This window comes from Nonomuraea sp. B10E15, assembly GCF_039871615.1.
Taxonomy (GTDB): Bacteria; Actinomycetota; Actinomycetes; order Streptosporangiales; family Streptosporangiaceae; genus Nonomuraea.
Map to the genome: position 1 here is coordinate 55024 of NZ_JBDPMB010000032.1, position 42219 is coordinate 97242.

Consider the following 42219-nt stretch of genomic DNA (forward strand, 5'->3'; position numbering starts at 1 on the left):
TGCGGCTTTTCTGAGCCATATGCGGCATCACCCGATGTGACCATACCGCCACGCAGAGCGATTGGCGAGCCCTTCTTTGACCCAACTGCCCGCACCCCGTGGCCATGTCACGCTCGGTGATTCTAGCGACACGGTTCGTGGTATCGCAGTGAAAACGGCAAACTACTCAGTTCGCAGAAGAGAGCAGCCGCGAGACGTGACCTACTCATGCAGGTCAGACGGCCGTATTGGGGTTCAGTTGGCAGATTCCAGTTGTTGCATTGACTTCCACCGCAGGATGACCCTCTGGTACATGGCGTAGGCAAGTTCTTCTTGACCCGTGTCCAGGCCCGTGAGGGCGGCGGACAGCTCGGCGACCGACTGGTCGGCCTGCAGCGCGTCGTCGTCCATGAGGTGCACGAGGCCGCCGTAGTCGAGCTCGACCAGCGAGTGCGGGTGGAACTCCTCCAGCCACCTGGCGATGTCCTCGACCTCGAAGTTGGAGGCCACGTCGCCGAGGTGCCGGCGCAGCACGTTGAGCGCCCGCGCCGCCCGCTTCCTGGCCTGCGCCATGGAGGTGACGTAGATGAGGTTACGGCCCGTAGCCGTCGTCACGTCCTGCCCCGGGGCGGCGGAGCCGAGCACCAGCCAGCGCTCGTTGCCGTCGAACGGCACGAACCAGGCCGGTGGTACGTGCCACGTCGTGGTGCGGATGTGCGTGCGCAGCGCCGACGACCCCGCTTTACGCTTGTAGCGATCAAAGTCGTCGGCCGTCTGCTCGGCGATCGCCTTGGGCACGAGACGGTCCATCAGCTTCGCCGGCGTGGCGCCGCGCAGCCTTGAGAACGCCAGCCACGAGCGCAGGCGGGTCTGCCATGGGCAAACGTACAGACGGTCCTCGACGCGCCGCAGATAGGCGTTGGGGCTCTCCTGGGCGGGAACGGGCTGAGGGGGCATGCCGAGCAGGCGCATGACCGACTCGCCGTGCTCCGCGGTGAGCGCGTTCGCGCGCCGCGGACGGTCGCGTGAGTCGGCGTAGTCGGCCCACACCCTGCGCTCGGGCTCGGCGAACGCGGTCAGTGGCTCATAGACGCGGAGGTAGGCGGCATAGGGCAGCACGGAGGCATCGTGTCACGAAGCGACCCCGCGCGCACTGTCGAGACTAGGCTATGAGGCGATCTCCGCCGCGAAGGTGCGGTGGACCGGACAGGGAGTCACTACCGTGACCGACGTCTTCGGAGCGTCCCACAAGGACGTGCATGAGCAGGTCGTCTTCTGCGCCGACGAGCAGAGCGGCCTGCGTGCCATCATCGCCATCCACAACACGGCGCTGGGCCCGGCGCTGGGAGGCACCCGCTTCTATCCGTACGAGAACGAGCAGGCGGCGCTGGCCGACGTGCTCAACCTCGCCAGGGGCATGTCCTACAAGAACGCGCTGGCCGGCCTCGACCTGGGCGGCGGCAAGGCCGTCATCATCGGCGACCCGGCGCGCGACAAGAGCGAGGCGCTGCTGCGCGCCTACGGCAGGTTCGTCGAGTCGATCGGCGGACGCTACATCACCGCCTGCGACGTGGGCACCTACAGCGAGGACATGGACGTCATCGCCCGCGAGTCGCGCCATGTGACGGGCCGCACGCCGGCCCACGGCGGGGCCGGCGACTCGTCCATCCTGACGGCCTTCGGAGTGTTCCAGGGCATGCGGGCCTCGGCCGAGCGTGTCTACGGCACTCCGTCGCTCCACGGCAGGAGAGTCGGCGTCGAAGGGGTGGGCAAGGTGGGCCACCGCCTGGTCGAGCTCCTGCGCGAGGACGGCGCCGAGGTGGTGATCTGCGACGTCGCCCCCAAGGCGGTCGAACGCGTGCGCGCGCGCCGCCCCGAGGTCGACGTGGTGGCCGACGCCCGGGCCATGGCGCGCTCCGACATCGACGTCTTCGCGCCCTGCGCGCTGGGCGGGGTGCTCGACGACGAGATGGTCGCGGAGCTCCGCGCGAAGATCGTCTGCGGGGCGGCCAACAACCAGCTCGCGCATTCCGGCGTGGAGAAGCAACTCGCCGAACGTGAGATCGTGTACGCGCCCGACTACGTCGTCAACTCGGGCGGCGTCATCCAGGTCGCCGACGAGATCGAGGGCTTCGACATGGAGCGGGCCCGGTCCAAGGCCACGCAGATCTATGACACGACATTGAAAATTTTCGCGATAGCTGCCGACGAGGGCGTCCCTCCCGCGGTCGCAGCGGATAGGCTGGCGGAGCGCAGAATGTCGGAAGTCGGGCGGCTACGAGCCATTTGGCTGGGCGACTGACGCCCCGCGCCCATACGACGTACCGAGCTGGGCACAAAACAGGTACGGTAATAGGCGAACGATAGGCTGACGCCCGGAGTCAGGCGGCGTCAGTGTGTGGTGCGTTAGCGACGAGGGGTCGGGGACGACCCCACACGAGGGGGTCGAGCCAATGGGGCGCGGCCGAGCAAAGGCCAAGCAGGTCAAGGTTGCTCGCCAGCTGAAGTACAACAGCGGTGGCACGGATCTTGACCGTCTTCGCGACGAACTCGGGGTCGGAGACTCCAGCCGCAATGACGACGCCGACGACCTCAACGATGAGCTGGCGGATCGCTATGCCGATTACGCCGATGACTATGGCGCAGGAGACGACGACGACGGCCGTGCCGGCCGCCGATAGCCGTTCTTCTGGGTGACGTGGCGCAGGATCCGGCGTGCACGCCGGATCCTCGCTCGCACTCGTCGGGCCCCACGGGTAACCGTGGGGCTTTCGTCACGTAGGCCCGCTTTCGTGGCCGGCTCATCGAGGAGATCGGGGCGACGATCAGGTGCCCCCGCGCCGCGACCCGGTGCGGCCTGGCAGCGCTCGCGTGACGGGGCCCGCCTTCGGGACGGAGCGCGAGGTCGCTCCGATGGCGTGCGTCCCGTGTGCGATCATCCGGAACCCAGGACCTGTACGAGCCCGAGGCGGACGCCCTCCGTGGCTAATGCGTCAAGGGCGAGGTCCTACCATTAGGCGCATGGATCTGCTGACGGGCGAGCCCCTCGCACTCGACCTGGTCAACACGGGCGTCCGCACCCCGTCGGGTGGCGACCGCGACGCCCTGGCGACCGCGGAAGGCCTTCATGCCTGGCTCGCCAAGCAGGTCGGCCGGCTGGCCGTCCCCGAGGCCGCGCTCGGCCCCGGCGCCCCGGCCGCCGTCCGCGACCTGCGCGGCCACGTGGAGCGGGCCCTGGAGGCGGCGCGCCAGGCCGCACCGCCACCGCCCGAGGCGATCGACGCGCTCAACCAGGCACTTCGCGTCGCCCCCGCGTATCCCCGCGTGGAGGTGCGGGGCGCGGTGCTGCGCCGCGGCACGGCGCGCGACGGCCCGCCGCTCGACCGCCTCCTGACCGAGCTGGCCGAGGCCGCGGTGACCCTGCTCACCGACCCCGACGTCGGCAAGGTGCGTGGCTGCGAAGGGCCGGGATGCCACCTGCTCTTCCTCCCGGCCCACCCGCGACGTCGCTGGTGCTCGCCCGACCTGTGCGGCAACCGCGTCCGCGTGGCCCGCTATTACCGGCGGCACAAGTGACCGGTCAGCGATAGCGCGCCCGGCCCTCGCCGGGGACGACCTCGCCCAGCACCCAGGCGCCGACGCCACGGGCCGCCAGCACCCTGAGGGCCTCGTCGGCCGAGCCGGCGGCCACCACGGCGGCCATGCCGACCCCCAGGTTGAACGTACGGTCCATGTCGTGCTGCGCGATCGAGCCGTGGCCCGCGAGCACCCCGAAGACGGCCGGCGGCGTCCACGACGAGCGGTCGAGCAGCGCGTCGAGGTGGCCGGGCAGCGACCTCGACAGATTGCTCTCGATGCCGCCGCCCGTGATGTGGGCGTAGGCGTGCACCTCGGCGGAGCGCGCCAGCTCCAGGCAGTCGAGGGAGTAGATCCGGGTCGGCTCCAGCAGTTCCTCGCCCAGCGGCCGCCCCAGCTCGGGCAGCTCGGCGTCGAGGGAGAGCGAGGACTCCCGCAGCACGTGCCGCACCAGCGAGTAGCCGTTGGAGTGCACGCCCGAGGACGCCAGCCCGAGCACCACGTCGCCGGCGCGCACCCGCGCGGGCCCCAGGAGGCCGGCGGCCTCGACGACGCCGGTGCCGGCGCCCGCGAGGTCATATTCGTCCGGGCCCATCGCCCCCGGATGCTCGGCGGTCTCCCCGCCCACCAGCGCGGCCCCGGCCAGCCGGCAACCCTCGGCCACACCGCCGACGATCTCCGCGACGCGCTCGGGCACCACCTTCCCGCAGGCGATGTAGTCGGTCATGAACAGCGGCTCGGCCCCGCAGACCACGAGGTCGTCGAGGACCATGCCGACCAGGTCGATGCCGATCGTGTCGTGCTTGCCGTAGCGCTGGGCGATCATGACCTTGGTGCCGACGCCGTCGGTGGAGGAGGCCAGCAGCGGCCGCTGGTAGCGCAGCAGGGCCGAGGCGTCGAACAGGCCGGCGAAGCCGCTGGCGTCGTCGACCACCTCGGGCCGGCGCGCCCGCGCCACCCTGTCCTTCATCAGCGCGACCGCCCGGTCGCCGGCCTCGATGTCGACCCCGGCGGCCTCGTAGGTGCTCATGCCTTGCTCTCCAGGACGAACTTGCCCACGTTGTCCTCGTCGACGGGAATGGGGTAGGAGCCGGTGAAGCAGGCCATGCAGAGGCGGTCGGTGGGAATCGTGGTGGCTTTGGTCAGGCCCTCGAGCGAGATGTAGCCGAGCGAGTCGGCGCCGAGCGAGGCGCGGATCTCCTCGACCGTCAGCGAGCCCGCGATCAGCTCGGCCCTGGTGGCGAAGTCGATGCCGTAGAAGCACGGCCAGGCCACCGGCGGTGAGGAGATGCGGACGTGCACCTCCTTCGCGCCGGCCTCGCGCAACATCCTGACGATGGCACGCTGGGTGTTGCCGCGCACGATCGAGTCGTCCACGACCACCAGGCGCTTGCCCTCGACGACCTCGCGCAGCGGATTGAGCTTCAGCCGGATGCCGAGCTGGCGGATGGTCTGCGAGGGTTCGATGAACGTGCGGCCGACGTAGGAGTTCTTCACCAGGCCCTGGCCGTAGGGGATGCCGCTCTCCTGCGCGTAGCCGACGGCGGCCGGCGTGCCGGACTCGGGCGTCGGGATGACCAGGTCGGCCTCCACCGGGTGCTCGCGGGCCAGCACGCGGCCCACCTCGACCCTGGTGACCTGGACGCCGCGCCCGGCGATGGTGGTGTCGGGGCGGGCGAGGTAGACGTACTCGAACAGGCAGCCCTTCGGCTCGGCCAGCGCGAACCTGCGCGAGCGCACGCCGCGCTCGTCGATGGTGAGCAGCTCGCCCGGCTCGATCTCGCGGACGAACGTGGCGCCCACGATGTCGAGCGCCGCCGTCTCCGAGGCCACCACCCAGCCCCGCTCCAGCCGGCCCAGGACCATCGGGCGCACACCCTGCGGGTCGCGGGCGGCATAGAGCGTCGTCTCGTCCATGAAGACCAGCGAGTAGGCGCCCTTGACCTGCGGGAGCAGCTCGGCGGCGGCCTCCTCGACCGTGCGCGTGCGGTCCTGGGCGAGCAGCGAGGTCAGGACCTCGGTGTCGGTGGTCGCCCGGGTGGAGCCGGGGGCCAGGCGCTGCGCCAGCTCCGGCGTGTTGATCAGGTTGCCGTTGTGGGCGAGCGCGAGACCGCCGACCTCGGTCGAGCTCAGCGTGGGCTGCGCGTTCTCCCACACGCTGGATCCGGTGGTGGAGTAGCGGCAGTGGCCGATGGCCAGGTGGCCGCGCAGGGTGCCCAGCACCGACTCGTCGAAGACCTGGGCGACCAGGCCCATGTCTTTGTAGACGAGGATGCGGCTGCCCTCGCTGACCGCGATGCCCGCGGACTCCTGGCCGCGGTGCTGCAACGCGTACAGCCCGTAGTAGGTGAGTTTGGACACTTCCTCGCCTGGCGCCCAGACGCCGAAGACGCCACAGGCGTCTTTGGGAGCGTGGTCTTGGGGGTCCAGGTCATGGCCGAGACGGCCGTCGCCCTTCAGCACATACCTCAGTCTAGGTCGGCGGCTTCCGTGCTCGCACACTCGGGTCGGGGGTCAGCCCGTGTGGACTGACCTGCCCGCATTGGAGCCGTCGCGGATGATCTCCCCGGTGAGGTTGCGGTTGTCCGCCGAACCGAGGAAGACGATCAGCGCCGCCATGTCGTCAGCCGTGCTCAGCCTGCGGGTGGGTGTCCTGGACGCGATCTCGTCCAGCAGGTGCTGGGGGATCGGGCGCTGGGCTCCGGTGATGGTGAGTCCGGCCACGGCCACGTTCACCAGGATGCCGTCCGCGCCCGCCTCCCATGCCAGGGCGCGGGCCATGCCGTGCAGCGCCATCTTCGCGGTGCCGTACGGGCCGGGGCCCGGCTGTCCTTCCTCGGCCGCCCCCGAGGAGACCAGCACGATCCGGCCGAACTTCCTGCGCCGCATCTGCGGCAGCACCGCCTGGATCAGCAGGGCGTTGCCGACCACGTTGGCGTGCAGGGCGGCGGACCACTCGGCGGCCGGCACGTCCTCGAACGCCATGCCGCCGGGCATGACGGTGCCCCAGCGGACGGCGTTGGCCACGAGCGCGTCCACCGGGCCGGCCGCGGAGACGGCGGGCGCGACGGTCGCGTGGTCCTCCAGATCCAGGTGTACGGCCGCGGCCTCGCCGCCCTCCTCCTCGATCCGCTTGACCACCTCGGCGGCGCGGTCGGCGCCCGAGTTGTACGTGATCGTGACCCGGGCGCCGGCCCGGGCGTAGGCGAGCGCGGTGGCGGCGCCGATGCCGGACGAGCCGCCGGTGACCAGTGCGTGCATGAGAGCCTCTTCTCTTGGATTAGCCGACTAATTAGCCAGCTAACTAGAAGAGTGGAGCGGACGCAAGGAGCTTTCGCCCGTAGGGGAAACGTCAGGGCATGGCGCGGCGGATCAGCTGCACGAGCAGGTCACGCTCGCCGGGATCGAAACCGCGCAGGAGGTCCTCGTCCATCGCGGTCCAGATCTCCTCAACGGGCTCGCGCAGCGCCTTGCCCGCGCCGGTGAGATGGACGCGGGAGATCCTCGGCCGGGCGGGGTCGGGAATCCGGTAGACGAAGCCCGCGCGCTCCAGGCGCTGGAGGGTCTTGGTGACGGTGGGAGGCTCGACGCCCAGCCGGGCGATGAGCTCGGCCTGCGTCAGGCCGTCCTCCTTCCACAGCTGGTTGAGCAGCATCTCCTGCCCCACGTGCAGGCCGAGCGGGGCCAGCGCGGCGGCCATCCGGTTGCGATGCGTCTTCACGACCTTGATCAGCGCATACGACAGGGTCTCGTCCAGCATCCCCCCATCTTGCCTGCGGGCAGGGCCTTTGGCGCATGGTGACCCAAGGATGAGCGGCCTCTTACCGTGTCGTTCGGTTTAGGCGTCGCCCTGCGCGAAAGGGTGAAGTATCCGGCATGTAGACCCGTCGGGAGACGCAGACGTGACCACACCTGGGGACCCGGACGAGACCCGCCGCGGGCAGGATCCGCACGAGGGCCGTCCGGAAGAGGGCGCGCCCCGCCACGTTCCGCCGCAACACGAGCCCGAGTGGTGGCGTGAGGGCACGCTGGAGGAAGAGGAACAGAGGCCCGCGCTCAGACCGTACGAGCCGGGGCCCACGGGCGGTGACCGGCCTGCTGAGGAGTGGTCCGCCGATGTGCCCGGCGCCGGTCCCACCGGCGGCGCGTCGCCGGACGTGCCCGAGCCCTCCGGCGGGCGTGCAGGAGGCGGCGGCGCCGAGTCCATGGGCGCCAGCGGTGAGTTCGGCAACGCGGAGCCCGAGAGCCCCGAACCGCGGGGCGAGGGCGCGGGGCCGCGGGGTGAGGGCGGCGGGCCGCGGGGTGAGGGCGGCGGGCCGCAGGGCGAAGGCGCCGGTCGGCAGGGTGAGGGCGCCGGTGAGGAGGGCGAGGAGCCGATCGCTCCCGCGCCACCCATCGTGCCGCGTCCGGACGTGCCGCCCACGCACGAGCCCAGACCCGTCGGCGAACCCCGCCATCCCGACCTGCCCACCTCGCCGGAGGTACCGCAGCCGACAGGGGGTGACGCCGAGGAGACCCAGGCGTTCCCGATCCCTGGTGGCACGCCGCCGTACCCGGGCTGGACGTCCACCCCGTCAGAGGGGGAGCGGCCGGGCAGGCCCGCGCCGTCGCGCTACGAGCAGGGTGATGACCAGCCGGGCTTCGTGCCACCGGCAGGTGGCGCGCCCGGAGGACCCCCGTCACCAGAGAGCGGCGCCCCGGCTCAGGAGGGTCGCCCAACCCCCGAAGGCCAGGAGGGCTGGCAGGGCCAGGAGGGCTGGCAGGGTCAGGAGGGCTGGCGGAGCGAGGAACGGCGGCAGGGCCAGGAAGGGTGGCCGGGCCCGGAGGGCCGGGGTGGGACGCCGTACCAGGCCGGGGGCACGCCGCGGGACGACGAGCCGACCGTGCCGGGCACGGTGCCCTCCAGCCCGTACGGTGGCCCGCCCGGCTACGGCCCTGGCCCCGAGTCCCCGTACGGCATGCCGGGAGCCGGTTACCAGCAGGCCAAGCCGGGCAGCGGCCTGGCCACCGCCTCGCTCGTGCTGGGCGTGGCCAGCCCGTTCCTGGTGTTCGTGTGCTTCACGGGTGTGATCACCGCCATCCTGTCGATAGTCTTCGGCTGCGTGGCCCTCGCCAAACGCGCCGGTAAGGGCCGCGCCATCGCCGGCGTCGTGCTGAGCGTCCTGTCGCTGATCCTGTTCGCGATCGTGGCCATCTGGTTGTGGAACGTGGCGCAGCAGTGCGCCGGACTCCCCAGTGACCTCGCCGACCGTTGTTTCGAGAGCCAGTTTCCCTGGATGGGCGGCGGCGGTTAGAGCGGCAGGTGCGCTGACAGGTCGGCGCGGGCCCCGCTGGCGGAGATGGCGCCGCTGGCCAGAGCATCGGCCCAGGTGAGGCGGCCGAGCGCGAGCTCGATCCACGTGCGGCCGTCCATCTCGACCACGTTGGGCGGGGTGCCGCGCGTGTGGCGGGGCCCGGCGACGGCCTGTACGGCCGCGTACGGGGGCACGCGGACCTCGACGGTCCTGCCGGGCGCGGCGGTCGCCAGCCGGTCGAGCAGGTGGCGCACCGCCTGCCTGGCCGCGTCGCGTTCGGGCTTCAGCCCTCGGTCGTAGGCGGCCAGCACGGCGGCCACGAGCGCGTCGGGCAGGGCGGAGGCGGGTCCGTCGTAGGGGGGTTCGTCGAGGGCGACGAGCTGGCCGTCGAGGGCCGTTCTCAACTTTTCCTGGTCGAGCTTGCGTGGTGGCACGCGACCATTGTCTCCCCGGGAAGCGTTCATCGTGACGGAGGCCTTCGTTCACCTGTGGTTTCGCCGGTGGCCGTAGCGTTCCCGGCCGTACGACCGCACTTCGATGGAGGACCTGTGTCGAACCCCGAAGCGGGAGGTCGGCTGCTTCCGCTGATCTCCACCCCGCACAATGGTGGCCGATCCGCGCTGACGTGTCAGTTCCGCTGCGGCAACGCGTGCGCGCATGAGGTGGCCAACACCACCGGCAACGCCTATTTCGGCGACGTGGTGAAGGAGGCGCTGTCGCGGCGCGGCGTGCTGCGCGCCGGGGCGCTGGGCGCGCTCGTGGCGGGGGTGGGAGCGGCGGGGGCGGCTCCGGCGCTGGCCGCGGAGCCCGGGCCGGTGGCCGGGGGTCGACCCGGTGGTGGACCCGGTGGTGGACCCAGTGGTGGACAGGGCGGGCGGGGCGGCGACCTCCGTTTCACGCCGGTGCGGCCGAACAAGGACGACAAGCTGACCATCCCGGAGGACTACCGCTCCTCGGTGGTCGTGCGGTGGGGCGACCCGGTGTTGCCGGACGCGCCGGCGTTCGACTTCGACAACCAGAGCGCCGAGGCGCAGAGCAAGCAGTTCGGCTACAACTGCGACTACGTGACGATGTTCCCGATGGGCCGCGACCGGGCGCTGCTCTGGGTGAACCACGAGTACACCGACGAGAACCTGATGTTCCGCGACTACCCGGGCGGCGCGCAGGCCACGGAGGAGCAGATCAGGATCGGCCTGGCCGGGCACGGCGGGTCGGTCGTGGAGATCGAGCGGGAGGGCCGCGCCGGCGAGTGGAAGCTGGTCACCAAGGGGCGTCGCCGCTACAACCGGCGCATCACCGCCGAGACCCCCATGCGGTTCTCCGGGCCGGCGGCGGGCGGCGACCTGCTCAGGACGGACGCCGACCCCGAGGGCCGCAAGCCCATCGGCATGCTGAACAACTGCGCGGGCGGCACGACCCCGTGGGGGACGGTGCTGACCGCCGAGGAGAACTTCGACCAGTACTTCGTCAACGGCGACAAGGTGCCGGCGAAGCAGAAGCCGTACGTCGAGCGCTACACGATCGCGGAGGGCACGCCGGAGATCAGCCGCCGCTTCGACCGGGTCGACGAGCGTTTCGACCTGGCCAGGCACCCGCACGAGTGCAACAGGTTCGGGTGGATCGTGGAGATCGACCCGTTCGACCCCGACTCCACGCCGGTCAAGCGCACCGCGCTCGGCCGGTTCAAGCACGAGGCGGCCACCACGACGCTGGCCCGGGACGGCCGCCTGGTCGTCTACATGGGTGACGACTCGCGTTTCGAGTACATCTACAAGTTCGTCTCGAAGGAGCGCTACCGGCAGGGGGCCGACCGGCACAACCGCGACCTGCTCGACGAGGGCACCCTGTACGTCGCCAGGTTCACCGGCGACAGTCAGGAGAAGGAGATCGACGGGTCCGGCAAGCTGCCAGGTGACGGCGAGTTCGACGGCTCAGGCGAGTGGATCCCGCTGGTCTCGGGCGACAGGTCGTACGTGAAGGGCATGACCGCGGAGGAGGTGCTCGTCTACACGCGGGTGGCGGCCGACAAGGTGGGCGCGACCAAGATGGACCGTCCCGAGGACATGGAGCGCAACCCGGTCACCGGCGGCGTGTACGTCGCGCTGACCAACAACTCCGACCGCACCGCTGCCCAGGCGGACGAGGCCAACCCGCGCGCCGCCAACAAGCACGGCCACGTCCTGGAGATCGTCGAGCGGCGCGACGACGCCGGGGCGAAGAGGTTCTCCTGGTCGGTGCCGCTGGTCTGCGGCGACCCGAACGACGCGAACACCTATTTCGCCGGTTACGACAAGAAGAAGGTCTCGCCGATCTCCTGCCCGGACAATGTGACGTTCGACCGCGACGGCAACCTGTGGATCTCCACGGACGGCAACGCGCTCGGCACCAACGACGGGCTGTTCGTGATGCCGGTACGCGGCAGGGAGCGCGGCCATCTGCGCCAGTTCCTCACGGTTCCGGTCGGCGCCGAGACGTGCGGCCCGATGGTCACGAAGGACCAGCGCAGCGTGTTCGTCGCGGTGCAGCACCCCGGCGAGATCGACGGGGCCAGCCCGGACAATCCGGGCAGCCGCTGGCCCGACGGCGACCAGCCGCGCCCGTCGGTGGCGGTCGTCTGGCACGAGAAGGGCCTGAAGATCGGCTCTTGACCTCAAGTTAACCTGAGGCTCTAATCTCCATGCCATGAGCATGGAAATGACCGCGTGGCACCAGCTGTATTCGATGAACAACCGTCAGGAGCGTCGCTCTGTCTCCAGGGCGACGCTCCGGCGTATCGCCGCCTTCGCCCGCCCGCACCGGCGGAGGATCACGCTGTTCCTGCTGCTCAGCGTGGTGATGGCGGGCCTGGCGGTGGGCTCGCCGCTGCTGGCGGGACGGGTCATTGACGCGATCTTCAACGCCGAGCCGCTGAGCGTGGTGGTCGTGGTGGCGCTGATGATCGCGGGCCTGGCCGTCGCGGAGGCCGGGATCGGGCTGCTCAACCGGTGGCTCTCCGCGGGACTGGGGGAGAGCCTGATCCTCGACCTGCGCACGGCCGTCTTCGACCACGTGCAGCGCATGCCGATCGCGTTCTTCACCAGGACCCGTACGGGGGCGCTGGTCAGCCGGCTCAACAACGACGTCATCGGCGCGCAGCGGGCGTTCACCGACACCCTGTCCAGCGTGGCGGGCAACATCGTGACGCTCGCGCTGACCCTCGTCGCGATGGTCGCCATCTCCTGGCAGATCACGCTGCTCGCGCTGCTGCTCCTGCCCGTGTTCATCGTGCCCGCGCGGCGCATGGGCACCCGGATCGCCCGGCTGCGGCGCGAGGCCGCCGACCACAACGCCGCCATGGGCAACCAGATGACCGAGCGGTTCTCCGCGCCCGGCGCGACCCTGGTCAAGCTGTTCGGCCGCCCCGCGCACGAGTCCGCGGAGTTCGGCTCCCGGGCCCGCAGGGTGCGCGACATCGGCGTACGCACCGCCATGACGCAGACGGTCTTCGTGACCGCGCTGACGCTGGTGTCGGCGCTCGCCCTGGCCCTCGTGTACGGGCTCGGCGGCTTCCACGCGCTGCGCGGCCAGCTCGCCCCCGGCGCGGTGGTGTCGATGGCCATGCTGCTCACCCGCCTGTACGCCCCGCTGACCGCGCTGGCCAGCGCCCGCGTGGACGTCATGAGCGCGGTCGTCAGCTTCGAGCGCGTCTTCGAGGTGCTCGACCTCAAGCCGCTCATCCAGGAGAAGCCCGACGCCCGCGAGGTGCCCGAGGGCCCCGTGTCGGTCGAGTTCGACGACGTGCGCTTCGCCTACCCGTCGGCGGACAAGGTCTCGCTCGCCTCGCTGGAGGAGGTCGCCACGCTGGACACGCGCGGCGGCGTCGAGGTGCTGCACGGTGTCTCGTTCCGGGCCGAGCCCGGCCAGATGGTGGCGCTGGTCGGCTCGTCCGGCGCGGGCAAGTCCACGATCGCGCAGCTCCTGCCCAGGTTGTACGACGTCGACGCGGGCGCCGTCCGGCTCGGCGGCGTCGACGTGCGCGACCTGACCGCCGACTCGATCCGCGACACGCTCGGCATGGTCACCCAGGACGGCCACCTGTTCCACGACACGATCAGGGCCAACCTGCTCCTGGCCGCGCCGGAGGCGAGCGAGGACGACCTGTGGGACGCGCTCACCAGGGCCCGGCTGGCCGCGCTGATCGAGTCGTTGCCCGACGGGCTCGACACGGTGGTGGGCGAGCGCGGTTACCGGCTGTCGGGCGGCGAGCGGCAGCGCCTGACGATCGCCCGGCTGCTGCTGGCCAAGCCCCGGGTGGTGATCCTGGACGAGGCCACGGCCGCGCTCGACTCCACGTCGGAGGCGGCCGTTCAGGCGGCGCTCGGCGAGGCGCTGGAAGGCCGTACGGCCGTGGTGATCGCTCACCGGCTGTCCACGATCCGCGCCGCCGACGTCATCCTGGTGATCGAGGACGGCCGGGTGGTCGAGCGCGGCACGCACGCCGAACTGCTGGAGTCCGCGGGCCGCTACGAGGAGCTGTACCGCACTCAGTTCGCGGAGCCCGCGGTGGCCGAGGCGGTGGCCTGAGGCCCGGCGGGTTCGGCGGGCTCGTGCCGGGGGGCGTGCTTGCGCAGCGAGTGGAGCGCGACCGGGATGCCCGCCAGCATCGCGACCGCCGCGACGACGAGGGTGAACCGGTAGCCGTCGAGGAAGGCGAGCAGCGGCGCCCGGTCGCTTGCGGCCTGCCTGGCGCTCAGGATCGCGCCCAGCACCGTGATGCCGAGCAGCCCGAACACCTCACGTGACACGTTGAGCATGCCCGAGGCCACGCCCGACCTGTCCTTGGGCATCCCGTCGAGCACCGCGGCGGTCAGGGGCACCAGCATGCCGCCGCCCAGGCCGTACAGCAGGAACCAGGGGAGGACGTCCATGTAGCCGCCGCCGGCGCCGACGCGGGAGATCAGGAAGATCGCCACGCCCATGAGCGCCATCCCGAGCCCGACCGTGCGCCCGAGGCCGAGCCGGCCGCTGATGCGCTGCGACGCCATCGCGACCACGGCCATGACGAGCGCCATCGGCACGAACGCGGCGCCGGCCTCGGTGGGGGAGAAGCCCAGCACGTTCTGCAGCCACAGCGCGCTGAAGAAGTAGATCCCGAACACGCCGAACGACCAGATCCCGCTGGTGAGGAGCCCGCCGCTGAACACCCGCGAGCGGAACAACGCCATCGCCACCATCGGCTCGGCGGCCCGCGACTCGGCCAGCAGGAACGCCGCGCCCGCCACTGCCGACACGCCGAACGCGGCCAAAATCGGGGGCGAGGTCCAGCCGGCCGCCTCCCCTTCGATGAGCGCGTACGTCAGGGCGGCCAGGGCGACGGCGGAGGTGGCCAGGCCGGGCAGGTCGAGGCTGCGGCGTACCCGCGTGAAGGCGGGCCTGACCGCCCAGAGCGCGAGGCCGAAGGCCGCCAGCCCGAGCGGGACGTTGACCAGATAAATCCAGCCCCAGTGCAGGTGTTCGCTGATGAAGCCGCCGGCGAACGGGCCGAACGCCATGGAGAGCGCCCCCGCGGAGCTCCAGATGCCCACCGCCCGGCCGCGTTCGCCGGGGTCGGGGAAGATCTGGCCGATCAGCGCCAGCGCCGTGGGCGTGAGCAGCGCCGCGCCGACGCCCTGGACGGCTCGCGCGGCGATGAGCGTCGCACCCGTGGTCGCCAGGCCGGCGGCCAGCGAGGAGAACGTGAAGATCGTCAGGCCGCCCAGGAAGACGCGGCGGGCGCCGTACACGTCGGCGAGTCGGCCGCCGGCCAGCATGAGCCCCGCGAAGAGCAGGATGTACGAGCTCACGATCCACTCCAGGTCGGAGATCGACAACCCGAGCTCCCGCTGGATCGTCGGCAGGGCGACGTTCCCCACGTTGTTGTCCAGGTACGTCATGAACGTCCCCAGAGTCAGCGCGCCAAGCGCCCACCATCGCACGACATTTCCTCCTATACATCGTACTTGTACGCCGTATAGTTAGAGCATGTACGTCGTATAGTTGTCAACCGTGACAAGAAAACTGACCGCGCCGGCGATCGCGGAGCGGGCCCTGGAGATCGGCGACGCCGAAGGGCTCGAAGCCGTCACGATCCGGCGGCTCGCCTCCGACCTGGGCGTCACCCCGATGGCTCTCTACTGGCACTACAAGAACAAGGAGCAGCTGATCATCGGCATGGCCGACCACCTGATCGGCGGCTTCGCGCCCAAACCGGCCGACGAGCGCCCGTGGCAGGAGCAACTGCGCGACCTGACCGAGGGCCTGATCCACACCCTGCGCACACACCCCTGCGCCAAGCACGTGATCGAGCACATCGACGCCGTCACGGTGCCCAGCTTCCTGGCCGTCTGGGACCAGGCGCTCAGGCTGACCCGCGCGGCCGGGTTCAGCGTGGAGGAGAGCTGCCTGATCACGCAGTACCTGCTGAACAGCGCCATCGCCATCGCCGATGCTCCGGTCAACCAGCAGGCCTCCGGTGCGGACGAGGCGCAGCGGGTCAAGCGCAAGCGGCTCGACCTGCAGTCACTGCCCGTCGAGAGCTACCCGCACCTGGTGGAGATGGCCGCCCCCCTGGTCGAGCGGAAAGACCCGCACCTGTACGACACGTTCGGCGTCGACCTGGTGCTCAGCGGCATAGAAGCGCTGGCGGCCCGGCGTTAGAGTCGTGATTCATGGCCTTCGAGCTGATCTGCGAGATCGAACCCCCGACCAAGCCCGATCTGAAGCACGTCAGGCACCAGATCGGCACCATGAGCAAGCTCGCCCACGCCTTCCTCATCCCCGACAACCACATCGGCCGCGCGACCGTGTCGAGCGTCGCGGTGGCGCACGAGGTCGAGGCGATGGGCGGGCGCGGCATCGCCTGCCTCAACTCGCGCGACCGCAACCTGCTCGGCTTCCGCCGTGACCTGCTGACGGCGGCCGCGTACGGCGTGGAGCAGTTCCTGTTCGTCTACGGTGACAAGCCGGCGAGCGGCAACCGTACGAGCGATCTCACGGTGCGCTCGATGATCGCCGAGGCCAGGGAGTTCTCGCCCGGCTCCCGCCTGGGCGCCGCCGCGGGGCTGCGCCCGCTGCCGGCCTGGAAACGCGCGGCCGACTTCCTCTTCCTCCAGGTCTCCTTCTCGGTGGAGGCGCAGCTGCGCTGGCGCGAGGCGCACCCGGTGGACGCGCCGGTCTACGCGGGCGTCATGGTGCTGGCCAGCGCCAATCACGCTAGCGGCCTGGCCGCCGCGATCCCCGACATCGCGCTGCCCGAGGCCCTGGTGGAGCAGGTGGCCGCCGACCGCCAGGCGGGCGTGGAGGCGGCCTGCGAGCAGGTGCTGGCCCTGCGTGACTCCGGCGCCTTCGACGGCGTGCACCTCATCCCCGTCTCCCGCTACCGCGACGTCGAACGCCTGCTCGCCCCCGCCCTCAGATGAGACCTAGTCTCAGTATGAGAGCGCGATCAAGCTCCGCGACCTCATGCGCTTCGAGCCCGCCCTTGAAGTCGCCCAGCCTCGACGGCGGCACGGAATAGATCTGGTCCGTCAGCACACGCGATTTCGTCCCCTTGAACTCGATCTCGGGCCGGTAGATCGCCGGCCCGGCGCTTGTCGAGGTCGGCGCGACGGTGATCGTGCTGGTGGTGAAGCTGTCCGACTGGATGATCACGGCGTAGCGGCGGCCTTGCTGCTCATGATCCCGTGCTCCGGGGAGCGCTTTGATCTCATGGATCGCGCCCCGGAATATCACTCGGCTACACCTATGAAACGCTGGATCGCCAGCATCTCGGCCTGGTCGTCCGGATCGTTTCGCAGCCGATCCGCATCCGCGGCCGCCTGCTCCAGCAGCATCTCCTTGTAGGTGTGGAGTATGGCGTAACGAACGGCTTCGGATCGGCTTCTGGTCTCTCCGGCCAGTGCGCGGAGTGCCGTCTCCATCGCCTCATCAGTGCGAACGTTAAGAGTTCCCATGAACTCAGCGTAATACGATTTGTAATACACGGCGGGCTGAAGGTGCCGCGACCATTCCCGTTGAGCACGTACGACGTACGGCTGACCTGTCGCCGGGGCTAACGGGCACGCTGGCGCAGCCCTTCGACGTCGTGGATGACCACGCGCCGCCGCCCCGTCTCGATCAGGCCCCGGTCGCGCAGCGTGCGCAGCGCCTTGCTGACCGCCTCGCGGGAGGAGCCCGTCCACCCCGCGAGCTCGTCCTGCGACAGGGGCAGCGCCACGCGTACGCCGGTGGTGGTCTGCTCGCCGTAGCGTTCGGCCAGCTCCAGCAGCCGCGTCGCCACCCTGCCCGTGGTGTCGAAGGCGCCGTACTCGATGCGCTTCCTGTCGGAGTCGCGCAGGCGCTCGCTGACGAGCTTCATGAGCAGCACCGCGACGCGCCCGTGGGACTCGAGGAAGGAGACGAAGTCGCGGACGACGACGCCGGTGACCGGCTCCAGCGTGGTGACCGTGGCCGAGCGGGGCGAGCCGTCGATGGCCGACTGCTCGCCGATCAGCCCGCCGGGGCCGCGTACGGCGAGCACCACCTCGTTGCCGCCGCTCGTGTGCGAGGAGACCTTCACCCGGCCCTCCAGCAGCACAAGCACCCAGTCGGATGTGTCGCCCTCGGTGATGACGGTCGTGCCGCGGTCCCAGCGGCGCAGCCGGCCCGCCGCGCGCAGCGCCGCCGCCTCCTCGTCGGTGAGCAGGGACAGGAACTCGCCGGGCTCTGCTTTCATGGCCCGATTATGTCGGTACGGGGTGCCGCCCCTCTACGGCAGATCGGTGAGAACGTACGCCGCGACGGGTTCCTCCTTGCCCTTGAGGTTGAGCCGCCCCAGGGGCCGTACCGTCGCGTCGCGGCCCAGCTGCTTGAGCGTCGTCTCGCCGATGACGACCGTGCCGGGCTCGGCGACCCCCTGGAGCCTGGCGGCCACGTTCACGCAGTCGCCCATCGCGTTGAAGCCGCGCAGTTCGGGGCTGCCGATGTTGCCGACCAGGGCTGGGCCGGTGTTGACGCCCACGCGGAAGGTCGGCCATGCGACGTCGTCGACCCGCTTCCACGCCATCTCCTCGGCCACCTCGGCGGCTGCGCGCTGCATGTCGAGCGCGGCCCGGCAGGCGGCCCTGGCGTGATCGGCCTGCAGCGCGGGCGCGTTGAACAGGGCGAGCAGCGCGTCGCCGACGAACTGCACGATGGTGCCGCCGTTGTTGAGAACGCAGGGGACGGCCGCCGTGTGGTAGCGGTTGAGCATCTCGACGATCTCGCCGGGCGTCACCTTCTCGGAGAACGTCGTGAAGCCCTTGAGGTCGGCGAAGAGCGCGCTCAGCTCCTTCAGCTCGCCGCCGAGCGCCGCCTGACCGGGGTCGGCGAGCAGGGCGTGGGCCACGTCGGGCGACATGTACTGGTGGAACAGGGTGTGCAGTTCCTGGTAGAGGCGGGCGTTCTCCAGGGAGATGGACAGCTGCCCGGCCAGCGTGGCGGCCAGCGCCTCGTCCTGGCTGGTGCGGCCGATGGGCACCTCCAGCACGCCGGCGAGCCTGCCCTTGACGGTCAGGGGGAAGGCGAGCAGGTGGTCGCGGCGGATCGGGGTGTCGCCGTCGAACCGGTAGTCGCGCGAGCCGATCTGGGTGGTGCCGTCGGCGACCAGCCCGATCTTGACGTCGCCGTACGCCTGCCGCACCCGCTCCAGCGACGAGGCCAGCAGCTCCTGCTCGGGCAGGCCGACCCGGGTCTGGGCGCTCACCGACACCAGGGCGGCCAGCCGCTCCGACAGCGCGCGCTCGTTGGCCAGCGCCTCGCCGGCCCGGTCGAGCACCGCCGCCTGGCCCTCGTTGAGCCGAAACTTGCCCGACAGCCGGGTCGCGGCCAGCGGCTCGCCGCGGCGTACGTGCTCGACCAGCTCTTCGAGCGCCTTGTCGTAGTCCTGCTGGATGCGGCGGACGGTCGCGGACAGCGCCACCGAGTCGAACAGCCCGGCGCTCGACCCCTCCCGCCGGAACTGCAGGTAGGCGCTGTAGGCCACGAACACGAAGGCGAACGTGAGCAGCAGGTGCCACTCCCACCAGGACAGATGCCAGTTGAGCTGCGACATCCCGGCGATCATGCTCTCGGCCAGCAGCGCGTACGCCGTGATCAGGCTGATCAGCATCGCCGAGGGACGCCGCCGGTGCAGCCGGAACATCAGCACGCTCGCCGCGCCGTAGAGCAGCAGGCCGGGGATGGACGCCCAGATCAGCCAGTCGATCGGCGTGACCATGGGCGGCTCGCTGAGCGGCGTCAGCCCGGGGACCAGTGACGTGACGCCCCAGAGCACCATGATGCCGACGAGCGCGCCGCGGATGAAGTGCTGGGCGCCGAGCACGGACCTGGCCGCCGCCTCGCCCAACGGCAGGGCCGAGCCGAACGCGAACACCGCCGCGATCGACAGGCCCACCTGCTGGCCCAGGTCGAACCCCAGCGAGCCGGTCGGCAGGATGATCTTCGGGGTGGCCAGGCCGTGCAGGAAGAAGAAGCCCGCGCTGCTCAGGAAGACCATGGAGACGAGGAACAGCCGGGCGTCGTTGCGGCGCCGTGAGGCCTCGCTGACCATGACGCCGAGCACGACGTTGACCCCGGCCACCAGGATGATCATCCAGAAGTGGCTGGCGTTGTGCTGCCAGGAGATGTTGATGTGCGGCTGGCTCAGCAACAGCCAGAGGCCGAGCAGCGGCAGGACGAGGTGGATGCCCCACACCACGCCCCGCACGGGCTGGGTCGCGGGAGGCAGGTAGGAGGTCGGACCAGGGGTGGGCACAGACCGATTATCCACGCGAGATCCTCGTCGCCAATGCGTCGTTTTACGCGCTGGAAGGGCCGGTCGGAAATCCCCTGCCGGCCCTCCGGCGGATCGTCAGCCGAACAGCGCGGGGAGCGCCGCCTCGTGCGTCTCCCGCAGCTCGGCCACGGGGATCTCGAACGCGCCCTCGACGACCAGCGTGTCGCCGCCGGTCATGCCGAGCCCGTAGCAGGGCACCTCGTGGCGCCCGCACAACGACGCGAACTCGTCGTAGGTTTCCGGCCGCACGGCGACGAGCGCCCGCGAGGCCGACTCGCTGAACAGGTCGGTGAACGGCTCGCCGCTCAGCGCCACGGAGGCGCCGACGCCCCGCGCCAGGCATGACTCGGCCAGCGCCACGGCCAGCCCGCCGTCGGACAGGTCGTGCGAGCCGGCCAGCAGCCCTCTGCGGGCGCTCTCGACCAGCACCGTGGCCAGCGCCCGCTCCGCCTCCAGGACGGCCTGCGGCGGCAGCCCGCCCAGGTGGCGGTGGGCGACGTGGGCCCACTCGGAGCCGCCGAACTCCTCGCGCGTGTCGCCGAGCAGGACGACCCGCAGCCCTTCAGCGGTGAATCCGGTCGGCACCCGCCTGGCGACGTCGTCGATGACGCCGAGCACGCCCACGACCGGCGTGGGGTGGATGGCCGTCGAGCCCGTCTGGTTGTAGAAGGAGACGTTGCCGCCGGTCACCGGCACGCCGAGCGCCCGGCACGCGTCGGCCAGTCCGCGCGTGGCCTCGGCGAACTGCCACATGACCTCGGGGTCCTCGGGGGAGCCGAAGTTGAGGCAGTTGGTGACGGCCAGCGGCCGGGCGCCGGTCACGGCGACGTTCCTGTAGGCCTCCGCTAGCGCGAGCTGCGCCCCCGCGTAGGGGTCGAGCTTGGCGTAACGCCCGTTGCCGTCGGTGGCCAGCGCGATGCCGCGGGTGGTCGGCTCGTGCTCGACGCCGGCCATGGTCTCCGAGATCCGCAACATGCCCGCGTCGGCCGGCTGGGCCAGCACGGTGTTGGAGCGGACGTAGCGGTCGTACTGGGAGGTCACCCACTCCTTGGAGGCCAGGTTGGGCGAGCCGAGCAGCTTGAGCAGCGTCTCGCGCAGGTCGGTGGGCCGCTCCAGCCGGTCGGGGGTGTCGGCGTTGAGCGCGGCCTGGCCGGCCGGCTCGTGGTAGGGGCGTTCGTAGACGGGACCCTCGTCGGCGGCCGTGCCCGGCGGGATGTCGACGATGATCTCGTCCTCCCACGTCATGACCAGGCGGCCGGTGTCTGTGACCTCGCCGATGACGGTGGCGGGGACGTCCCACTTCTCGCAGATCGCCATGAACGCCGGGATGTCGCGCGGCTCGACCACGGCCATCATGCGCTCCTGCGACTCGCTCATGAGGATCTCCTCGGGCCTGAGCGAGGGGTCGCGGAGCGGGACGCGGGTGAGGTCGACGTGCATGCCGCCGGTGCCCTTGGCGGCCAGCTCGGTCGTGGCGCACGAGACGCCGGCCGCGCCGAGGTCCTGGATGCCGACGACCACGTCGGCGGCGTAGAGCTCCAGGCAGCACTCGATGAGCAGCTTCTCCATGAACGGGTCGCCGACCTGGACGGCGGGACGCTTGGCGTGCGACTCGTCCTCGAAGGTCGCCGAGGCCAGCACGGAGGCGCCGCCGATGCCGTCGGGGCCCGTGGACGCGCCGAACAGCACGACCTTGTTGCCGGGGCCCGGCGCGGTGGCCAGCTTGATCTGGTCCTTGCGCAGCAGGCCCACGCACAGGGCGTTGACCAGCGGGTTGCCGATGTAGCAGGGGTCGAAGACGACCTCGCCGCCGATGTTGGGCAGGCCCAGGCAGTTGCCGTAGTGGCTGATGCCCTCGACCACGCCGGGCAGCACCCGGCGCGTGTCGACGGCGTCGGCGCCGCCGAAGCGCAGCGCGTCCATGACGGCGATCGGCCGCGCGCCCATCGACATGATGTCGCGCACGATGCCGCCGACGCCGGTGGCCGCGCCCTGGTGCGGCTCGACGTAGGACGGGTGGTTGTGCGACTCGATCTTGAACGTGGCCGCCCAGCCGTCGCCGATGTCGACCACGCCGGCGTTCTCGCCCATGCCCACGAGCAGCGCCTCGGACTTGGGCGCCTTGGTGGCGAACTGCTTGAGATGCACCTTGGACGACTTGTAGGAGCAGTGTTCCGACCACATGACGCTGTAGATGGCCAGCTCGGAGCCGGTGGGACGGCGGCCGAGGATGTCCTTGACCCGGGCGTACTCGTCGGGCTTCATCCCCAGCTCGGCGAAGGGCATCGGCTCGTCGGGGGTCTTGGCGGCCCGCCGCACACTGTCGATCATTCGCCCTCCTGCGCCGGTCGAAGGACCGTGTTCATAAGCCGCTCGTTCCACTCGCTCATGCGTCCACCAGGTTCTTGAGGATGGAGGTGAAGAAGCCGAGGCCGTCGGTGCCCGGCGCGCCGACCAGGTCCTCGACCGCGTGCTCGGGGTGCGGCATGAGCCCGACCACGTTGCCCGCCTCGTTGCGGATGCCCGCGATGTCGTTGAGCGAGCCGTTGGGGTTGCCGCCGGCGTAGCGCACGACCACGTGGCCGCCCGCCTCGAGCGCGGCCAGCGTCTCGGCGGAGGCGACGTAGCGGCCCTCGCCGTGCTTGACCGGCAGCACGATCTCCTGGCCCCGGTCGAAGGCGTTGGTCCAGGCGGTCGCGGTCTGCTCGATGCGGACCCGCTGGTCACGGCAGACGTAGTGGAGCGACGCGTTGCGGGTCAGCGCGCCGGGCAGCAGGTGCGCCTCGCACAGGATCTGGAACCCGTTGCACGTGCCGATCACCGGCAGGCCCGCCCCCGCGGCCGGGACGAGCTCGTCCATGATCGGCGCGAACCGCGAGATGGCGCCGCAGCGCAGGTAGTCGCCGTAGGAGAAGCCGCCGGGCAGGAACACGGCGTCGACCCCCTTCAGGTCGTGGTCGGCGTGCCACAGCGGAACCGCCTGCGCGCCCACGAGGTGCACGGCTCTGGCGGCGTCCTGGTCGTCGAGAGTTCCTGGAAACGTGACTACGCCCACACGGGCAGCGCTCATGACAGTCGTCCCCTCCGAGGAATGCGCGCGCACGCGCCACCGTCTCTTCGGGGCGGACGGCGGTCTGCGGCGGTGTAACCCAGGTTATCGGGTGCTCGAGCATGGTCCGCATCGGCTCGTGCGCGATGCGGGGGCGCAGGTCAGACGGCTGCGAGCGCGCGGGGACGGGCCTGCGCGCCGTCGTCCCAAGCGAGCGTCTTGCGCAGGTGGACCGTGGTGCCCCGGCCGGGCTCGGTGCCGAAGGAGATCTCGTCGACGACGGAGCGCATGATCAGCAGACCCCGGCCGTTCTCGGTGTCGGGAGGGGGGAAGTGCGCGGGCATCGACGGCACGCCCGCGCCGCTGTCGGCGACGCGTACGTCGCAGTGGCCGGAGCCGATCGACGCCGTCACTTCGTAGCGGTTGGCGGGTCCTCCGTGCCGCACCGCGTTGGAGCACGCCTCGGAGACGGCGAGCAACATGTCGGCGATGCAGGTCTCACTCACGTTGAGTGAGCGCAGGGCATCGCCTAGCACTCGCCTGACCATCGGTATGCCGATCGCATCCCGAGGCAGCGCCAACGAGAACTCAATATCCACCGGACTCCTCCGGGCGCCAGAATGTCACCTGGAGTAGGTTTCCCTGTGAAATCGGGGCTAACCGCAAAATCACGTTGTTGTTATTTACTGTTGGCTTGCGCGTGGCATTGTGGCACGTCAGAACCCCGCTTTAACCGACCAGGGGTAAATCGGGGGATCAAATGTGCGTTCTACTCCTCAACCCGGACGGTGTAGTCCTCGATCACCGTGTTGGCCAGAAGGGTCTCGGCCATCTTGCGCACCTCGGCCAGCGCCGCATCGTCTGCCGGGCCCTCGAGCTCCAGTTCGAAACGCTTGCCCTGGCGCACGGCCCCGACGCCGGAGAAGCCGAGCCTGGGCAGCGCCCTGGCGATCGCCTGGCCCTGCGGATCGAGGATCTCGGGCTTCAACATGACGTCCACGATGACGCGGGCCACTGCGTTCCTCCTGGGAGCGGTGGGTGGATGGGAAGCACAGCCTACCGGCGCGTGTGGCCGCCGACACAACGGGAACGGGGAGGACATGGGGCTTGCGCGCAGGGCTGTGACGTCTGCCACCATGGCCCCAAAGCGTACGAACCATCACCATATGGTTCTTCGCCAAGGAGGCCGGCCTGAGGTGGCAACCCCATCGACACCCGGCCCTGACGCACAGGAGTGGCCATGACCGAGCTTGTCGAGGTCGTCAGTGAGCACAGCACATGTGCCGCGTCACCGGCGAAGGAGGTCTCGTGACAACCGAAGCCTCACGTGGTGCTGAGGCGCCGCCGGAGCTCGTCCAGTTGCTCACCCCCGAAGGGGAGCGGGTCGAGCACCCCGACTACGACATCGACCTGACCCCCGCGGAGACCCGGTCGCTCTACCGCGACCTGGTGCTCGTTCGCCGCATCGACCTGGAGGCCGTGGCGCTGCAACGCCAGGGCGAGCTCGGCATCTGGGCCTCGCTGCTGGGCCAGGAGGCGGCCCAGATCGGGTCGGGCCGCGCGCTGACCGACGTGGACATGGCGTTCCCCACCTACCGGGAGCACGGTGTGGCGTGGTGCCGCGACGTCGACCCGGTGAAGCTGCTCGGCCTGTTCAGAGGCGTCAACCACGGCGGGTGGGACCCCAAGGAGCACAACTTCCACCTGTACACGATCGTGATCGGCAGCCAGACGCTGCACGCCGTCGGTTACGCCATGGGCATCCAGCGCGACGACGCCAACGCGGCCACCATCGCCTACTTCGGCGACGGCGCCACCTCCCAGGGCGACGTGAACGAGTCGTTCATCTGGGCCAGCGTGTTCAACGCGCCGATCGTGTTCTTCTGCCAGAACAACCAGTGGGCGATCTCCGAGCCGCTGGAGAAGCAGAGCCGCATCCCCCTCTACCGCCGCGCCTCGGGCTTCGGCTTCCCCGGCATCAGGGTCGACGGCAACGACGTGTTCGCCTGCCTCGCGGTGACCAGGAAGGCCCTCGAAGCCGCCCGTACGGGGCAGGGCCCGACGCTCATCGAGGCCTTCACGTACCGCATGGGCGCCCACACCACCACCGACGACCCCACGCGCTACCGCGTGGCCAGCGAGCTGGAGGCGTGGAAGCTCAAGGACCCGATCGAGCGGGTCAAGGCCTACCTCTTCAAGAACGAGCACGCCGACCAGGCGTTCTTCGACGCCGTCGACGGGGAGGCCGCCCAGCTCGGCGCCGATCTGCGCAGGCGCTGCCTGGCCATGCCCGATCCCGAACCGCTCGCCATCTTCGACCACGTCTACAGCGAGTCCCACGCCCTGATGGACCAGGAGCGCGCCCAGTTCGCCGCGTACCTGGAGGGGTTCGCCAAATGACGATCATGAGCCTGTCCAAGGCGCTCAACGAAGGCATGCGCAAGGCCATGGAGGACGACCCCAAGGTCCTCATCATGGGCGAGGACGTCGGCAAGCTGGGTGGCGTCTTCCGCGTCACCGACGGCCTGCAGAAGGACTTCGGCGAGGACCGCGTCATCGACACGCCGCTGGCCGAGTCGGGCATCATCGGCACCGCGATCGGGCTGGCGCTGCGCGGCTACCGGCCGGTGTGCGAGATCCAGTTCGACGGGTTCGTCTTCCCCGCGGCCGACCAGATCATCACGCAGCTCGCCAAGATGCCGATGCGCTCGCTGGGCGCGATCAAGCTGCCGGTCGTCGTACGCATCCCCTGCGGCGGCGGCATCGGGGCGGTCGAGCACCACAGCGAGTCGCCGGAGGCGTACTTCACCCACACGGCCGGCCTGCGGGTCGTGGCCTGCTCCAACCCGGCCGACGCGTACACCATGATCCAGCAGGCCATCCGCAGTGACGATCCGGTGATCTTCTTCGAGCCCAAGCGCCGCTACTGGGAGAAGGCCGACATCGACACCGACTCCGCCGAATGGTGGCCGCCGCTGCACGCGGCCAAGGTGGTGCGGCCGGGCACCGACGCCACGCTGCTGGCCTACGGGCCCATGGTCAAGACGTGCCTGGAGGCCGCCACGGCGGCCGAGGACGACGGGCGCTCGCTGGAGGTGATCGACCTGCGCTCGCTCAACCCGCTGGACGAGCCGCTGGTCCTGGAGTCCGCCCGCAGGACGGGGCGCGTCGTGGTCGTGCACGAGGCCCCCGTCAACAACGGGTTCGGCGCCGAGCTCGCCGCCAGGATCACCGAACAGTGCTTCTACCACCTGGAGTCGCCCGTGTTGCGGGCCGGCGGCTTCTCCACCCCCTACCCGCCGTCGAAGCTGGAGGAGCACTACCTGCCCGACCTGGACCGGGTGCTCGACGCCGTCGACCGGACCTTCGGGTACTGAGGGGGTTGTCCATGCGACGCGAGTTCAAGCTCCCTGACGTCGGAGAGGGTCTGACGGAGGCGGAGATCGTCCGCTGGCACGTCAAGGCGGGCGACGACGTCAAGGTCAACCAGATCGTCGTCGAGATCGAGACGGCGAAGTCGATCGTCGAGCTGCCGATCCCGTGGGACGGCGTGGTGGCCGCCCTGATGGCCGACGAGGGCACGACGGTCGAGGTGGGCCTCCCCATCATCGCCGTGGACACCGGAGGAGACGGCGACGACGGTGGCCAGGCCAGGGCGCTGGCCGACGACATGGTCCCGAAGCCGCCGGCCGAGGGCGCCGTCGAGCCCGGGGCGCACGGCAGCCCGGCGCCCAAGGAGGAACGCCAGGCGGTCCTGGTGGGCTACGGCGTCAAGACGGGCGCCACCAAACGCCGCCCGCGCAAGCAACCACCGAGCGCGGCCGCCCCGGTCGCCAACCCGGACCGCGTGGGGGTGGACGGACCGCCCCCACCGGTCGCCGCCGCGCCCGCGCCCGCCGCACAGGCGCCCGCGGGGCCGCGGGCCCTGGCCAAGCCGCCCGTACGCAAGCTCGCCAAGGACCTGGGCGTGAACCTGGCGAGCGTCGCCGGCACGGGCCCGCAGGGCTCGATCACCCGGGAAGACGTGCGCGCGGCCGCCCAGGCGGCACCCGTGGCGGCGGCGCCCCAGCCGCGACGCGAGCGCGAGGAGCGCGTCCCGATCAAGGGCGTGCGCAGGATGACCGCCCAGGCGATGGTCGCCAGCGCCTTCACCGCCCCGCACGTCACCGAGTTCCTCCAGGTGGACGTGACGCGGACGATGGAGGCCGTCCGGCGCCTGCGTGACCTCCCCGAGTTCGCGGAGGTCAAGGTCTCCCCGCTCCTCCTGGTGGCCAAGGCCGTGATCACGGCGGCCGGACGGCACCCGCTGATCAACTCGTCCTGGGACGAGGCGGCGCAGGAGATCGTGGTCAAGCACTACGTGAACCTGGGCATAGCCGCCGCGACCCCGCGCGGCCTGGTGGTGCCCAACGTCAAGGGCGCCGACGCGCTGTCCCTGCCCGAGCTCGCCGCGCAACTGGGCGGGCTCACGGAGACGGCCAGAGCGGGCCGCACGCAACCGGCCGAGATGGCGGGCGGCACCATCACGATCACCAACGTCGGCGTGTTCGGCGTCGACGCCGGCACCCCGATCCTGAACCCCGGCGAGGCCGCCATCCTCGCTTTCGGCCAGGTCAGGGACATGCCGTGGGTGGTCGACGGCGAGCTGGCGGTGCGCAAGGTGACGACGCTGGCACTCTCGTTCGACCACCGGATCGTGGACGGCGAGCTGGGCTCGCTGTTCCTGCGCGACGTGGGAGCCATGCTGGAGGACCCGCTCCGCATGCTCGCCTGGAGCTGACCCGGGTACGGCGATCGCCGGGAGGACCCCTCTCCCGGCGATCGCCGTGGCGGGGACGCCCGCACCCGATCACCTCAGAGGCGCCGGCGTCCCGATGAAATACATTGGCCCCATGATTCGCCACATCGTGTTGTTCACCTGGAAAGACGACGCCACCGACGATCAGCGGGCCGCCGTGACGGCCGAGCTGGGCAAACTGCCCGGCGTCATCCCGCAGCTGCGCTCCTTCAGCGTCGGCGGCGACGCCGGCATCAACCAGGGCAACCACGACTATGCGGTGGTGGCCGACTTCGACAGCGTCGACGACTACCTGGTCTATCGCGACCATCCCCAGCACCAGGCGGTGGTCGCCGAGCGCATCAGGCCGATCCTCGCGAGCCGCGCCGCCGTGCAGCTGAAGCTCTAGATCTCGGGAGGGTTGTTCTCCCGGTGCATCAGCCGGTGGTCGGACGTCTGGCCCCGCCGAGGGGCCAGCACGATGCTCAGGACCACCCCCACTCCGCCGACGATCATGAAGATGATGCCGATGATGTCCATGTGGACGCTCTGTCCGAACACATCGGGCTCGATGGCGAACTTCAGGATGGCGCCGAGCGTGAGGAAGAAGATGCTGACCCCGACACCCATGACGACCTCCAGGAAAAGAGCGTGTACAGCACCGGTCATACCCGAGTAAACGCGATCACACCCGCGACTTCTCAGGCCAGGCACGACAGCGGCCGGCCGCCGTTGTAGGTGATCATGTCGAGTATGGCGGTGGCCAGGTCGATCGGGGCGCCGGGCGGCTGCCCGTCGAGCTCGGCGTAGGCGCGGTGCAGGTTGCCCACGATGCGCTCGGCGTCGAGCAGCCCGGCCCACTCGCCCAGATCGGTCTCCCTGGCCGCGTCGAGCGGCGACAGCCCGGCCTCCCTGCCCCGTCTGGCGGTCTCCTGCACGAACCGCAGATAGCCCTCGGCCTGGTCGTAGGCCTCGGGCCCGCAGATCTCCCCGTGGCCAGGCACGATGGTCGCCGCGCCGAGCTGCCTGAGCTGGGTGAGAGCCTCCAGCGCCCCGGCGACCGAGCCCATCAGCACGAACGGCGTGCCGCCGTTGAAGACGAGGTCGCCGGAGAACAGCAGCCGCCGCTCGGGGATCCACACGTACGAGTCGTTGGTCGTGTGGGCCGCGTGCCCGACGTGCCTGACCTCGCATCTCAGGTCGTCGGAGTGCACGGTGACGCGGTCGGTGAAGGTGAGGAACGGCGGCGTCACCTCCATCGCGCCCCACTCCACCGTCGGCGACCAGGCGGAGCGGTAGGCGGGGACCCCGTCGGCGATGATCTGTTCGCGCACGCCCTCGTGGGCGACGATCGTCGCCTCGGGGAACAACCAGTTGCCGAACGTGTGGTCGCCGTGGTGGTGGGTGTTGATCAAAGTGGTGATCGGCCGGTCGCTTACGCGGCCGATGGCCTCCTTGAACGCCCGCGTCCGGCGCTCGGTCGAGCAGGCGTCGACGCAGATGACGCCGCGCCGCCCGGCCAGGAAACCGGTGTTGTTGATCCACCAGCTTCCGTCGGGCTGCACGTAGGCGTAGACGCCGTCCGACACCTCTTCGACGCGGGCGGGCGGCAGGGGATGATCGTGGGAAGCGGAACTCATGCTCGCGAAGGTACCCGCCGCCGTGGCCGCCTGGCGGCTTGGGCAGCAGGACACCCGCCCGGCGCGCGAGCGGGCGTCCCCGACCTGGAGTCCCCCGGCCTAGAAGGCCTCTTCCGGCAGCTCCATGAGTTCCTGGCCGGTCGCGGCGAGCACGCGCCGCTCGGCGGCCAGGCGCGGCAGCACGGTCGTGGCGAAGAAGGAGGCTGCGCCGACCTTGCCGAGGTAGAACGGGTCGTCGCCGTCGGCCAGCTTGGCCAGGGCCACCTCGGCCTGCCGCAGCAGCAGCCAGCCGATCACCAGGTCGCCCAGCGCGAGCAGCAGCCTGGTGGTGTTGAGCCCGACCTTGTACACCTCCTGCGGCGACTCCATCGAGGACAGCGCCCAGCCGGCCATGGTGTCGCCCATGGCCTTGACCTCGGCGGCGGCCTCGGCCAGCAGCTTGCGCTCCTCCTTGAGCCGGCCGTTGCCCGCCTCGGAGCCGGCGAACGCGTTGATCTCGTCGAGCAGCGCGCCGATCGCGGTGCCCTGGTTGCGCAGGATCTTCCTGAAGAACAGGTCGAGGCCCTGGATCGCGGTCGTGCCCTCGTACAGGGAGTCGATCTTGGCGTCGCGGATGTACTGCTCGATCGGGTAGTCCTGCAGGTAACCGGAGCCGCCCAGGGTCTGCAGCGAGCGGGAGAGCAGCTCGTACGACCGCTCGGAGCCGACCCCCTTGACGATGGGCAGCAGCAGGTCGTTCATGGCCTGGGCGTGCCGGTCCTCGGGGTCGATGAGGAGGGCGTCCTGGAAGGTGGCGGTGTAGAGCACCAGGGCGCGCATGCCCTCCGCGTACGCCTTCTGCAGCATGAGCTCGCGGCGGACGTCGGGGTGGTGGGTGATGGTCACCCGTGGAGCGGTCTTGTCGGACATCTTCGTCATGTCCGCGCCCTGGATCCTGGCCCTGGCGTACTCCAGGGCGTTCAGGTAGCCGGTGGACAGCGTGGCGATGGCCTTGGTGCCGACCATCATGCGGGCGTGCTCGATCACCATGAACATCTGCTTGATGCCCTCGTGCACGTCGCCCACCAGCCAGCCGACCGCCGGGTGCTTGTCGCCGAAGGTCAGCTCGCAGGTCGTGGAGACCTTCAGGCCCATCTTCTTCTCGACGTTGGTGACGTAGACGCCGTTGCGCTCGCCGACCTCGCCGGTCCCGAGGTCGACGTGGAACTTCGGCACCAGGAACATCGACAGTCCCTTGGTGCCGGGGCCGTGGCCCTCGGGGCGGGCCAGCACGAGGTGGAAGATGTTCTCGGTCATGTCGTGCTCGGCGCTGGTGATGAAGCGCTTGACACCCTCGATGTGCCAGGTGCCGTCGGGCTGCTCGATCGCCTTCGCCCGCCCGGCGCCCACGTCGGAGCCGGCGTCGGGCTCGGTGAGCACCATGGTGGCGCCCCAGTTGCGCTCGATGGCCAGCTCGGCGAAGCGCTTCTGCTGCTCGTTGCCCACCTTCCACAGGGTGTAGGCGAAGTTGGGGCCGGCCGCGTACATGTAGAGGGCCGGGTTGGCGCCGAGCACCATCTCGGCCGTGGCCCAGGCGAGGCTCCGGGGGATGCCGGGGCCGCCCAGCTCGGTGGGCAGGTCGAGGTGCGTCCACCCACCGTCGACCAGCGCCTTGTACGACTTCTTGAAGCCGTCGGGGACGCGTACGGAGCCGGTGGCCGCGTCGAACACGGGCGGGTGCCTGTCGCCCTCCTCGAAGGAGTCGGCCAGGACGCCGGTGGCCAGCCTGCCGACCTCGTCGAGAATGCTGCGGGCGACCTCCTCGTCCACTTCCGCAAAGGGCCCCGTGCCGAGGATCTCGCGCCTGCCGAGCACCTCGAAAAGGTTGAACTCCAGGTCGCGCACGTTGCTCTTGTAGTGGCCCATGGGTGTCGCTCTCCTTGAACCGAGTTTGGTGTACTGGCCAGTAACCTTACTCTGAAATGCTACCCACGGGTAACCCCTGTCATGCATGGCATGCTCTCTCCATGGACGCCGAAAGACTCGCCGCCCGATGGCGAGAGCGACTGGAATCCTGGGCCATCCCCGAAGCGATCATGGCCAAGGCTCCCGTTGATCCATGGGGCCACTCGCCCGAACGGTTCGCCACCCGCACCGACCGGGCGCTGGCCGAGCCCGATGACGGGCCGACCGTGACCCGGCTCGCCGAGGCACTGTCAGGCAGGGGTTCAGGCAAGGGCACGCTGCTCGACGTGGGCGCCGGCTCCGGCGCCGCGTCCCTGCCGCTGCGCGAGCACATCGGCCACCTCTACGCGGTCGACACCTCGGCGCCCATGCTGGAGGATCTGGCGGCCCGGGCCGACAAGCTCGGGGTGCCGGTCACCACGGTCGCGGGCCGCTGGCCCGACGTGGCCGACGACGTGCCCGTGGCCGACGTGGCCATCGCCGCGCACGTCGTCTACAACGTTCCCGACCTGGCTGGTTTCCTGCGGGCACTCGCCCGCCGCACGCAGGGGCGGGTGGTGCTGGAGCTCCCGCACCGCCACCCCATGAGCTGGCTGACGCCGCTGTGGCAACACTTCCACGGGGTCGACCGGCCGGTGCGGCCCGTCGCGGAAGACTGCGTGGCGCTGGCCGCGGCGCTCGGCTACCCCGTCAGGGTGGAGGAGCGTGAGGCGCCCCTGGAACGTTTCACGTCGCTGGACGAGCTGGCCGCCAGCGCCTGCCGCCGGATCTGCCTCGACCCGTCCATGGCGGACGAGGTGGCGGCGACGGTGCTGGAGCTCGGCATGTGGCCGATGCCCAGAGACCGGTGGACCACGGTCTGGTGGGAATGAGAGGCACAGGCCGCACGTTGTCCATGGCGAGCTGACGGCTCCCGGACGAGACGCGCCGTACCCGGCACGACAAGACGACGCATCCGCACAGTCTCGTTCACAAGGAGTTCGTGATCATGGCGTGGATCCTTCTCGTGCTGGCCGGCCTCTTCGAGATCGCCATGGCCCTCTCGCTCAAACTCAGCAACGGGTTCACCCATCTGTGGTGGACCCTGTCGTTCCTGGGCACGGCCGTGCTGAGCTTCGGCCTGCTCTCGTACGCGCTCAAGTCCCTGGAGGTCGGCACCGCGTACGCCGTCTGGACCGGGGTCGGCGCGGCCGGCACCGCGATCCTCGGCATGATCGCCATGGGGGATGAGGTGTCGCTGCCCCGCATCGCGTGCATCGCGCTGATCCTGGCGGGCGTCATCGGGTTGCGAACACTGGCTTGACGTCTTCGGTGGTGCCGGGTTGGGTGGCCTGGTGATCGAAATCCACGCTGTCACCATCGACAGCCACAACCCGTACGAGATCGCCGGCTGGTGGAGCAGGGCCACCGGGCTGCCGCTGGGCGAGGGCGACCAGCCCGGTGACGACGAGGTCATGCTCCGCACCAAGCAGGACCCGTTCGTGCTCTTCCAGAAGGTTCCGGAAAGCAAGACCGTCAAGAACCGCGTGCACCTCGACGTCAACGGCATGGATGGCAGGACCCGTAACGAGGAGGTCGAGCGGCTGGTCGGCATGGGCGCGACCATCGCCGACGACCTGCGCCGCCCTGACGGCACCGGCTGGGTGATGATGCTCGACCCCGAGGGCAACGAGTTCTGTGTCTGCCGCAGCCAGGAGGAGCGCGAGGCCCAGGGCTGAGCCGGGGTCACCGGGCCGAGCGGGCCCTGCCCTGCAGGGTGAGCGTCACGATGGCGGTGATCAGATAGACCAGCGCGCCGTGCCACAGGGCGTCGACGGCCGAGCCGAACACGCCCTCTCCGTCGAGCACGAGCTGCACGGGATAGTCCAGCACGGCCGTGATGCCGGCGGGCACCAGCGCGAACTTCCACGGGTGGCGCAGCGACCACACGCGAGCCTGCCGGGTCACCCGGTCGCCGTCGTCCGGCTTCGACACCGCGCCGATCGCGGCGACCAGCGCGAACAGGCTGATGCCCAGGCCCAGCGCCCACACCAGGTCGCCGCCGCCCGTGAGCAGGCCGAACCCGTAGCTGGTCGCCGAGACGACGCCACCGCTGATGGCGGCGGCCTTCCAAGGAGCGCCACGCAGCGCGGCGCCGGACAGCGATACCTCGTCGCGTCGACTGATTTCGTTCATGCCCCCCATGCTGCCTTTCCGGTCACCCTGGGGGCATCGGGGGCGGACCCTGACCTGTCCCTGACATCATGCGGACATGCAGAAAGTCGTGATAACGCATCTTGGCCCCGGCGAAGCGGATCGGCTGCGGTCGGTCCGGTTGCGCGCCCTCCAGGACACCCCGGACGCTTTCGGGTCGTCGTACGGGCGCGAGGTCGCCTTTCCACCAGGGAAATGGGACGAACGCCTGAGCGAGTCAGGTTCGCGGTGGTGGGTGGCCGAGAGCGGCGGCGCCGACGTGGGCCTGGTGTGCGTGCTGCTGGAGGACGGCGGGGCGCACCTGCTGTCCATGTGGGTCGCACCCGAGGCCAGAGGCGAGGGCGTGGGCTCCCGGCTGGTCGACACGGCCGTGGAGTGGGCCAGGAGCGCCGGCGCGGAGGAGATCGGCCTCTGGGCGGTCGACCAGAACCACACCGCCCGCGCCCTCTACGCCCGCAAGGGCTTCACCCCGAGCGGCAGGGTCATGGCGCTGCCGTCCAACCCCGACCTCATGGAGTCCCACTACGTGCTGTCGCTGCTCTTCCGGCAGGCCCGCGTGGGCGACGTGTCCGCGATCGTCGCCATGCTGGCCGACGACCCGCTCGGGGCCCAGCGCGAGGGAGACCCGGGCGACGAGCGCTATCTGGCGGCGTTCGAGCGGATCGACGCCGACCCGTACGACGAGCTGATCGTGGCCGAGCGCGACGGCAAGGTGGTGGGCACCATGCAGCTGACCTACCTGGCCGGGCTGTCGCGGCTGGGCGCGGAGCGGTGCCAGATCGAGGCCGTCAGGGTCGCCGCCTCCGAGCGGGGCAGAGGGCTCGGCCGCAAGATGATCGAGTGGGCCGTCGACCGTGCGCGGGCGCGCGGCTGCGCCATGGTGCAGCTCACCTCCGACAAGTCACGTACGGACGCGCACCGCTTCTACGACTCCCTCGGCTTCACGGCCTCCCACGTCGGCTACAAGCTCAAACTGGAGTGACCTCGACCAGGTTGTCGTGGAAGGCGGGACCCCGGCCCATGTCGCCGTCCCGCTCCGCCACGACCGCGTTCGGGTTGGCGCCGCCGGGGGTGAGCTTCGGCCAGCGCCCCTTCGGCGAGGCCACCACCCCGGCCGCCACCCGGTCGCTGATCTCCACGTCGGCCAGGAACTCGCCGCCCTCGTTGTGCACCCGCACCCGCTGACCGCCGGCTAGCCCGCGCGCCGCCGCGTCGGCCGGGTTGACCAGCACCACCGGGTCCTTGGCCCGCCGCCGCAGCTCCGGGTTGTTGCCGAACGTCGTGTTGAGGAACAGGTGCGACGCCGGCGTGATCAGCGTCAGCGGGTACGGCGACGATCCCGCCGCGCGCACCGTGTGGGGCGGCACGTACGCCTCCCCGGCGGGCGGGAAGCGCAGCCGGCCGGAGGGCGTCGGGAAGCCGTCGGCGAACGGCGCGAAGGGCTTGGGGTAGTTCATCCGCACCCAGCCCTCCTTGCGGATCCGGTCCAGGGTGATGCCCTCAAGGGAGGGATGCCCGCTCGACAACAACTGCTCGGCCAGCTCCAGGTCCGAGTCGTACAACGACGGCTCGGTCATTCCCATGTGCCTGGCCAGCCGCCTGAACGTCTCCGTCGTGGACAGGCATTCGCCGGGCGGTGGCACGGCGGGCTCGTTCCACAGCAGGTAGAGGTGCCCGTAGCCGGCGTGCAGGTCCATGTGCTCGGTCTGCATGGTCGCGGGCAGCACGATGTCGGCGTAGTCGACGGTGTCGGTGGGGAACTGCTCCATGACCACCGTGAACAGGTCCTCGCGGGCGAGCTGCCGTCTGATGGTGTTCGCGTCGGGGGAGGAGCCCGCCGGGTTGGCCGCGTACACCCACAGGCATTTCACGTCGTGGAGCTGCGAGGCGAGCTTCGTCATGACCAGCGTGCGCACCGGCCGGGCCAGCAGGTCGTCGCGCCGGTCGATGGCGAGGTGGACGTGGTCGCTGGTGGAGAAGGCGACGCCGCCGCCCGGATGGCGCCAGTCGCCGGTGACGCCGGGGATCGCGGCGATCGTGCGCAGCGCGGTGCCGCCGCCGGCGTGCCGCTGCAGGCCGTGCGTGGCCCGCAGCGCGGTCGGCCGGGTGTGCGCGAGCCGCGTCCCCAGCGCGCGGACGGACTCGGCGGGGATGCCGGTGATCTCGGCCACCCGCTCGACCGGGTGGCGCAGGATCTCCTCGCGGAAGTCGTCCCAGCCCTCGGTGTGCGCGGAGAGGAACGCATCGTCCTGCGCGTTCTCCGCCAGCACCACGTTGAGCAGCCCGAGCGCCAGCGCGGCGTCCGTGCCCGGCCTGATCGCCAGGTGCTCGTCGGCCTGGTCGGCGGTTCTGGTGCGGATGGGGTCGACGGCGACGACGTACGCGCCGTTCGCCCGCGCGTCCTGCACGAACTTCCACAGGTGGTGCCCGCTGGTCAGCGTGTTCGTGCCCCACAAGACGACCAGCTTGGCCAGCGCGAAGTTCTCCGGGTCCATCCCGGCCGCGGTGCCCGTCGTCCGCCGCAGGCCGCTGTTGCCGGCGCCCGAGCAGATGTTGAGATAGTGCTTGGAGGCGCCCAGCATGTTCCAGAACCGCCGCCCCGCCACACCCTCGCAGCCCTGGAGGTAGCCGAGCGAGCCGGTGCCCAGATAGGGCCAGATGGCCTCGCCGCCGTGCTCCTCGACGATGCCGCGCAGCCGCACGGAGATCTCGTCGAGGGCCTCGTCCCAGGTGATGCGCTCGAACTGGCCGGAGCCCTTGGGCCCGGTGCGGCGCAGCGGGTGGAGGATGCGGTCGTCCGCCCGGGTGTGTTCCAGGTAGCGGTTGACCTTCACGCAGAGCGCGCCCCGGGTGTAGGGCTGGTCGGGGTTGCCGCGGAGGCTGGCGGCCCGGCCGTCTTTCACCGTGACCACCCAGGAACAGGTATCCGGGCAGTCCAGCGGACACGCCCCCAGAACTCTCAAATCACCCGGCATGGCACACAGCCTACGTCGCGGAAATCGGAGGTGAACGGTGGGATCTCCAGCGTGTAGCCTGCCCGGTGCGAGGACTAGGGGGCTGATTTGAGGACACTGAACACCTAAAGATCTCACGGTCCAGCCGGGAAGGTGCAGAATCACTGTCGGTGGCCGAAATCAGGGAACGAGATGACACGGAGGACCTCGCGGAGGGGGATCCAGCCGTGGCCGAGTCGCGCGCGGACACCGACGTCTACGTCGTAGAGCCGCTCCTGCCGCAGCGCCTTCGTCGCCCGTCCGACCTGCTGCGGTTCTTCGCCACGCTCGCGGTGCTCGGCGCGGTGATCCTGCTCGCCCTGGTGGCCAAGCAGACGCTCATCGGCCTCGAGGCCGACGTCAAGGAGGGCGCCGAACTCGTCCCCCTGCTCAGCAGGATCGCCGCGTTCCTGGGCGGCGCGGCCGTGCTCATCGTGCCCACGGCCTTCGCCGTCGAGCGGGTCTTCCACCGCGACGGGCTGCGCGTCGCCGAAGGTCTGATCGCCGCGATCATCGGCATCGCCGGATCGTTCCTGCTGGGGCAGTGGCTCGTCGCGGGCAACGTTGACGACCTGCGCGTGCTGCTCACCGGCGACAGGAAGATCGAGCCGCTCAACACGCTGCTCACCTCGGTGATCGCGTACGCCACCGCCGTGCGCATCTCGCGCCGCCCCACGTGGCGGATGCTGATGTGGACCACGATCGCCCTCTACATCCTGGCCTTCTTCTCCGGCAGGCAGATCACGCTGCCGAGCGCCATCGTGACCGTGCTGGTCGGCATGGCCATCGGCTACGCCACCCTCTACGGCGTCGGCAGCCCCAACACCAGGCCGCCGGGCAGCGCCGTGGTGGCCGCGCTGCGCAAGCTGTCGTTCACGCCGATCTCGGCCCGCCGCATCGAGGACGACCACCAGGGCAGCCGCCGCTACGCCATCGGCCTGCAGGACGGCAGCAGCCTCGACGTCACCGTGCTCGACCGCGACCGGCAGGTGGCGGGGCTTCCCTACCGCCTGTGGCGGCGCATCAGGCTCCACTCCGAGACCAGGCGCAGAGCCATCAGGTCGCTGCGCGCCGAGCTCGAACGCGAGGCGCTCATGGCGTACGCGGCGCAGGCGGCCGGCGCCAGCACGCCCCGGCTGCTCGGCACCAGCGAGATCGGCACCGAGGCCGCGCTGCTCGCCTACGAGCACATCGAGACGCGCCCGCTCGACGAGGTGCCGGACGAAGAGATCGACGACGACCTGCTCGCCCAGATCTGGGAGCAGGTCGGGCTGCTGCAGATCCAGCGCCTGGCGCACCGCAGGCTCACCGGCGACAGCATCCACCTCGACGGCGCCGGCCGGGTCGTGCTCACCGACGCGCGCAGCGGCGAGATCGCCGCCGGAGACCTGCTGCTCAGGCTCGACGTCGCCCAGCTCCTCACCTACCTGGCGCTGCGCGTCGGCCCCGAGCGCTCGGTCAGGGCCGCGGCGGCCGTCATGGGGGCCGACACGCTGGCCGCCGCCCTGCCGCTGCTCCAGCGCATCGCCCTGACCAGGGAGACCCGCGCGGCCCTGGCCAAGGCCAAACAGGTCCTGCCCGGCATCCGCGAGCACATCGTGGCCCTCAAGCCGCAGGGCAAGGTCGAAGAGGTGCGGCTGGAGCGGTTCAGGCCGCGCACCCTGATCACCATCATCGCCAGCACGCTGGCCGCGTACTTCCTGCTGTCCCAGCTCAGCCAGGTCAACGTCTACCAGGTGGTGACCACGGCCAACTGGGCCTGGTCGGGGCTGGCGCTGGTCGCCTCGTTCGTGAGCTTCGTGGCCGCCGCGTGCATGCTGCGCGGATTCGTGCCCGAGAACCTTCCTCTCTGGCGTACGGTGCTCGTGCAGTTCGCGGCCTCGTTCGTCAAGCTCGTCGCGCCCGCGGCCGTGGGCGGCGTCGCGATCAACACCCGCTACCTGCAGAAGCGCGGCATCTCGCCGGCCAGCGCGGTGGCCAGCGTGGGCGCCTCCCAGCTCATCATGATGATCTTCCACATCGCGCTGCTCCTGCTGTTCGCCTACATCACCGGCTCCACCACCAACACCGCGTTCACGCCGTCGCGCGGGCTGGTCGTGGTGCTGCTCGCGGTGGCGCTGCTGGTCGTGGTGGTGCTCGGCGTGCCGCCGCTGCGCCGGATGGTCACCGCGCGGATGAGCAGGCTCTTCTCCAACGTCCTGCCGCGGCTGCTCGACGTGCTGCAGTCGCCGCGCAAGATGATCGAGGCGGGCCTGGGCACGCTCATGATCACCATCGCGTTCATCGTCTGCCTGGACGCGTGCGTGGCGGCGTTCGGCGGAGAGCTCAGCTTCACCGCCGTCGCCGTCGTCTACCTCACGGCCAACGCGATCGGCTCGGCCGCACCCACACCCGGCGGGCTGGGCGCGGTCGAGGGAGCGCTCGCGCTCGGCCTCACCGTGGCGGGGCTGCCCGCCGAGCTGGCCACGTCGGCCGTGCTGCTGCACCGGCTGCTCACGTTCTGGCTGCCGGTGCTGCCCGGCTGGGCCTCCTTCACCTACCTCCAGCGGCACGAGGCCCTGTGATCTTGTCGATGGCCGCGAGCTCGTCCTCGGTGAAGGCGGGGCCGTCCACGCAGGCCACGTTGTCCTCGAGCTGCCGCACGCTGCTCGCGCCGATCAGCACGCTCGTCACCCGCGGATCCCTGAGCGCCCACGACAACGCCATCTGAGCCAGCGTCTGCCCGCGACCCCTCGCGATCTCGTTCAGGTCGCGCGCCAGCTCGCGGTCGATCCGTTCCTGCGGCAGGAAACGGCTGGTGGCCGCGCGCGAGTCGGCCGGCACCCCGTCGAGGTAGCGGTCGGTCAGCACGCCCTGCGCCAGCGGCGAGAACACGATGCAGCCCATCCCCGCCTCCTCCAGCACGTCGAGCAGCCGCCCGTCCTCGATCCACCGGTTGATCATCGAGTAGGACGGCTGGTGGATGAGCAGCGGCGTGCCCAGCTCGCGCATGATCCGCGCCGCCTGGGTGGTCTGCTCGGCCGAGTAGTTGGAGATGCCCGCATAAAGCGCCTTGCCCGAGCGCACGGCCCGGTCGAGCGCCCCCATGGTCTCCTCCAGCGGCGTGTCCGGATCGGGACGGTGGCTGTAGAAGATGTCGACGTAGTCGAGGCCCATGCGCTCCAGCGACTGGTCGAGGCTGGCCAGCAGATATTTGCGCGAACCCCACTCGCCGTACGGGCCGGGCCACATGTCGAAGCCGGCCTTGGTGGAGATGATCAGCTCGTCGCGGTGGCGCGCGAAGTCCTCGCCCAGGATCCGGCCGAAGTTCCGCTCCGCCGACCCGTACGGGACACCGTAGTTGTTGGCCAGATCGAAGTGCGTCACCCCGAGGTCGAACGCCCGCCGCAGGATCGCCCGCGCGTTGTCGATCGGCCGGTTGTCGCCGAAGTTGTGCCACAGGCCCAGCGACACCGCCGGCAGCTTCACCCCGCTGCGGCCGCTGCGGTTGTACGGCTGACGCTCGTAACGCCGGTCGTCGGCCTGATACGTCATGACGCGCCCCTCTCGATGATCCAGGCCAGCGCGAACGCCTCTTCACGCCAGGCGTCGTAACGTCCGCTGCGGCCGCCGTGCCCCGCGCCCATCTCGGTCTTGAGCAGGAACGGCCCGCCGCCCGCCGTCGCCCGCAACCGCGCGATCCACTTCGCCGGCTCGTGGTAGAGGACGCGCGTGTCGTTCAGGCTCGTGATCGCCAGAATCGGCGGGTACGCCCTGCCGTCCACGTTCTCGTACGGCGAATAGCTCTTCATGTAGGCGTAGACCTGGGGATCGTGCAGCGGGTCGCCCCACTCGTCCCACTCGATCACGGTCAGCGGCAGCGACGGATCGAGGATGGTGTTCAGGGCGTCGACGAACGGCACCTCGGCCACCACGCCCGCGAACAGCTCGGGCGCCAGGTTCGTGGCCGCGCCCATGAGCAGCCCGCCGGCCGAGCCGCCCCTCGCGATGACCCGCTCGCTCCAGCCGCTCTCCTTCATGTGCCCGGCCGCCGCCACGAAGTCGGTGAACGTGTTGCGCTTCCTGGTCAGCTTGCCCTCTTCGTACCAGCGGCGGCCCAGCTCGCCGCCGCCCCTGACGTGCGCGACGGCGAAGATGAAGCCGCGGTCGAGCAGTGACAACCTCGGGATCGAGAAGCCGGGGTCGATGGAGGTCTCGTAGCTGCCGTACCCGTACAGCACGGTGGGAGCCGGTCTGGCGGTGTCCTTCCGCTTCACGATGGACACGGGGATCTTCGTGCCGTCCTCGGCCGTGGCCCAGTCGCGGAACTGCTCGTAGTCGGCCGGGTCGTAGCCGCCCAGCACCGGGCGCTGCTTGAGCAGGATCAGCTCGTGCGAGTGGAGCTCGTAGTCGTACACGCTGGGCGGGGTGACCATGCTCGTGTACGCCAGCCGGAGCCGCGTGGTCGTGAACTCGGGGTTGCCCGCCGGTCCGACGTCGTACAGCGGCTCGGGGAAGTCGATCTCGTACGCGTTCCGCTCGGAGGCCTCGACCCGCTCCCGCCAGGTGCCGCCGGCGGAGCCGTAGGGCAGCACCCGCAGGCCGGTCAGCCCTTCGCGCCGGAAGTGCACCACGGCGTGGTCGGAGAACGCGTCGATCTCCAGGAGCCTCGTGTCGTCCCTGTGCGCGGTCAGCGGCGTCCAGGAACCGGGGTCGTCGAGCGGGGCGGTGGCCAGCTCGAAGTTCTCGGCGTTCTCGTTGTGGAGCACGTAGAAGAAGTCGCCGGCGTGCTCGACGCCGTATTCGACGCCGGTCTTCCTGGGGCGGACGACCTTGAACTCGCCCGACGGATCCATGGCGTCGAGGACGCGCACCTCACTAGTGATCTTGCTGCCCGCGCTGAGCACCAGGTAGCGCTCGCTCCTGGTCAGCCCGATGCCCACCCAGTAACGCTCGTCGCTCTCCTCGTAGACCAGCACGTCCTCCTGCGTTCCCAGGGTGTGCCGGTAGACCTGGAAGGGGCGCCAGGCGTCGTCGACGCGCGTGTAGAAGAACGCGGAGCCGTCCGCCGACCAGGCCCCTCCGTAGAAGATGTCCGTGATCTCGTCGGGGAGCACCTCGCCGGTCTCGAGGTTCTTGAACCTCAGCGTGAAGCGCTCGTCGCCCTTGTAGTCGGTCGAGTAGGCCAGCATCGAGCCGTCAGGGGTGACGGAGCTGGCGCCGACGGAGAAGAACGGGCTGTCGCCGGCCAGCTCGTTGCCGTCCATGATCACCTGCTCGCGGTCGAGCCGCTCGCCCGGCGTGATCACCGGAGGCGCGTCACTGTCGGCGGGGACGCGGCAGGAGACGGCGTACTGCTTGCCCTCCTCGGTGCGCGTGTAATACCACCAGGCGCCCTTGCGGCTCGGCACCGACAGGTCGGTCTCCTGGGTGCGGGCCTTGATCTCCTGGAACACCTGCTCCTGGAGTTCGGAGAGGTGAGCGGTCTCCTTCTTGAGAAAGTCGTTCTCCGCCTCCAGATAGGCGGTGGTATCGGGATCTTCCTTGTTGCTCAGCCAGGCGTACTCGTCGATGACGGTGTCGCCATGATGGATGCGCTCGGTCCGGACCTTCTTCGCCACTGGTGGCGTGTTGCTGCTCACGTGGGGAGTCTATGTTCGGTCGTGATCGATCTGTGGCCGTAGAGCGCGGCGAACGAGTCCCGAGCGGTCCGGAGCGCTGCTAATCTTGAGAAGCCGACGCGGTGCGGCGCAACCTCCTCCTCTCACTCCGGTGATATTGGCGTGTTGTGTCGTGGGCCGGCGGCAATCCCCTGTGACTGCTGGGTCGGGAGACCGGTTCGCCGAACCGCCTACGACCTGGTAAGTTAGAGGGGTTGTCTCCGAAAGGGGGCGGCGCTTAATTCCCGCAGGTTGTGCAGGTCCGGTCAATTTGACAGGGACTTGAACGGCTGAAAGAGTTAAGACACAACGAAATGAACGCCTC

39 protein-coding genes, 1 pseudogene and 1 riboswitch are annotated in these 42219 nt (G+C 70.3%); of the genes and pseudogenes, 18 read left to right on the forward strand and 22 right to left on the reverse strand.

The window, feature by feature from the left end; all coding sequences use genetic code 11:
- Nucleotides 1–234 precede the first annotated feature (234 nt).
- Nucleotides 235–1098 (reverse strand): hypothetical protein, encoded by an 864-nt coding sequence (locus ABGB14_RS45935; RefSeq protein WP_347650197.1) that lies wholly within the window; start codon nt 1096–1098, stop codon nt 235–237.
- 103 nt (nt 1099–1201) lie between these two features.
- On the opposite strand from ABGB14_RS45935, the gene ABGB14_RS45940 reads away from it, so the two are divergent.
- From ABGB14_RS45940 to ABGB14_RS45950, 3 genes are all read left to right on the forward strand, one after another.
- Entirely contained in the window at nt 1202–2281 is a 1080-nt protein-coding gene (locus ABGB14_RS45940) for a Glu/Leu/Phe/Val dehydrogenase dimerization domain-containing protein (protein ID WP_347650198.1), read from the forward strand.
- Between the two features lie 151 nt (nt 2282–2432).
- The gene (locus ABGB14_RS45945) at nt 2433–2660 is read left to right on the forward strand and encodes a DUF3073 domain-containing protein (protein ID WP_132508344.1); all 228 of its coding nucleotides are present in this window, start codon (nt 2433–2435) and stop codon (nt 2658–2660) included.
- A gap of 340 nt (nt 2661–3000) precedes the next feature.
- Nucleotides 3001–3555: a CGNR zinc finger domain-containing protein gene (locus ABGB14_RS45950; RefSeq protein WP_347650199.1), complete on the forward strand. Its 555-nt coding sequence runs from the start codon at nt 3001–3003 to the stop codon at nt 3553–3555.
- A gap of 4 nt (nt 3556–3559) precedes the next feature.
- Here the strand turns inward: ABGB14_RS45950 and purM are convergent, their stop codons facing one another.
- The 4 genes from purM to ABGB14_RS45970 form a co-directional block, all read right to left on the reverse strand.
- Nucleotides 3560–4585 (reverse strand): phosphoribosylformylglycinamidine cyclo-ligase, encoded by a 1026-nt coding sequence (gene purM / locus ABGB14_RS45955; protein ID WP_347650200.1) that lies wholly within the window; start codon nt 4583–4585, stop codon nt 3560–3562.
- Nucleotides 4582–6018: an amidophosphoribosyltransferase gene (gene purF, locus ABGB14_RS45960; RefSeq protein ID WP_347650201.1), complete on the reverse strand. Its 1437-nt coding sequence runs from the start codon at nt 6016–6018 to the stop codon at nt 4582–4584. The genes purM and purF overlap by 4 nt, the downstream gene beginning before the upstream one ends.
- A gap of 51 nt (nt 6019–6069) precedes the next feature.
- Nucleotides 6070–6816, reverse strand: a complete 747-nt coding sequence (locus tag ABGB14_RS45965; RefSeq protein WP_347650202.1) for an SDR family oxidoreductase — start codon at nt 6814–6816, stop codon at nt 6070–6072.
- Nucleotides 6817–6907: 91 nt separating this feature from the next.
- Nucleotides 6908–7315: a MarR family transcriptional regulator gene (locus ABGB14_RS45970; protein WP_347650203.1), complete on the reverse strand. Its 408-nt coding sequence runs from the start codon at nt 7313–7315 to the stop codon at nt 6908–6910.
- A 142-nt stretch (nt 7316–7457) separates the two neighbouring features.
- Between ABGB14_RS45970 and ABGB14_RS45975 the strand changes: the two genes are divergently transcribed.
- Nucleotides 7458–8849, forward strand: coding sequence for a hypothetical protein (locus ABGB14_RS45975; protein WP_347650204.1), 1392 nt, complete (start codon nt 7458–7460; stop codon nt 8847–8849).
- On the opposite strand, the gene ABGB14_RS45980 is transcribed toward ABGB14_RS45975, so the two are convergent.
- Nucleotides 8846–9283, reverse strand: coding sequence for a sterol carrier family protein (locus ABGB14_RS45980; RefSeq protein WP_347650205.1), 438 nt, complete (start codon nt 9281–9283; stop codon nt 8846–8848). The two genes, ABGB14_RS45975 and ABGB14_RS45980, sit on opposite strands and share 4 nt — an antisense overlap.
- A 114-nt stretch (nt 9284–9397) precedes the next feature.
- Between ABGB14_RS45980 and ABGB14_RS45985 the strand changes: the two genes are divergently transcribed.
- Together ABGB14_RS45985 and ABGB14_RS45990 are read left to right on the forward strand one after the other, a co-directional pair.
- Nucleotides 9398–11497: a PhoX family phosphatase gene (locus ABGB14_RS45985; protein ID WP_347650206.1), complete on the forward strand. Its 2100-nt coding sequence runs from the start codon at nt 9398–9400 to the stop codon at nt 11495–11497.
- 34 nt (nt 11498–11531) lie between these two features.
- Entirely contained in the window at nt 11532–13412 is a 1881-nt protein-coding gene (locus ABGB14_RS45990; protein WP_347650207.1) for an ABC transporter ATP-binding protein, read from the forward strand.
- Here the strand turns inward: ABGB14_RS45990 and ABGB14_RS45995 are convergent.
- A complete protein-coding gene (locus ABGB14_RS45995; protein ID WP_347650208.1) occupies nt 13373–14803 on the reverse strand; it encodes a DHA2 family efflux MFS transporter permease subunit in 1431 nt (476 codons plus the stop codon). The two genes, ABGB14_RS45990 and ABGB14_RS45995, sit on opposite strands and share 40 nt — an antisense overlap.
- 70 nt (nt 14804–14873) lie before the next feature.
- On the opposite strand from ABGB14_RS45995, the gene ABGB14_RS46000 reads away from it, so the two are divergent.
- Together ABGB14_RS46000 and ABGB14_RS46005 are read left to right on the forward strand one after the other, a co-directional pair.
- Nucleotides 14874–15524 carry a TetR/AcrR family transcriptional regulator C-terminal domain-containing protein gene (locus ABGB14_RS46000; RefSeq protein WP_347650209.1) on the forward strand — a complete coding sequence of 217 codons (651 nt, stop codon included), beginning with the start codon at nt 14874–14876 and terminating at the stop codon, nt 15522–15524.
- An 11-nt stretch (nt 15525–15535) separates the two neighbouring features.
- Complete coding sequence (locus tag ABGB14_RS46005; protein WP_347650210.1) at nt 15536–16285, forward strand: methylenetetrahydrofolate reductase; 750 nt, start codon at nt 15536–15538, stop codon at nt 16283–16285.
- Here the strand turns inward: ABGB14_RS46005 and ABGB14_RS46010 are convergent.
- From ABGB14_RS46010 to purS, 8 genes are all read right to left on the reverse strand, one after another.
- The gene (locus ABGB14_RS46010; protein ID WP_347650211.1) at nt 16278–16598 is read right to left on the reverse strand and encodes a type II toxin-antitoxin system PemK/MazF family toxin; all 321 of its coding nucleotides are present in this window, start codon (nt 16596–16598) and stop codon (nt 16278–16280) included. The two genes, ABGB14_RS46005 and ABGB14_RS46010, sit on opposite strands and share 8 nt — an antisense overlap.
- Entirely contained in the window at nt 16595–16819 is a 225-nt protein-coding gene (locus tag ABGB14_RS46015) for a hypothetical protein (protein ID WP_347650212.1), read from the reverse strand. The genes ABGB14_RS46010 and ABGB14_RS46015 overlap by 4 nt, the downstream gene beginning before the upstream one ends.
- A 98-nt stretch (nt 16820–16917) precedes the next feature.
- A complete protein-coding gene (locus ABGB14_RS46020; protein WP_347650213.1) occupies nt 16918–17580 on the reverse strand; it encodes a Crp/Fnr family transcriptional regulator in 663 nt (220 codons plus the stop codon).
- 33 nt (nt 17581–17613) lie between these two features.
- On the reverse strand, nt 17614–19638 hold the full coding sequence (locus ABGB14_RS46025) for an adenylate/guanylate cyclase domain-containing protein (protein ID WP_347650214.1): 2025 nt from the start codon (nt 19636–19638) through the stop codon (nt 17614–17616).
- A 96-nt stretch (nt 19639–19734) separates the two neighbouring features.
- Nucleotides 19735–21990 carry a phosphoribosylformylglycinamidine synthase subunit PurL gene (gene purL / locus ABGB14_RS46030; RefSeq protein WP_347650215.1) on the reverse strand — a complete coding sequence of 752 codons (2256 nt, stop codon included), beginning with the start codon at nt 21988–21990 and terminating at the stop codon, nt 19735–19737.
- Between the two features lie 55 nt (nt 21991–22045).
- Nucleotides 22046–22729 carry a phosphoribosylformylglycinamidine synthase subunit PurQ gene (purQ, locus tag ABGB14_RS46035; protein WP_347650216.1) on the reverse strand — a complete coding sequence of 228 codons (684 nt, stop codon included), beginning with the start codon at nt 22727–22729 and terminating at the stop codon, nt 22046–22048.
- A gap of 140 nt (nt 22730–22869) precedes the next feature.
- Nucleotides 22870–23256, reverse strand: coding sequence for an ATP-binding protein (locus ABGB14_RS46040; RefSeq protein WP_347650233.1), 387 nt, complete (start codon nt 23254–23256; stop codon nt 22870–22872).
- Nucleotides 23257–23477: 221 nt separating this feature from the next.
- Nucleotides 23478–23723: a phosphoribosylformylglycinamidine synthase subunit PurS gene (gene purS / locus ABGB14_RS46045; protein WP_347650217.1), complete on the reverse strand. Its 246-nt coding sequence runs from the start codon at nt 23721–23723 to the stop codon at nt 23478–23480.
- A gap of 293 nt (nt 23724–24016) precedes the next feature.
- Between purS and pdhA the strand changes: the two genes are divergently transcribed.
- The 4 genes from pdhA to ABGB14_RS46065 all read left to right on the forward strand — a co-directional run bounded on the left by pdhA (nt 24017) and on the right by ABGB14_RS46065 (nt 27894).
- Complete coding sequence (gene pdhA / locus ABGB14_RS46050; RefSeq protein WP_347650218.1) at nt 24017–25108, forward strand: pyruvate dehydrogenase (acetyl-transferring) E1 component subunit alpha; 1092 nt, start codon at nt 24017–24019, stop codon at nt 25106–25108.
- Nucleotides 25105–26085: an alpha-ketoacid dehydrogenase subunit beta gene (locus ABGB14_RS46055; RefSeq protein ID WP_347650219.1), complete on the forward strand. Its 981-nt coding sequence runs from the start codon at nt 25105–25107 to the stop codon at nt 26083–26085. Before pdhA ends, ABGB14_RS46055 begins: the two co-directional genes overlap by 4 nt.
- 11 nt (nt 26086–26096) lie before the next feature.
- Entirely contained in the window at nt 26097–27488 is a 1392-nt protein-coding gene (locus ABGB14_RS46060) for a dihydrolipoamide acetyltransferase family protein (RefSeq protein WP_347650220.1), read from the forward strand.
- A 112-nt stretch (nt 27489–27600) separates the two neighbouring features.
- Nucleotides 27601–27894: a Dabb family protein gene (locus ABGB14_RS46065; protein ID WP_347650221.1), complete on the forward strand. Its 294-nt coding sequence runs from the start codon at nt 27601–27603 to the stop codon at nt 27892–27894.
- Here the strand turns inward: ABGB14_RS46065 and ABGB14_RS46070 are convergent.
- The 3 genes from ABGB14_RS46070 to ABGB14_RS46080 form a co-directional block, all read right to left on the reverse strand.
- On the reverse strand, nt 27891–28115 hold the full coding sequence (locus ABGB14_RS46070) for a hypothetical protein (RefSeq protein WP_132508392.1): 225 nt from the start codon (nt 28113–28115) through the stop codon (nt 27891–27893). The two genes, ABGB14_RS46065 and ABGB14_RS46070, sit on opposite strands and share 4 nt — an antisense overlap.
- A 71-nt stretch (nt 28116–28186) precedes the next feature.
- Nucleotides 28187–29125 (reverse strand): MBL fold metallo-hydrolase, encoded by a 939-nt coding sequence (locus tag ABGB14_RS46075; RefSeq protein WP_347650222.1) that lies wholly within the window; start codon nt 29123–29125, stop codon nt 28187–28189.
- Nucleotides 29126–29224: 99 nt separating this feature from the next.
- Complete coding sequence (locus ABGB14_RS46080) at nt 29225–31030, reverse strand: acyl-CoA dehydrogenase (RefSeq protein WP_347650223.1); 1806 nt, start codon at nt 31028–31030, stop codon at nt 29225–29227.
- 101 nt (nt 31031–31131) lie between these two features.
- Between ABGB14_RS46080 and ABGB14_RS46085 the strand changes: the two genes are divergently transcribed.
- The 3 genes from ABGB14_RS46085 (at nt 31132) to ABGB14_RS46095 (ending at nt 32787) form a co-directional block, all read left to right on the forward strand.
- Complete coding sequence (locus tag ABGB14_RS46085; RefSeq protein ID WP_347650224.1) at nt 31132–31941, forward strand: class I SAM-dependent methyltransferase; 810 nt, start codon at nt 31132–31134, stop codon at nt 31939–31941.
- Between the two features lie 25 nt (nt 31942–31966).
- A riboswitch (guanidine-III (ykkC-III) riboswitch) is annotated at nt 31967–32025 on the forward strand.
- A 32-nt stretch (nt 32026–32057) separates the two neighbouring features.
- Nucleotides 32058–32372 (forward strand): multidrug efflux SMR transporter, encoded by a 315-nt coding sequence (locus tag ABGB14_RS46090; RefSeq protein WP_347650225.1) that lies wholly within the window; start codon nt 32058–32060, stop codon nt 32370–32372.
- 31 nt (nt 32373–32403) lie between these two features.
- On the forward strand, nt 32404–32787 hold the full coding sequence (locus ABGB14_RS46095) for a VOC family protein (RefSeq protein ID WP_347650226.1): 384 nt from the start codon (nt 32404–32406) through the stop codon (nt 32785–32787).
- 7 nt (nt 32788–32794) lie between these two features.
- Here the strand turns inward: ABGB14_RS46095 and ABGB14_RS46100 are convergent, their stop codons facing one another.
- A complete protein-coding gene (locus ABGB14_RS46100; RefSeq protein ID WP_347650227.1) occupies nt 32795–33244 on the reverse strand; it encodes a hypothetical protein in 450 nt (149 codons plus the stop codon).
- A 76-nt stretch (nt 33245–33320) separates the two neighbouring features.
- Between ABGB14_RS46100 and ABGB14_RS46105 the strand changes: the two are divergent.
- Nucleotides 33321–33731 (forward strand): annotated as a pseudogene (locus tag ABGB14_RS46105) (GNAT family N-acetyltransferase); the annotation flags it as partial.
- A 42-nt stretch (nt 33732–33773) separates the two neighbouring features.
- Nucleotides 33774–34244, forward strand: a complete 471-nt coding sequence (locus ABGB14_RS46110) for a GNAT family N-acetyltransferase (protein ID WP_347650234.1) — start codon at nt 33774–33776, stop codon at nt 34242–34244.
- On the opposite strand, the gene ABGB14_RS46115 is transcribed toward ABGB14_RS46110, so the two are convergent.
- A complete protein-coding gene (locus tag ABGB14_RS46115) occupies nt 34231–36237 on the reverse strand; it encodes a molybdopterin oxidoreductase family protein (RefSeq protein WP_347650228.1) in 2007 nt (668 codons plus the stop codon). The two genes, ABGB14_RS46110 and ABGB14_RS46115, sit on opposite strands and share 14 nt — an antisense overlap.
- 149 nt (nt 36238–36386) lie before the next feature.
- Between ABGB14_RS46115 and ABGB14_RS46120 the strand changes: the two genes are divergently transcribed.
- Nucleotides 36387–38819 (forward strand): lysylphosphatidylglycerol synthase transmembrane domain-containing protein, encoded by a 2433-nt coding sequence (locus tag ABGB14_RS46120; protein WP_347650229.1) that lies wholly within the window; start codon nt 36387–36389, stop codon nt 38817–38819.
- On the opposite strand, the gene mgrA is transcribed toward ABGB14_RS46120, so the two are convergent.
- Nucleotides 38788–39789: an L-glyceraldehyde 3-phosphate reductase gene (gene mgrA, locus ABGB14_RS46125; protein WP_347650230.1), complete on the reverse strand. Its 1002-nt coding sequence runs from the start codon at nt 39787–39789 to the stop codon at nt 38788–38790. The two genes, ABGB14_RS46120 and mgrA, sit on opposite strands and share 32 nt — an antisense overlap.
- Nucleotides 39786–41876, reverse strand: coding sequence for a S9 family peptidase (locus ABGB14_RS46130; RefSeq protein WP_347650231.1), 2091 nt, complete (start codon nt 41874–41876; stop codon nt 39786–39788). Before ABGB14_RS46130 ends, mgrA begins: the two co-directional genes overlap by 4 nt.
- Nucleotides 41877–42219: the final 343 nt, after the last annotated feature.

Coding starts and splice junctions, on each gene's coding strand:
- ABGB14_RS45945 (WP_132508344.1), top strand. CDS start 2,433: ATGGGGCGCGGCCGAGCAAAGGCCAAGCAGGTCAAGGTTGCTCGCCAG.
- ABGB14_RS45950 (WP_347650199.1), top strand. CDS start 3,001: ATGGATCTGCTGACGGGCGAGCCCCTCGCACTCGACCTGGTCAACACG.
- purM (WP_347650200.1), bottom strand. CDS start 4,585: ATGAGCACCTACGAGGCCGCCGGGGTCGACATCGAGGCCGGCGACCGG.
- ABGB14_RS45965 (WP_347650202.1), bottom strand. CDS start 6,816: ATGCACGCACTGGTCACCGGCGGCTCGTCCGGCATCGGCGCCGCCACC.
- ABGB14_RS45970 (WP_347650203.1), bottom strand. CDS start 7,315: ATGCTGGACGAGACCCTGTCGTATGCGCTGATCAAGGTCGTGAAGACG.
- ABGB14_RS45990 (WP_347650207.1), top strand. CDS start 11,532: ATGAGCATGGAAATGACCGCGTGGCACCAGCTGTATTCGATGAACAAC.
- ABGB14_RS46005 (WP_347650210.1), top strand. CDS start 15,536: ATGGCCTTCGAGCTGATCTGCGAGATCGAACCCCCGACCAAGCCCGAT.
- ABGB14_RS46015 (WP_347650212.1), bottom strand. CDS start 16,819: ATGGGAACTCTTAACGTTCGCACTGATGAGGCGATGGAGACGGCACTC.
- ABGB14_RS46020 (WP_347650213.1), bottom strand. CDS start 17,580: ATGAAAGCAGAGCCCGGCGAGTTCCTGTCCCTGCTCACCGACGAGGAG.
- purL (WP_347650215.1), bottom strand. CDS start 21,990: ATGATCGACAGTGTGCGGCGGGCCGCCAAGACCCCCGACGAGCCGATG.
- purQ (WP_347650216.1), bottom strand. CDS start 22,729: ATGAGCGCTGCCCGTGTGGGCGTAGTCACGTTTCCAGGAACTCTCGAC.
- ABGB14_RS46040 (WP_347650233.1), bottom strand. CDS start 23,256: ATGGTCAGGCGAGTGCTAGGCGATGCCCTGCGCTCACTCAACGTGAGT.
- ABGB14_RS46055 (WP_347650219.1), top strand. CDS start 25,105: ATGACGATCATGAGCCTGTCCAAGGCGCTCAACGAAGGCATGCGCAAG.
- ABGB14_RS46060 (WP_347650220.1), top strand. CDS start 26,097: ATGCGACGCGAGTTCAAGCTCCCTGACGTCGGAGAGGGTCTGACGGAG.
- ABGB14_RS46065 (WP_347650221.1), top strand. CDS start 27,601: ATGATTCGCCACATCGTGTTGTTCACCTGGAAAGACGACGCCACCGAC.
- ABGB14_RS46070 (WP_132508392.1), bottom strand. CDS start 28,115: ATGGGTGTCGGGGTCAGCATCTTCTTCCTCACGCTCGGCGCCATCCTG.
- ABGB14_RS46075 (WP_347650222.1), bottom strand. CDS start 29,125: ATGAGTTCCGCTTCCCACGATCATCCCCTGCCGCCCGCCCGCGTCGAA.
- ABGB14_RS46080 (WP_347650223.1), bottom strand. CDS start 31,030: ATGGGCCACTACAAGAGCAACGTGCGCGACCTGGAGTTCAACCTTTTC.
- ABGB14_RS46085 (WP_347650224.1), top strand. CDS start 31,132: ATGGACGCCGAAAGACTCGCCGCCCGATGGCGAGAGCGACTGGAATCC.
- ABGB14_RS46090 (WP_347650225.1), top strand. CDS start 32,058: ATGGCGTGGATCCTTCTCGTGCTGGCCGGCCTCTTCGAGATCGCCATG.
- ABGB14_RS46100 (WP_347650227.1), bottom strand. CDS start 33,244: ATGAACGAAATCAGTCGACGCGACGAGGTATCGCTGTCCGGCGCCGCG.
- ABGB14_RS46110 (WP_347650234.1), top strand. CDS start 33,774: ATGGAGTCCCACTACGTGCTGTCGCTGCTCTTCCGGCAGGCCCGCGTG.
- ABGB14_RS46115 (WP_347650228.1), bottom strand. CDS start 36,237: ATGCCGGGTGATTTGAGAGTTCTGGGGGCGTGTCCGCTGGACTGCCCG.
- mgrA (WP_347650230.1), bottom strand. CDS start 39,789: ATGACGTATCAGGCCGACGACCGGCGTTACGAGCGTCAGCCGTACAAC.